Annotated in this window: 60 protein-coding genes and 3 pseudogenes (2 of these 63 cut by a window edge); 34 read left to right on the forward strand and 29 right to left on the reverse strand. The window is 57.7% G+C overall.

What is annotated here, in order from left to right:
* The 3 genes in view from ACXR0M_RS13010 to ACXR0M_RS13020 are tightly spaced (at most 42 nt apart) and all read left to right on the forward strand, a layout consistent with a single transcriptional unit that may run on beyond the window.
* On the forward strand, positions 1–295 hold the 3' portion of the coding sequence (locus ACXR0M_RS13010; protein ID WP_458832250.1) for a helix-turn-helix domain-containing protein. It extends 23 nt beyond the left edge of the window; the window shows 295 of its 318 coding nt (coding positions 24–318); the start codon falls outside the window, past its left edge; its stop codon occupies positions 293–295.
* Between the two features lie 42 nt (positions 296–337).
* Positions 338–706, forward strand: a complete 369-nt coding sequence (locus tag ACXR0M_RS13015) for a type II toxin-antitoxin system RelE/ParE family toxin (protein WP_458832251.1) — start codon at positions 338–340, stop codon at positions 704–706.
* Positions 693–1,013, forward strand: coding sequence for a helix-turn-helix domain-containing protein (locus ACXR0M_RS13020; protein WP_458832252.1), 321 nt, complete (start codon positions 693–695; stop codon positions 1,011–1,013). Before ACXR0M_RS13015 ends, ACXR0M_RS13020 begins: the two co-directional genes overlap by 14 nt.
* A gap of 11 nt (positions 1,014–1,024) precedes the next feature.
* Here the strand turns inward: ACXR0M_RS13020 and ACXR0M_RS13025 are convergent, their stop codons facing one another.
* Positions 1,025–2,080, reverse strand: coding sequence for an MBL fold metallo-hydrolase (locus ACXR0M_RS13025; RefSeq protein WP_458832253.1), 1,056 nt, complete (start codon positions 2,078–2,080; stop codon positions 1,025–1,027).
* A gap of 217 nt (positions 2,081–2,297) precedes the next feature.
* Here ACXR0M_RS13025 and ACXR0M_RS13030 point away from each other — a divergent pair, with 217 nt between their 5' ends.
* The 4 genes and pseudogenes from ACXR0M_RS13030 to ACXR0M_RS13045 form a co-directional block, all read left to right on the forward strand.
* Positions 2,298–2,906: a TetR/AcrR family transcriptional regulator gene (locus ACXR0M_RS13030; protein WP_458832254.1), complete on the forward strand. Its 609-nt coding sequence runs from the start codon at positions 2,298–2,300 to the stop codon at positions 2,904–2,906.
* Positions 2,907–3,062: 156 nt separating this feature from the next.
* Positions 3,063–4,106 carry a diguanylate cyclase gene (locus tag ACXR0M_RS13035; RefSeq protein ID WP_458832255.1) on the forward strand — a complete coding sequence of 348 codons (1,044 nt, stop codon included), beginning with the start codon at positions 3,063–3,065 and terminating at the stop codon, positions 4,104–4,106.
* A 281-nt stretch (positions 4,107–4,387) separates the two neighbouring features.
* A pseudogene (locus ACXR0M_RS13040) lies at positions 4,388–5,065 on the forward strand (PAS domain-containing protein); the annotation flags it as partial.
* 114 nt (positions 5,066–5,179) lie between these two features.
* Positions 5,180–5,617 (forward strand): annotated as a pseudogene (locus tag ACXR0M_RS13045) (methyl-accepting chemotaxis protein); the annotation flags it as partial.
* Between the two features lie 184 nt (positions 5,618–5,801).
* On the opposite strand, the gene ACXR0M_RS13050 reads toward ACXR0M_RS13045, so the two are convergent.
* The gene (locus ACXR0M_RS13050) at positions 5,802–6,743 is read right to left on the reverse strand and encodes a LysR family transcriptional regulator (protein WP_458832256.1); all 942 of its coding nucleotides are present in this window, start codon (positions 6,741–6,743) and stop codon (positions 5,802–5,804) included.
* A gap of 56 nt (positions 6,744–6,799) precedes the next feature.
* Between ACXR0M_RS13050 and ACXR0M_RS13055 the strand changes: the two genes are divergently transcribed.
* On the forward strand, positions 6,800–7,501 hold the full coding sequence (locus ACXR0M_RS13055; protein ID WP_458832257.1) for a CTP synthase C-terminal region-related (seleno)protein: 702 nt from the start codon (positions 6,800–6,802) through the stop codon (positions 7,499–7,501).
* Complete coding sequence (locus ACXR0M_RS13060; protein WP_458832258.1) at positions 7,498–7,818, forward strand: antibiotic biosynthesis monooxygenase family protein; 321 nt, start codon at positions 7,498–7,500, stop codon at positions 7,816–7,818. The genes ACXR0M_RS13055 and ACXR0M_RS13060 overlap by 4 nt, the downstream gene beginning before the upstream one ends.
* Before the next feature lie 128 nt (positions 7,819–7,946).
* Here the strand turns inward: ACXR0M_RS13060 and ACXR0M_RS13065 are convergent, their stop codons facing one another.
* Positions 7,947–8,273: a DUF2025 family protein gene (locus ACXR0M_RS13065; protein ID WP_458832259.1), complete on the reverse strand. Its 327-nt coding sequence runs from the start codon at positions 8,271–8,273 to the stop codon at positions 7,947–7,949.
* A gap of 220 nt (positions 8,274–8,493) precedes the next feature.
* Between ACXR0M_RS13065 and ACXR0M_RS13070 the strand changes: the two genes are divergently transcribed.
* The 4 genes from ACXR0M_RS13070 (at position 8,494) to ACXR0M_RS13085 (ending at position 13,307) form a co-directional block, all read left to right on the forward strand.
* On the forward strand, positions 8,494–9,615 hold the full coding sequence (locus ACXR0M_RS13070) for a glycerophosphodiester phosphodiesterase (protein WP_458832260.1): 1,122 nt from the start codon (positions 8,494–8,496) through the stop codon (positions 9,613–9,615).
* A gap of 162 nt (positions 9,616–9,777) precedes the next feature.
* Complete coding sequence (locus ACXR0M_RS13075) at positions 9,778–10,083, forward strand: PepSY domain-containing protein (RefSeq protein ID WP_458832261.1); 306 nt, start codon at positions 9,778–9,780, stop codon at positions 10,081–10,083.
* A gap of 324 nt (positions 10,084–10,407) precedes the next feature.
* Positions 10,408–11,430 (forward strand): transporter, encoded by a 1,023-nt coding sequence (locus ACXR0M_RS13080; protein WP_458832262.1) that lies wholly within the window; start codon positions 10,408–10,410, stop codon positions 11,428–11,430.
* Positions 11,431–11,693: 263 nt separating this feature from the next.
* Positions 11,694–13,307, forward strand: a complete 1,614-nt coding sequence (locus tag ACXR0M_RS13085; RefSeq protein ID WP_458832263.1) for an inorganic phosphate transporter — start codon at positions 11,694–11,696, stop codon at positions 13,305–13,307.
* Positions 13,308–13,429: 122 nt separating this feature from the next.
* On the opposite strand, the gene ACXR0M_RS13090 is transcribed toward ACXR0M_RS13085, so the two are convergent.
* Entirely contained in the window at positions 13,430–14,326 is an 897-nt protein-coding gene (locus ACXR0M_RS13090; RefSeq protein ID WP_458832264.1) for a LysR family transcriptional regulator, read from the reverse strand.
* A 118-nt stretch (positions 14,327–14,444) separates the two neighbouring features.
* Here ACXR0M_RS13090 and ACXR0M_RS13095 point away from each other — a divergent pair, with 118 nt between their 5' ends.
* Positions 14,445–15,200 (forward strand): SDR family NAD(P)-dependent oxidoreductase, encoded by a 756-nt coding sequence (locus ACXR0M_RS13095; RefSeq protein ID WP_458832265.1) that lies wholly within the window; start codon positions 14,445–14,447, stop codon positions 15,198–15,200.
* A gap of 102 nt (positions 15,201–15,302) precedes the next feature.
* Here the strand turns inward: ACXR0M_RS13095 and ACXR0M_RS13100 are convergent, their stop codons facing one another.
* Positions 15,303–15,722 carry a multidrug/biocide efflux PACE transporter gene (locus ACXR0M_RS13100; protein ID WP_458832266.1) on the reverse strand — a complete coding sequence of 140 codons (420 nt, stop codon included), beginning with the start codon at positions 15,720–15,722 and terminating at the stop codon, positions 15,303–15,305.
* Positions 15,723–15,811: 89 nt separating this feature from the next.
* On the opposite strand from ACXR0M_RS13100, the gene ACXR0M_RS13105 reads away from it, so the two are divergent.
* Positions 15,812–16,666 carry a LysR family transcriptional regulator gene (locus tag ACXR0M_RS13105; RefSeq protein ID WP_458832267.1) on the forward strand — a complete coding sequence of 285 codons (855 nt, stop codon included), beginning with the start codon at positions 15,812–15,814 and terminating at the stop codon, positions 16,664–16,666.
* 199 nt (positions 16,667–16,865) lie between these two features.
* Here the strand turns inward: ACXR0M_RS13105 and ACXR0M_RS13110 are convergent, their stop codons facing one another.
* Genes ACXR0M_RS13110 through ACXR0M_RS13120 form a run of 3 tightly spaced genes read right to left on the reverse strand, consistent with a single transcriptional unit; the run spans position 16,866 to position 18,898 of the window.
* Complete coding sequence (locus ACXR0M_RS13110) at positions 16,866–18,095, reverse strand: RNA polymerase sigma factor (RefSeq protein WP_458832268.1); 1,230 nt, start codon at positions 18,093–18,095, stop codon at positions 16,866–16,868.
* Positions 18,088–18,432 carry a YciI family protein gene (locus ACXR0M_RS13115; protein ID WP_458832269.1) on the reverse strand — a complete coding sequence of 115 codons (345 nt, stop codon included), beginning with the start codon at positions 18,430–18,432 and terminating at the stop codon, positions 18,088–18,090. The genes ACXR0M_RS13110 and ACXR0M_RS13115 overlap by 8 nt, the downstream gene beginning before the upstream one ends.
* 40 nt (positions 18,433–18,472) lie before the next feature.
* A complete protein-coding gene (locus ACXR0M_RS13120) occupies positions 18,473–18,898 on the reverse strand; it encodes a YybH family protein (protein WP_458832270.1) in 426 nt (141 codons plus the stop codon).
* Between the two features lie 141 nt (positions 18,899–19,039).
* On the opposite strand from ACXR0M_RS13120, the gene ACXR0M_RS13125 reads away from it, so the two are divergent.
* The 3 genes from ACXR0M_RS13125 to ACXR0M_RS13135 all read left to right on the forward strand — a co-directional run bounded on the left by ACXR0M_RS13125 (position 19,040) and on the right by ACXR0M_RS13135 (position 21,486).
* On the forward strand, positions 19,040–19,525 hold the full coding sequence (locus tag ACXR0M_RS13125; protein WP_458832271.1) for a GNAT family N-acetyltransferase: 486 nt from the start codon (positions 19,040–19,042) through the stop codon (positions 19,523–19,525).
* A gap of 19 nt (positions 19,526–19,544) precedes the next feature.
* The gene (locus ACXR0M_RS13130) at positions 19,545–20,150 is read left to right on the forward strand and encodes a pyridoxamine 5'-phosphate oxidase family protein (RefSeq protein ID WP_458832272.1); all 606 of its coding nucleotides are present in this window, start codon (positions 19,545–19,547) and stop codon (positions 20,148–20,150) included.
* A gap of 274 nt (positions 20,151–20,424) precedes the next feature.
* Positions 20,425–21,486: a hypothetical protein gene (locus ACXR0M_RS13135; protein WP_458832273.1), complete on the forward strand. Its 1,062-nt coding sequence runs from the start codon at positions 20,425–20,427 to the stop codon at positions 21,484–21,486.
* Positions 21,487–21,617: 131 nt separating this feature from the next.
* On the opposite strand, the gene ACXR0M_RS13140 is transcribed toward ACXR0M_RS13135, so the two are convergent.
* Positions 21,618–21,935 carry a hypothetical protein gene (locus tag ACXR0M_RS13140; RefSeq protein WP_458832456.1) on the reverse strand — a complete coding sequence of 106 codons (318 nt, stop codon included), beginning with the start codon at positions 21,933–21,935 and terminating at the stop codon, positions 21,618–21,620.
* Between the two features lie 280 nt (positions 21,936–22,215).
* Here ACXR0M_RS13140 and ACXR0M_RS13145 point away from each other — a divergent pair, with 280 nt between their 5' ends.
* From ACXR0M_RS13145 to ACXR0M_RS13165, 5 genes are read left to right on the forward strand one after another with little or no spacing between them, the layout of a single operon-like run.
* Positions 22,216–22,857, forward strand: coding sequence for an MATE family efflux transporter (locus tag ACXR0M_RS13145; RefSeq protein ID WP_458832448.1), 642 nt, complete (start codon positions 22,216–22,218; stop codon positions 22,855–22,857).
* A gap of 33 nt (positions 22,858–22,890) precedes the next feature.
* A complete protein-coding gene (locus tag ACXR0M_RS13150) occupies positions 22,891–23,949 on the forward strand; it encodes a hypothetical protein (RefSeq protein ID WP_458832274.1) in 1,059 nt (352 codons plus the stop codon).
* On the forward strand, positions 23,946–24,782 hold the full coding sequence (locus ACXR0M_RS13155) for an inositol monophosphatase family protein (RefSeq protein ID WP_458832275.1): 837 nt from the start codon (positions 23,946–23,948) through the stop codon (positions 24,780–24,782). The genes ACXR0M_RS13150 and ACXR0M_RS13155 overlap by 4 nt, the downstream gene beginning before the upstream one ends.
* A 22-nt stretch (positions 24,783–24,804) precedes the next feature.
* Positions 24,805–25,941, forward strand: coding sequence for a radical SAM protein (locus ACXR0M_RS13160; protein ID WP_458832276.1), 1,137 nt, complete (start codon positions 24,805–24,807; stop codon positions 25,939–25,941).
* The gene (locus ACXR0M_RS13165) at positions 25,938–26,624 is read left to right on the forward strand and encodes a dTMP kinase (protein WP_458832277.1); all 687 of its coding nucleotides are present in this window, start codon (positions 25,938–25,940) and stop codon (positions 26,622–26,624) included. The genes ACXR0M_RS13160 and ACXR0M_RS13165 overlap by 4 nt, the downstream gene beginning before the upstream one ends.
* Positions 26,625–26,831: 207 nt before the next feature.
* Here the strand turns inward: ACXR0M_RS13165 and ACXR0M_RS13170 are convergent, their stop codons facing one another.
* From ACXR0M_RS13170 to ACXR0M_RS13180, 3 genes are all read right to left on the reverse strand, one after another.
* Complete coding sequence (locus tag ACXR0M_RS13170; RefSeq protein WP_458832278.1) at positions 26,832–27,320, reverse strand: GNAT family N-acetyltransferase; 489 nt, start codon at positions 27,318–27,320, stop codon at positions 26,832–26,834.
* Between the two features lie 321 nt (positions 27,321–27,641).
* On the reverse strand, positions 27,642–28,136 hold the full coding sequence (locus ACXR0M_RS13175) for a GyrI-like domain-containing protein (protein ID WP_458832279.1): 495 nt from the start codon (positions 28,134–28,136) through the stop codon (positions 27,642–27,644).
* 68 nt (positions 28,137–28,204) lie between these two features.
* Entirely contained in the window at positions 28,205–28,867 is a 663-nt protein-coding gene (locus ACXR0M_RS13180; protein ID WP_458832280.1) for a LysE family translocator, read from the reverse strand.
* A 137-nt stretch (positions 28,868–29,004) separates the two neighbouring features.
* On the opposite strand from ACXR0M_RS13180, the gene alaC reads away from it, so the two are divergent.
* The gene (alaC, locus tag ACXR0M_RS13185; RefSeq protein WP_458832281.1) at positions 29,005–30,222 is read left to right on the forward strand and encodes an alanine transaminase; all 1,218 of its coding nucleotides are present in this window, start codon (positions 29,005–29,007) and stop codon (positions 30,220–30,222) included.
* A gap of 182 nt (positions 30,223–30,404) precedes the next feature.
* On the opposite strand, the gene ACXR0M_RS13190 is transcribed toward alaC, so the two are convergent.
* Positions 30,405–31,757: a GntP family permease gene (locus ACXR0M_RS13190; RefSeq protein ID WP_458832282.1), complete on the reverse strand. Its 1,353-nt coding sequence runs from the start codon at positions 31,755–31,757 to the stop codon at positions 30,405–30,407.
* An 82-nt stretch (positions 31,758–31,839) separates the two neighbouring features.
* Positions 31,840–32,373 carry a gluconokinase gene (locus tag ACXR0M_RS13195; protein ID WP_458832283.1) on the reverse strand — a complete coding sequence of 178 codons (534 nt, stop codon included), beginning with the start codon at positions 32,371–32,373 and terminating at the stop codon, positions 31,840–31,842.
* A 216-nt stretch (positions 32,374–32,589) separates the two neighbouring features.
* Between ACXR0M_RS13195 and gntR the strand changes: the two genes are divergently transcribed.
* On the forward strand, positions 32,590–33,621 hold the full coding sequence (gntR, locus tag ACXR0M_RS13200; RefSeq protein WP_458832284.1) for an HTH-type transcriptional regulator GntR: 1,032 nt from the start codon (positions 32,590–32,592) through the stop codon (positions 33,619–33,621).
* Between the two features lie 156 nt (positions 33,622–33,777).
* Here the strand turns inward: gntR and ACXR0M_RS13205 are convergent, their stop codons facing one another.
* Entirely contained in the window at positions 33,778–34,650 is an 873-nt protein-coding gene (locus ACXR0M_RS13205) for a LysR family transcriptional regulator (protein WP_458832285.1), read from the reverse strand.
* Positions 34,651–34,771: 121 nt separating this feature from the next.
* Here ACXR0M_RS13205 and ACXR0M_RS13210 point away from each other — a divergent pair, with 121 nt between their 5' ends.
* The 3 genes from ACXR0M_RS13210 to ACXR0M_RS13220 all read left to right on the forward strand — a co-directional run bounded on the left by ACXR0M_RS13210 (position 34,772) and on the right by ACXR0M_RS13220 (position 37,458).
* Positions 34,772–35,212 (forward strand): PACE efflux transporter, encoded by a 441-nt coding sequence (locus ACXR0M_RS13210; RefSeq protein WP_458832286.1) that lies wholly within the window; start codon positions 34,772–34,774, stop codon positions 35,210–35,212.
* A 125-nt stretch (positions 35,213–35,337) separates the two neighbouring features.
* Entirely contained in the window at positions 35,338–36,762 is a 1,425-nt protein-coding gene (locus tag ACXR0M_RS13215; RefSeq protein ID WP_458832287.1) for an MFS transporter, read from the forward strand.
* A gap of 156 nt (positions 36,763–36,918) precedes the next feature.
* Entirely contained in the window at positions 36,919–37,458 is a 540-nt protein-coding gene (locus ACXR0M_RS13220) for a hypothetical protein (RefSeq protein ID WP_458832449.1), read from the forward strand.
* A gap of 124 nt (positions 37,459–37,582) precedes the next feature.
* On the opposite strand, the gene ACXR0M_RS13225 is transcribed toward ACXR0M_RS13220, so the two are convergent.
* From ACXR0M_RS13225 to ACXR0M_RS13235, 3 genes and pseudogenes are all read right to left on the reverse strand, one after another.
* Positions 37,583–38,122 carry a methyl-accepting chemotaxis protein gene (locus ACXR0M_RS13225; RefSeq protein WP_458832450.1) on the reverse strand — a complete coding sequence of 180 codons (540 nt, stop codon included), beginning with the start codon at positions 38,120–38,122 and terminating at the stop codon, positions 37,583–37,585.
* Positions 38,123–38,125: 3 nt separating this feature from the next.
* Positions 38,126–38,902, reverse strand: a pseudogene (locus tag ACXR0M_RS13230) (PAS domain-containing protein); the annotation flags it as partial.
* A 418-nt stretch (positions 38,903–39,320) separates the two neighbouring features.
* Positions 39,321–40,199 carry a LysR family transcriptional regulator gene (locus tag ACXR0M_RS13235; protein ID WP_458832288.1) on the reverse strand — a complete coding sequence of 293 codons (879 nt, stop codon included), beginning with the start codon at positions 40,197–40,199 and terminating at the stop codon, positions 39,321–39,323.
* A gap of 99 nt (positions 40,200–40,298) precedes the next feature.
* Here ACXR0M_RS13235 and gstA point away from each other — a divergent pair, with 99 nt between their 5' ends.
* A complete protein-coding gene (gene gstA / locus ACXR0M_RS13240) occupies positions 40,299–40,892 on the forward strand; it encodes a glutathione transferase GstA (protein WP_458832289.1) in 594 nt (197 codons plus the stop codon).
* A 125-nt stretch (positions 40,893–41,017) separates the two neighbouring features.
* Here the strand turns inward: gstA and ACXR0M_RS13245 are convergent, their stop codons facing one another.
* From ACXR0M_RS13245 to ACXR0M_RS13260, 4 genes are all read right to left on the reverse strand, one after another.
* Entirely contained in the window at positions 41,018–42,031 is a 1,014-nt protein-coding gene (locus ACXR0M_RS13245; protein ID WP_458832290.1) for an ABC transporter substrate-binding protein, read from the reverse strand.
* Complete coding sequence (locus ACXR0M_RS13250; protein WP_458832291.1) at positions 42,028–42,555, reverse strand: sigma-70 family RNA polymerase sigma factor; 528 nt, start codon at positions 42,553–42,555, stop codon at positions 42,028–42,030. Before ACXR0M_RS13250 ends, ACXR0M_RS13245 begins: the two co-directional genes overlap by 4 nt.
* 197 nt (positions 42,556–42,752) lie before the next feature.
* A complete protein-coding gene (locus ACXR0M_RS13255; protein WP_458832292.1) occupies positions 42,753–43,544 on the reverse strand; it encodes a phosphate/phosphite/phosphonate ABC transporter substrate-binding protein in 792 nt (263 codons plus the stop codon).
* Between the two features lie 44 nt (positions 43,545–43,588).
* Complete coding sequence (locus tag ACXR0M_RS13260; RefSeq protein ID WP_458832293.1) at positions 43,589–44,530, reverse strand: fatty acid desaturase; 942 nt, start codon at positions 44,528–44,530, stop codon at positions 43,589–43,591.
* A gap of 168 nt (positions 44,531–44,698) precedes the next feature.
* Between ACXR0M_RS13260 and ACXR0M_RS13265 the strand changes: the two genes are divergently transcribed.
* Positions 44,699–45,106, forward strand: coding sequence for a GNAT family N-acetyltransferase (locus tag ACXR0M_RS13265; RefSeq protein WP_458832294.1), 408 nt, complete (start codon positions 44,699–44,701; stop codon positions 45,104–45,106).
* An 80-nt stretch (positions 45,107–45,186) separates the two neighbouring features.
* Here ACXR0M_RS13265 and def read toward each other — a convergent pair whose 3' ends face one another.
* From def to ACXR0M_RS13280, 3 genes are all read right to left on the reverse strand, one after another.
* Positions 45,187–45,726 (reverse strand): peptide deformylase, encoded by a 540-nt coding sequence (gene def, locus ACXR0M_RS13270; protein ID WP_458832295.1) that lies wholly within the window; start codon positions 45,724–45,726, stop codon positions 45,187–45,189.
* A gap of 3 nt (positions 45,727–45,729) precedes the next feature.
* Entirely contained in the window at positions 45,730–46,680 is a 951-nt protein-coding gene (locus tag ACXR0M_RS13275; RefSeq protein ID WP_458832296.1) for a YihY/virulence factor BrkB family protein, read from the reverse strand.
* Positions 46,681–46,844: 164 nt separating this feature from the next.
* Positions 46,845–47,036 (reverse strand): CsbD family protein, encoded by a 192-nt coding sequence (locus ACXR0M_RS13280; RefSeq protein ID WP_458832297.1) that lies wholly within the window; start codon positions 47,034–47,036, stop codon positions 46,845–46,847.
* 195 nt (positions 47,037–47,231) lie between these two features.
* On the opposite strand from ACXR0M_RS13280, the gene ACXR0M_RS13285 reads away from it, so the two are divergent.
* Positions 47,232–47,609 carry a hypothetical protein gene (locus ACXR0M_RS13285; RefSeq protein WP_458832298.1) on the forward strand — a complete coding sequence of 126 codons (378 nt, stop codon included), beginning with the start codon at positions 47,232–47,234 and terminating at the stop codon, positions 47,607–47,609.
* Between the two features lie 165 nt (positions 47,610–47,774).
* On the opposite strand, the gene fadD1 is transcribed toward ACXR0M_RS13285, so the two are convergent.
* Together fadD1 and fadD2 are read right to left on the reverse strand one after the other, a co-directional pair.
* Positions 47,775–49,472: a long-chain-fatty-acid--CoA ligase FadD1 gene (gene fadD1 / locus ACXR0M_RS13290; RefSeq protein ID WP_458832299.1), complete on the reverse strand. Its 1,698-nt coding sequence runs from the start codon at positions 49,470–49,472 to the stop codon at positions 47,775–47,777.
* Between the two features lie 365 nt (positions 49,473–49,837).
* Positions 49,838–51,526, reverse strand: coding sequence for a long-chain-fatty-acid--CoA ligase FadD2 (gene fadD2, locus ACXR0M_RS13295; protein ID WP_458832300.1), 1,689 nt, complete (start codon positions 51,524–51,526; stop codon positions 49,838–49,840).
* 242 nt (positions 51,527–51,768) lie between these two features.
* On the opposite strand from fadD2, the gene ACXR0M_RS13300 reads away from it, so the two are divergent.
* A complete protein-coding gene (locus ACXR0M_RS13300) occupies positions 51,769–52,713 on the forward strand; it encodes a lysophospholipase (RefSeq protein WP_458832301.1) in 945 nt (314 codons plus the stop codon).
* Positions 52,714–52,755: 42 nt separating this feature from the next.
* A complete protein-coding gene (locus ACXR0M_RS13305; protein WP_003227420.1) occupies positions 52,756–53,226 on the forward strand; it encodes a MaoC family dehydratase in 471 nt (156 codons plus the stop codon).
* 120 nt (positions 53,227–53,346) lie between these two features.
* Here the strand turns inward: ACXR0M_RS13305 and ACXR0M_RS13310 are convergent, their stop codons facing one another.
* The gene (locus ACXR0M_RS13310; protein WP_458832302.1) at positions 53,347–53,814 is read right to left on the reverse strand and encodes a ferritin-like domain-containing protein; all 468 of its coding nucleotides are present in this window, start codon (positions 53,812–53,814) and stop codon (positions 53,347–53,349) included.
* A 4-nt stretch (positions 53,815–53,818) separates the two neighbouring features.
* Complete coding sequence (locus tag ACXR0M_RS13315) at positions 53,819–54,016, reverse strand: hypothetical protein (RefSeq protein ID WP_458832303.1); 198 nt, start codon at positions 54,014–54,016, stop codon at positions 53,819–53,821.
* 5 nt (positions 54,017–54,021) lie between these two features.
* On the opposite strand from ACXR0M_RS13315, the gene ACXR0M_RS13320 reads away from it, so the two are divergent.
* A protein-coding gene (locus tag ACXR0M_RS13320) for a DUF3820 family protein (RefSeq protein ID WP_003227425.1) crosses the window boundary here: on the forward strand, positions 54,022–54,153 show its 5' portion. The gene runs 105 nt beyond the window's last position; only the first 132 of its 237 coding nucleotides appear in the window; it begins with the start codon at positions 54,022–54,024; its stop codon lies beyond the right edge, outside the window.

Genomic DNA, 54,153 nt, shown 5'->3' on the forward strand with positions numbered 1-54,153 from the left:
CATCCTCGAACGCATTGCCCTTTTCCAGTTCACCCCAACGCACTGCGTCCAGGCCCGAGCGATGCTGGGCTGGAGCGTGGAACAGCTGTCGCGTGAGGCCGAAGTGGCGGTGGACGACATTCAGCGCTTTGAAGCGCAGCAGGACGTGGCGGATGCGGCGCGGCTGGCGCTGGCTTATCGGTTTGAGGCGCAGGGGATGGTGTTCTTTCCGGGGTTTGCGCCGGGGCGATCGGTGAGTGTGATGAGCGCGACATCGGAGTCAGTGGGGCGCGGGGATTTCGCGATGGCTGATTGAAAAGGCAAGTTGATCTTTATTCCTAAATAGGTATATTTTCGCATGAGTGCAAGGAAGCCGCTCTTGTGGGTTTGCAGCAGCAAGAAAGATCTCAAGCAGATGCCCACAGACGTACAGGATGTTTTTGGTTATGCACTGGATTTGGCCCAGAGTGGTTTGAAGCATCCGGATGCAAAACCCCTGAAAGGGTTTGGAGGCGCAGGTGTACTGGAGCTGATCGAAGATTTCGACACCAATACCTACCGTGCCATTTATACGGTTCGCTTCGGCAGTGCCATTTATGTATTGCACTGCTTTCAGAAGAAGTCGACTAACGGGATCAAAACGGCTCAGTCCGACATTGAGCTGATCCGAAACCGACTTCGAGCCGCTCAGGATCACGCGAAAGGATCAGAAAATGATAGAAATTGAAGAAGGTAGCGGGAACGTCTACCAAGACCTCGAATTACCCAATCCCAGTGAAATGCAGGTTAAGTCGCAGCTCGCGGCGAAAATCGGCGAGATCATCAAGGCTCGTCATCTTACCCAGATTCAGGCGTCTGAAATCCTTGGACTATCCCAGCCAAAACTGTCCGGAATGCTACGAGGAAAATTTCGAGGGATCAGTGAAGCGAAAATGATGGAATGTCTTTCACATCTCGGGCGAGACGTGCAGATCGTAGTGAAGTCGGCCCCCCGATCGCGGAAAGAAGGCCGAATTGAAGTGGTGTTTGCTTAACCTGAGATTCGTTAAGCGCTCTGCACCACCGCCTCACTCTCCCCTTCAACCGCCAACCACCATGCCTCCCCCCGTTGCGGTTGAGCAATATTGAACGCCTCACCCATCTGCGGCGTGGTGATCGAAACACTGCGTTCCCACGCCAGCGCCAGGATCCGGTCGAACGGTTCGTGCCAGGCGTGCATCGCCAGGTCGAAGGTACCGTTGTGGATCGGGAACAGCCAGCGGCCCTTGAGGTCGAGGTGGGCTTGCAGGGTTTCTTCCGGCTGCATGTGCACGTGCGGCCATTCGACGTTGTAGGCGCCGGTTTCCATCAGGGTCAGGTCGAACGGGCCGTACTGTTCGCCGATGCGTTTGAAGCCGTCGAAGTAGCCGCTGTCGCCGCTGAAGAAGATCCGCGTGTCGCCGTCGATCATCACCCACGACGCCCACAGGGTGGCGTTGCTGTCGAACAGACCACGACCGGAGAAGTGCTGCGACGGCGTGGCGACGAAGCGGATGCCGGCGATTTCGGTGCCTTGCCACCAGTCGTATTGGCGAATCTTGCTGGCGTCGATGCCCCATTTGGCCAGGGTATCGCCGACGCCCAGCGGAGTCAGGAAGTAGTTGGTCTTGGCCGCCAGTTTCAGTACCGCCTGGTAATCGAGGTGGTCGTAGTGATTGTGCGACAGGATCACCGCTTCGATCGGCGGCAACTGATCGATGCTGATCGGTGGCTGATGAAAGCGTTTCGGCCCGGCCCACTGCACCGGCGAAGCGCGCTCGGCGAACACCGGGTCGGTGATCCAGAACTTGTCGCGCAGTTTCAGCAGCAGTGTCGAGTGACCGAGGCGGTAAACGCTGTGATTGGGCGCTGCCAGCAGGTCCTCACGGGTCAGTGGTTGCACCGGAATCGCGGCGGCTGGCCGGGTATTGCGCGGCTTGTGGAAAATCATGTTCCACATGATCCGCAGCATCTTGCGCAAGCCTTCGCGCTGCACCGGCGCATGGTTACGGAATAGCCCTTGATCCTGGCGAGAGGCTTCAGGCGTGGGAGTTTGATCCGCAGAGAACACTGGCTTGGCCATGACTGAAATGACTCCAGAAAAACCGCGCAATTCACGGCGTTTCACGGTGGGACGATAAATGGCCAAGGCACGCACGCATCAGCCGAACTGTCTGGTTTTTAGGTTGCGTGGATTAACGCAACATTACACTGGACGGTGTAGTTTCTAGGTTGCATGAAATGCGCTGGCAAGTAAACTGCCAAGTGTAATTACACCTTTTTCCTGCCGAAGCGTACTTATGACAGCTCCAAAGCGCCTCACCGACCGCAAACGCGAAGCCATCATTCAGGCGGCGATTGCCGAATTCCGCGCCAACGGATTCGAGATCACCAGCATGGACAAGATCGCGGCCACCGCCGGGGTGTCGAAGCGCACGGTGTACAACCATTTTCCCAGCAAGGAAGAGCTGTTCGCCGAAATTCTCAACCAACTCTGGGCACGCATCACTGACGAGCAGACTGTGGCCTATCGCGCCGATCAGCCGCTGCACGAGCAGTTGCGGCCCATGTTGCTGGCCAAACTGCAGATGATGGCCGATGACAACTTCCTCGGTCTGGCGCGGGTGGCGATTGCTGCCACCATCCATTCCCCGGAACGCGCGCAAGACATGGTGGCGCGCATGGGCCAGCGCGAAGAAGGCCTGACCGTATGGATTCGCGCTGCATTGGCGGACGGACGATTGAAACCCGTGGACGCGGAATTCGCCGCGCAACAAGTGCAAGGGCTGTTGAAGTCGTTCGGCTTCTGGCCGCAGATTTCCATGGGCCTGCCGCCGCTGGATGCAGAAACTCAAAAAGCCGTCGCTGAATCGGCGCTGGAAATGTTTCTGGCGCGCTACCAGCTCTAAACCGCCGCTCTCCGGCGCCCGCCAGGATTAAATGGCTCGGAAGGACACTGATTATTCCCGCTGGAATAAATGACAATGTCCGACAATTGACCGACGGACGGTCAATCCGAAAAAAATACTGCAAAGTATTTCAGCACGCATCTGGCGCAGGACATCATGGAAAACCCACGCGGCAAAGGCTTGTCATTCGCCAGACGTATCTACCTGCCCAGAACCATCGGTCTGGGTGTCGGCTTCTTCAGTGTCGCGGCAGCGCTGTATCCGTTGAACATGCCGGCCTGGCTCTGGGCGCTGCTGGTGTTCAACGGTTTCATCTGGCCGCATGTGGCTTATCAGGTCGCCACGCGCGCGAACTTCCCCTACCGCGCCGAACGCCGCAACCTGCTGTACGACTCGCTGTGCGGCGGTTTCTGGACCGCGTGTTTCCAGTTCAATCCGCTGACCACCGTGACCATCCTGTCGATGATGACCATGAACAACGTGGCCGCCGGTGGGCGCCGCCTGTTCCTGTTCGGCGCCCTCGCCCAAGGTGCTGGCGTGTTGCTGGGCTGGTCGCTCTTCGGCGTCAAGTTCAGCCTGAGCATGACGCAGATTGAAATCTGGGCCTGCCTGCCAATGCTGACCCTGTATCCATTGGCGCTGGGCATGGTCTGTTATCAACTGGCAATCAAACTGGCCCAGCACAAACGCACGCTGCGCGACCTGAGCCGCACCGACAGCCTCACCGGGCTGCTCAACCACGGCGCCTGGAAGGATCTGCTGCACGCCAGGTTCAAGCTGTGCCGCCAGAACCAGACCCAGGACATTCTCGCGCTGATCGACATCGATCACTTCAAGGCCATCAACGATAGCTACGGCCACATCATTGGCGACGCGGTGCTGACCCATCTGAGCCACACCCTTAGAAGCATGCTGGTCGAAGGCCAACGCGCCGGGCGCTATGGCGGCGACGAGTTTTGCCTGATCCTGCCCGACCTGCCGCTGAGAAAAGCCGAACTGCACATGGAACGTTTGCGTCAGGCGCTGGATCAATACCGCCACCCGGATGTGCCCGAGCTGCGGGTCAGCCTGAGTATCGGTCTGGCGCGGTTTCAACCGTCGTACGCCGATGCCGTCGCCTGGCTGGACGATGCCGACAAAGCGCTGTACACCGCCAAACACACCGGACGCAACACTATCAGCGTCGCACTGAGCCATTGAAGCGCCAACCCCTTCAGCCTTCGAAAAACCAGTCATCCTGCTACTGCGCATTTTCTTGTACAACTCAAAGCAGTTTGTATAAGATCAACTCGCCAGCCCGGATGCTGGCAATTTGCCGACCGGCATTTGCTCAGCCAACGCGGAAACAGGGACATAACCCCCATCCTTCCCTACTTCCAGGTACTGCCCCTATGTTTTTCAAACGCGATCAGTCCGCCCTCAACGACCTGCAAAACACCATCACCGAACAGAATGGCCTGCTCGAAGCCATCAACCGCTCCATGGCGGTGATCGAGTTTGATTTGAACGGCGTGGTCATCAAGGCCAATGACAACTTCCTGAAAACTACCGGCTACCGCGCCGACCAAGTGATCGGCCAGCCGCACCGTATGTTCTGCACCCCGGAATTTGGCCGCAGCGCGCAATACACCGAGTTGTGGTCGCGGCTGAACAACGGTCAGTTCCAGTCGGGGACCTTTGAGCGGATCAACAGTCAGGGTCAGCCGATCTGGCTGGAAGCCAACTACAACCCGATCAAGGATGAGTCGGGACGCGTAGTGAAGGTGGTCAAATTCGCCATGGACGTGACCACCAAGGTCCAGCAGGAAAGTGAGTCCAGCGCTAAGCTGCAGGCGATCGACCGGGCGATGGCGGTGATCGAATTCGGTCTCAACGGCGATATTCTCACCGCCAACCAGAATTTTCTGACACGAATGGGTTACACCCTCGCAGAGCTGAAGGGTAAACATCACCGTTTATTCTGCCGCGCGGACTTTGTTAACAGCAGCGCCTACGAGGACTTCTGGCGCCGGCTGAATCAGGGTGAGTTCTTCCAGGGCCAGTTCGAACGTGTCGACAAACGTGGCCAGAGCGTGTGGCTGGAAGCCAACTACAACCCGGTGTACGACGCCGCCGGGCGCTTGTGCAAAGTGGTGAAATTCGCCACCGACGTCACCGCCCGCGTCGAGCAGCACGACCACGATGCGCGCAGCGCCAGCGCGGCTTATCACATTTCCGTGGAAACCCGGAAAGTCGCCGAACAAGGCACCCAGGTGATCCAGCAAGCGGCCAGCGAAATGCGCGAAATCGCCGACGACATTGCGCAATCGTCAAACCTGATTGCACAACTCGGCGAACGCTCGGAGCAGATCACCGCGATCGTCAACACCATCCGCGCCATTGCCGACCAGACCAATCTGCTGGCACTCAACGCGGCAATCGAAGCGGCACGTGCGGGGGATCAGGGACGCGGGTTTGCCGTGGTGGCGGACGAGGTGCGCCAACTGGCGGCGCGTACCAGCGGCTCGACGGCGGAGATTTCCAACATGATCGGACTGATCCAGAGCGAAACCCGTCAGGCGATCAAAAGCATGGAAGGCACTCGAGGCCGGGCGGCGCAAGGCGTGGAGCTGGCGGACCAGGCTGGCAGCGTGATTCTGCAGATTCGCGATGGCGCCAGTGAAGCAGTGCAGGCGGTGAGCATGTTTGCCAATGAGCGGGCGTCGGGCTAACGGATGTGTCCGGCGGTGTGACCGGGGCGCCGCCTTCGCGAGCAAGCCCGCTCCCACAGGTTACGGGTCGTTCACAAGGTAGGTGATCGACTCGATACCTGTGGGAGCGGGCTTGCTCGCGAAGGGCTATTGAAGGCCTGACCCACAACTGCATGCGCACCTCTGTCAAAAAAACCAGCGCCAGTCACACCAACCGCAGCGCCCGCCCCAGTTCATCAAACAACGTCACCACCGAGCGCAACGCCCGGCAATCCGGGCGGGTCAGCAGCCACAGCGCGGTGTCGTAACCGTGCAGCGGTTCGCTGAGCGCTTGCAATCCGTCGGTGATCAGAAAGTCCGGCAACGCCGCCACGCCGAGCCCACCGCGCACCAATTCCGTCACCGAGAGCATGCTGTTGCAGCGATAACTCGGGGTCACCCCGGGCAAGTGCTGGCGACGCCAGGCGACGGTCGGGTGATCCGGCAGAAACTCGTCCGGGGCGATCCAGGTCAACGCCGCCAGATCCGTCGCATCGACATTCTGCAAATAGCGCGCACTGGCGCAGACCCGGTAGGCAATCTTCGCCAGTTGCCGTCCGACCAGATGCTCCGGCGGTGTACGCGTCAGGCGCAGGGCGATGTCGGCATCGCGCCGGCTGAGGTTGGCGAAATCGTTGGAGGTGCTCAGTTCGAGGGTCAGCGCCGGGTAGTTCGGCATGAATTGCGCGAGCGCCGGCAACAGCAAACCTTGCAATACCGAATCGGTACAAGTCAGACGCACCGTGCCGCTGACCACCTCCCCGCCCTGCTCGACCCCAACGCGCGCGGCTTCCAGTGCCTGTTCGGCGCGCTCGGCCTGTTCGGCGAGAGACTGCGCGAGCGTGGTCGGCAGGTAACCGGCGCGGCTCTTTTCGAACAGTTGCTGGCCCAGCGCCGACTCCAGCCGACGCACCGCACGAAACACCGTCGACACATCTACCCTGAGCAATTGCGACGCCCGAGCCAGAGAGCCGCCGCGCACCAGAGCGAGGATCAGCGCCAGATCCGGGTAGTCGAGCCGATAGTGCGTCGCTGCATTGATCACTTGGGAAAACGCCAATATTGAGTGCGTAAACGCCAATCTATAGTGAGCCCCGGTGATCGACAACTGCGCACATCCCCTCACCACAGAAGTTCATCACTCACTCAAATCAAGGAAATCCCATGGACGCCATTTCCATCGCCCTGATCGGCGATTACGACCCGCAAGTTACCGCCCACCAAGCCATCCCTGTCGCGCTCGGTCTGGTGGCCGAACACCTCGGCCAAACCGTGCAATTCGATTGGCTGGCCACCGATCAGATCCACGTCGATACACCCTTGGAAAGCTATGACGGTTTCTGGTGCGTCCCCGCCAGCCCTTACAAAAGCGAGGCCGGTGCTCTCAGGGCGATCCGTTTTGCCCGCGAACAACAGCGCCCTTTCCTCGGCACTTGCGGTGGTTTTCAGCATGCGGTGCTGGAGTTTTCCCGCAATGTGTTGGGCTGGGCCGATGCCGAACATGGCGAGACGTCACCGGATTCGCCGCGCGCCGTGCTCACACCGCTGAGTTGTTCGCTGGTGGAGGCGGTGGACAGCATTCATCTGGTGGAAGGCTCATTGATCGCCAAAGCGTACGAAACGTCGGAGATTCGTGAAGGCTATCGCTGCCGCTTCGGTGTGAATCCGCAGTTCGAAGGCGAATTGCTGACCCATCAGCTACACGCCGTGGGCCATGATTCGGCGGGCGATTTGCGCGCGATTGAGTTGCGCGACCATGTGTTTTTTGTCGCGACGCTGTTTCAGCCGGAACGTGTGGCGCTCAAGGGGCAGGTGCCGCCGCTGGTACGGGCGTTCGTTGCAGCGTGCGCGGAGCAACGTCCATGAAGCCGAATGAACCTTGCTACGCAGTGATTTTCACCTCGACCCGCACCGAGGGTGACCACGGTTATTCGGCGGCGTCGCAACGGATGATGGAGCTGGTCAGCCAGCAACCGGGGTTTCTCGGGATTGATTCGATTCTCGGGGAAGACGGGGTTGGCATCACCATTTCCTACTGGGAAAGCGAGGCGGCGATTCTGGCCTGGCGCGAGCATCCCGAGCACAAGGTGATTCAGGCACGTGGGCGGGCGCAGTGGTATTCGCAGTTTCACACGCGGGTGTGTCGGGTGGAGCGCGAGTATCGGTTTTTTGCCAGTGAATAGTGCGCGGTGCCGACTGGCCTCATCGCTGGCAAGCCAGCTCCCACAGGTTATGCGTGGTTCTGCAGATCACGCGGTACCTGTGGGAGCTGGCTTGCCAGCGATGAGGCCTTAACAGTCAGCACAAAACCTCAGCCCCGCACCAGACTGCGCAGCGCCACAATCTCCGGCACCTCAACCTTGTTCATATAAACCCGCAACGGCTCGCTGATGTTGATCCGCTCATCGATGTGCTGATCCAGCAGCAACTGAATCCGCTCGCGTTTCAAGGTCATGGTCGTCTCCGAAGCTCTGTCCCAGACAAATTCACTGGTGGGAATGATGCCGTCGTCGGCCACGTCCATGCCGAACGAATCCTCGCTGAAACGCACGATGTACTGACCGGTCTTGCGGTTGAGGCCGACAAAGCCCTTGAGGTCGTCGGCGGCCTGGCAGATGAGTTGGGAAGTGATGCGCATGGTAAACCTCACGAAAAATCATCGATGGTTTACACGCAGGGCGGGAAGCGGCGCGCCCTCTGCCGGGACGTCTGCCACGGGCAAGCGTACTGCAAACCGCGCCACAAAAGTGCAGGAAAAATCGCTTTTAATACGTTTATGTCGGTCTGGCGATAGCACGCCATCGCTGCAGTTGTTAAAAGGTACGTCTTTGAAAATGCCCTGCGAAAGGAACTCGAACATGCCCGCCACTTTCACCAAAAGCGCCCTCGTCCTGAGCCTGATGCTCGGTTTTGGCCAGGCCCACGCCGCGACTGACGTCAACGCACTGGCCGCCGCCCACGGCATCCCGCACCCGGCGGTGATTGCCCACCGCGGCGCCTCGTTCGATGCACCGGAATCCACTGCGGCCTCGTACAAACTGGCCCGCGACCTTGGCGCCGATTACCTGGAAATGGACCTGCAGCGCAGCAAGGACGGCGTGTTGTTCGCGCTGCACGACAACAACCTGCAACGCACCACCGACGTCGCCAGCAAGTTCCCCGAGCGTAAGGACAGCCCGGCCACCGCCTTCACCATGGCCGAGCTGAAAACCCTCGACGCCGGCAGCTGGTACAACAAGGCATACCCGGATCGCGCGCGCCCGAGCTACGCCGGGTTGAAGATCCTGACCCTCGACGAAATCATCGACATCGCCCAGGCCAACCCGAAACACAAGCCGGGCCTGTACATCGAAACCAAGGAGCCGCAACTGTTCCCCGGCATCGAGCATGACCTCAAAGAGAAACTGCAGGATCGCGGCTGGTTGAGCCCGGCCGGTTCGAAACTGGCGAAAAGCGAGCTGGGCGTCGGCCAGGGCAAAGGCAAGGTGATTCTGCAGACCTTCGAGAAGAACAGCCTCGAACTGCTGCAAAAGGAAATGCCGCAAGTGCCGAAGATCCTGCTGTTGTGGGTCGGCGAAGGCAGCATTGAGCCGAAATCGAAAGTGACCTTTGCCGAGTCCGGCGAGAAGGACAAGAACGTGTTCTACGGCAAGCAGGAACCCAAGTCCGAAGCCGAATTCAAGCAATGGGTGGATTTCGCCAAGGCCCACGGCGCGATCGGCACCGGCCCTTCGGCCAAGTTGACCAAGGGCGGCGACCAGAGCTATTCGGATCTGGTGCAACCGTGGATGAACCAGTACACCCACGATCAGGGCATGCTGGTGCACGTGTACACCGTGGATGAGCCAGTGGATTTCGAGAAGGTTATGGCTGCCGGCGTCGATGGCATCTTCACCAACCGCGCCAGCGAATTGTTGAAATTCTACAAACGTCCGGCCAGTGCCAGTGTTGATCAGGTGTTGAAGAACAACGGGTTCTGATCGATCACCGAGGCGCCTTAATCGCGGGCAAGCCACGCTGCCACAGATTCTGTGCAGGGCTCGGCTTGCCCGTGTCGATTTGGGCCGAAGGGTTTTAAGGGTGAATTAAGTTGTGGTGGTTAACCTGAGCCCACTTCAACGAACAACCCAAGGAAAGCCCCGATGAAAACTTTGACTGCCCTGTTTACCGCCGCCGCCCTGACCCTGACCGCTGGCCTGGCCCAGGCTGACGTCCGCGTCGATCAGATCCCGCAACTGGTCAAGGAAGGCAAGATCAAGTCGCTGGAGTCGATGAACGCCGAGGCGCTGAAACTGCACCCGGGTGCGACCATCACCGACACCGACCTGGACAACCACTTCAACGGTTACGAGTACGAAGTCGAGCTGAAAACCGCCGATAGCAAAGAGTTCGACGTGGACTTCGATGCCACCACCGGCAAAGTCCTCAGCAACAAGCAAGACACCTGATACCGCACCCAAACAAAAGCCGCACGATCGCAAGATCGTGCGGCTTTTTCATGCCCACCATAAACCCTGTAGGAGCTGCCGAAGGCTGCGATCTTTTGACTTTATTTTTTAAGATCAAAATCAAAAGATCGCAGCCTTCGGCAGCTCCTTCAGGTGCGGCTTCGGTAGCCGGTCATCGAGATGGCCTCAGGCGCGCAACCCAGGCTTGGCAAGTCACCAATTAGCGTCACGGCGCTGTCACGCAAGCGTCATATGGCATTGCGAAGATGCCGCTCAGGTGAATCTGCAATCCCACGCCAGACGCCCTCCTCGCAGCGAGCCTCCATGAACCACAGCCTCGATATCAGTCATCGCGACCCTGACCTGTTCGGTTTGCTCTACGGCTTCAGTTTTCGCCCGGGTGAACGTGGCCGGGAGGTTGATTCGGCGACCGCCCTGCGCTGCCTGCAAGACGACAGTGATAGCGACCAGTTTCTCTGGCTGCACCTGAACCTGGCCCACGCCGCGTGCGAACGCTGGATGAAAAGCCATCTGCAATTGCCCGAAGAATTTTTCGAAGCGCTGCACGAAGGTTCGCGCTCGACGCGCATCGAACACGTCGACTCGGCGTTGCTGGCGGTAGTCAACGACGTGGTGTTCAACCTCAGCAGCATGGTTTCCTCGGACGTCTCGACGCTGTGGGTCTGCGTGCGCAGCAAACTGATCGTCAGTGCGCGCCTGCAACCGCTGCACTCGGTGGACAAGCTGCGCTCATCGGTGAAGGCCGGCGAATGCTTTCGCTCGCCGTCGGAGCTGCTGGTGCACCTGCTGCGCGACCAGGGCGAAGTGCTGACGCAGATCGTGCGCAAGACCAGCATGAGCGTCGACCAGGTCGAGGACGAATTGCTCTCCTCGCGGCTGTCGACCAACCGCGCCGAACTCGGCGCCCACCGCCGGGTGCTGGTGCGCCTGCAACGCCTGCTTGCACTGGAACCGGGCTCGCTGCTGCGCCTGCTCAACCGTCCGCCGCCGTGGCTGCAGAAGGAGGACGTCAAGGAGCTGCGCAAATCCACCGAGGAGTTCGCGCTGATCATCAACGACCTCACCGCCCTCGGCGAACGGATCAAACTGCTTCAGGAAGAGATCGCCGCCAACCTCAACGAACAGAGCAACCGCACCCTGTTCACCCTGACCGTGGTCACGGTGCTGGCGCTGCCGATCAACATCATCGCCGGTTTCTTCGGCATGAACGTCGGCGGTGTGCCGCTGGCAACCGATCCCGAGGGGTTCTGGATTCTGGTGGCACTGGTGGCGACGTTTACCGTGATTGCCGGGCGCTGGGCGTTTCGTAAAAGAGGCGACTACTAGAGCAACACCGTCCCCTGTGGCGAGGGAGCTTGCTCCCGCTCGGCTGCGCAGCAGTCGCAAACCAGGCAACGCAGTTTCTCTGGAACCTTGTATCAGGGGCGCTTCGCACCCCAGCGGGAGCAAGCTCCCTCGCCACAGGTGCTCTCTCGACTTTCGATCAATGGTCAGACTAATCCGGCAAACACTGACCTGCCGCAGTCTCTCTGTAATATTTAGCAACGATCATCAGCGACACTCCTTCCCTCGCTCAGGATTGTCCGCTCATGGCTACTCCCTCCCTGACCGCCCGCCAGGCATCCGCACCCAGCGGCAGGCCAGCCCTCGACAAGAAAACCGGCCCGTTCACCTATGTGATCTTCTTCGCGGTGCTCGCGATGGGCATGCTGTTCACCGCCTACAGCCTGATGCACGACATGCACGAACTGGGCACGGTGGTGACCACCTGGACCCCGTTCCTGTTGCTCGGCGTGGCGCTGCTGATTGCGCTGGGTTTCGAGTTCGTCAACGGTTTCCACGACACCGCCAACGCGGTGGCGACCGTGATCTACACCCACTCGCTGCCACCGAATGTGGCGGTGGTCTGGTCGGGGTTCTTCAATTTCCTAGGCGTGCTGCTGTCCAGCGGCGCAGTGGCGTTCGGCATCATCGCCCTGCTGCCGGTGGAGCTGATTCTGCAGGTCGGCTCGTCCGCCGGTTTCGCGATGATCTTCGCCCTGCTGATCGCGGCGATCCTGTGGAACCTCGGCACCTGGTGGCTTGGCTTGCCGGCCTCGTCGTCGCACACCCTGATCGGCTCGATCATCGGCGTCGGCGTGGCCAATGCCCTGATGCATGGGCGCGACGGCACCAGCGGTGTCGACTGGGCGCAGGCGACCAAGATTGGTTACGCCCTGCTGCTGTCGCCGCTGGTGGGTTTCGGCTGCGCGGCGCTGTTGCTGCTGGCCCTGCGCGCGTTCGTGAAAAACCGTGCGCTGTACAAGGCACCGGAAGGCAACACGCCGCCACCGTGGTGGATCCGTAGTCTGTTGATTGTCACTTGCACCGGTGTGTCCTTCGCCCACGGTTCCAACGACGGGCAGAAAGGCATGGGCCTGATCATGCTGATTCTGGTCGGCACCCTGCCGATGGCTTACGCCTTGAATCGCACCATGCCCGAAGAACAGGCGCTGCAGTTTGCCGCCGTGGCGCAAGTCACCCAGCAGGCGCTGATGAAAAATACTCCGCTGCCGGCCCCCGCTGATCCGCGTCCGGTGCTGGCGGAATACGTGCGCAGCAAGCAAGCCACACCGCAACTGATCCCCGCCCTCGCCGCCCTCACCGGGCACATTGGCGAAGAGGTCAGAGGCTACGGCTCGCTGGCGAAAGTCCCGGCCGAAGCCATGGGCAACGTGCGTAACGACATGTACCTGACCAGCGAAAGCATTCGCCTGATGGACAAGAACAAGGTCGGCAATTTCGACACCGACACCAGCAGCAAACTGCAACTGTTCAAGCAGCAGATCGACAACGCCACGCGCTTCATTCCGCTGTGGGTGAAGATCGCCGTGGCCATCGCCTTGGGACTGGGGACCATGGTCGGCTGGAAGCGGATTGTGGTGACGGTTGGCGAGAAGATCGGCAAGTCGCACCTGACCTACGCCCAGGGCGCTTCGGCGGAAACCGTGGCGATGCTGACCATCGGCGCCGCGGACATGTTCGGCTTGCCGGTGTCGACCACCCACGTGCTGTCATCCGGCGTGGCCGGGACCATGGTCGCCAATGGCGGCGGCTTGCAGATGAAGACCATCCGCAATCTGCTGATGGCGTGGGTGCTGACCTTGCCGGCAGCGATTCTGCTGTCGGGCAGCCTGTACTGGCTGTTCACCCAGATCTTCTGATCGACACGTTTCCCCTGTAGGAGTGAGCCTGCTCGCGATAGCGGAACATCTGTCACATCCGCGTCGACTGACAGCACGCCATCGCGAGCAGGCTCACTCCTACAGTTGATCTGCAGCGTTCGTCAAAGTGTCGAACGCACGACCTCCGCCAGCCACTCCATGAATACCCGCACCCGCAGCGGCAAGTGCCGTTGCCGCGCGTAGAGAATTGAAATCGCCATCGACGGCGCGGTGAATTGCGGCAGTACGGTGAGCAATTCGCCGCTGTCCAGATGCGGCTGCATGCCAGTGCGTGGCACCTGAATCAGGCCGAAGCCGCCCAGGCACGCCGACTCGTAGGCATCGGTGCTGTTGACCGTGACGCTGCCGGCCATCGGCAGGCGCCGCACCTGACCGTCCTGTTCATACACAAAGCCTTCCGAACGCGAGCCCAGTACGCCGACGTAATGCACCAGCCGATGCTGCGCCAGATCCTCCAGGGTCTGCGGCACGCCGTAGCGTTCGAGGTACGCGGGGCTGGCGCAGTTGATCATCGGGAAGTCGCCCAGATGCCGCGCCACCACCGATTGATCCGGCTGCGCGCCGACGCGCAGTACGCAGTCGAAGCCCTCACTGAGCAGATCGACGCGGCGGTCGGTGCTGCTGATTTCCAGCTGCAGATGCGGATGGCGCGCCATGAACTCCGGCAGCTGCGGCATGATCAGGCGGCGCGCGAGAATATTCGGCATATCCACACGAATCCGCCCGCTCAGCGACGCCGGATCCTGGCGGAACAAGCCCTCGATCTCGTCCATGTGCGACAGCAAATCCTTGCTGCGTTCGTACAACACCAGACCATCCTGAGTCGCCTGCACCTTGCGCGTAGTGCGTTGCAGCAGGCGCGTACCGAGCAAGGTTTCCAACGCCTGCACCTGCTCGGAAACCGTTGAACGCGGCAGCCCCAGACTTTCCCCGGCAAGAGTGAAACTCGACAGCTCGCTGACGCGGACAAAAGTGCGCAGCAGTTCCAGTTTGTTCATCAGGGCACCTTGATTGTTCGGCTAAGGCGATCAGTGATTCCGGTTTCAGTCTGTTTATCACCCCATGGCGGATAAATAAACTTTGCTCATCACCACTCAGCGCAATCGAGGATTTCACATGAGCCGTAAAATCGCATTGATCACCGGGGCCAGCCGTGGCCTGGGCAAGAACGCCGCATTGCACCTGGCCGCCGAAGGCGTGGACATCATCGGCACCTACCACAGCCGCGCCGATGAAGCCGAGGCGCTGGTCGCGGAGCTGCAGCAACGCGGGGCCAACGCGGTGATGCTGCAACTGGATGTGGGCCGCAGCGACAGCTTCGCCGATTTCGCCACGCGGGTTGAGCAAGCGCTGCAGCAACTGGGGCGTTCGCGCTTCGACTTTCTGATCAACAACGCCGGGATTGGCGTGCATGCAGCGTTCGCCGAGACCACTCCGGAGCAGTTCGACCTGCTGATGAACGTGCAACTCAAAGGGCCGTTCTTTCTGACTCAGCAACTGCTGCCACTGATCAACGATGGCGGGCGCATCATCAATATTTCCAGCGGCTTGACCCGCTTCAGCCTGCCGGGATATGCCGCCTACGCGGCGATGAAAGGCGCAATGGAAGTGCTCACCCGATATCAGGCCAAAGAGCTCGGCGCGCGGCAGATCGGCGTGAACATTCTGGCGCCGGGCGCGATCGAGACCGATTTTGGCGGCGGCGCGGTGCGCGACAACGCGGCGTTGAACGCGATGGTCGCCAGCAACACCGCGCTGGGCCGTGTCGGGCAGCCGGATGACATTGGCGGTGCGCTGGCGATGCTGCTGGCACCGGGGGCGCAGTGGATCAACGGCCAGCGAGTCGAGGCATCCGGCGGAATGTTCCTCTAACCCCACCCCTGTAGGAGCTGCCGAAGGCTGCGATCTTTTGACTTTGATTTTTAAAAACAAGATCAAAAGATCGCAGCGTGCCGCATCTCCTACAGGGGAATGTCACGTCAGCATGCGTGCACGGATCACGTCATAACCCCAGTGATACACATAGGTGTACGGCAGGAAGAACAGCAGCACGCCGATGTCCAGCAGCAAAGCCTGCCACAGGCTGATGGACAGCCACCCGGCAATCAACGGTACGCCCATCACGATCAATCCGCCTTCGAACAGCAGCGCGTGCACTACCCGGGTCAAGGCGTTGTGCGCGATGTTCAGACGCTTGAGCGTGCGGTCGAAGAAGCCGTTGAACACCACGTTCCACGCCAGCGCCAGCAAAGCGATCAGCACGGTCACCGCGCCCATGTCGAGCAGCGGCTTGTCCATGATCCACGCCAGCAACGGCGTGCAAATCAGGATCGCCAGAAACTCGAAACCGATGGCCTGAAAAATACGTTCAACAATGGATTTGTTAGCAGTCATGGCCTGCCTCCTTGAGTGAAGATGGTTGCCATGATCCAGCCTGATACCGATACTTCATAACCAATAACCATCGATCAAGGCGATAGTTCATGGCTTCGCAGGAAGTGCTGTTAGCGTTTGTGCAGGCGGCCACGCAGGGTTCGTTTTCGGCGGCGGCGCGCAAACTGGGGCGCAGCCAGTCGACCATCAGCGCGGCGGTGGCGAGTCTGGAAATCGATCTGGACCTGATCCTGTTCGACCGCAGCAGCCGCAAACCGGCGCTGACCCCGGCCGGCCACGTCATGCTGCAACAGGCCGAGGCAATTCTCGCCGCCACCAATCGTCTGGAAATGACTGCGCGGCAACTGAGCCAGGGCGTTGAGCCGAAGCTGACCGTGGCGATTTCCGACACCTACCAGTCGGCGCGCTTCGAAGCGGCACTGGTCGACTTCGAGCAACGTTACCCGGAGCTGGAACTGGAATGCCTGATCGCCGAGTGCGACGACCTGATCGCTCTGGTCCAGCGCGGCCGCGCGCATCTGGCGTTCGCCGAAATGCAGGACACTTACCCGCCGGATCTGCAGACGTCGACCATCGACGAGCGCACCGACATCGCCCTGTTCGTCAAACGTGATCACGTTTTGACCGGCGTTGAACAGGTCGACCAGCACGTGCTGGAGCAGCACCGGGAGTTGCGTCTGGCGACCATCGTCAATCCCTACGACAGCCGGGCCAAAGGCCGCGTGTGGTCAGCACCGAGTTACCTGATGCTGATGGAAATGGCGGAAATGGGCTTCGGCTGGGCAGCGCTGCCGCGTTGGCTGGTGGGACGTTTCGGTAATGGCTCGCTGGTGGAACTGACGGTGCGCGGCTGGCCGAAACCGGTGTATGTCGATGCGCTGTGGTCGCGGATCTATCCGCCAGGGCCGGCGGGGAGCTGGCTGTTGAGCAAGATGCTGGAATAGCGGCGTCGCCATTCGCGAGCAAGCCCGCTCCCACAGCGTTCGCGTCGTACACAAAATCAATGCACAACGCTGAACCTGTGGGAGCGGGCTTGCCCGCTCTTGTAGTGTCCGCGTCGTACACAAAATCAATGCACACCGCTGAACCTGTGGGAGCGGGCTTGCCCGCGAAGAGGCCAGCACAACTACCGCCCCTTCCGGATCAGTCCAACGCGGCCAACCGCCCCTCGATAAACCGCCGCTCCGGCACCTGCCGCGTCAACTCCAGCGCGCGCAAGTAAGCCGCCCGCGCCTGCTCCACCCTGCCCAACTGCCGACAGAATTCCGCCCGCGCCGAATGCGCCAAGTGGTAATCCTGCAGCTCGCCGCGCTGCAGAATGCCCTCGATCAGCATCAACCCGGCCAACGCCCCATCGCGCTTGGCCACCGCCACCGCGCGATTCAACTCGATCACCGGCGACGGCACCGCGCGCAACAGCACGTCATACAGCCCGACGATCTGCTGCCAATCGGTTTGCGCCGCCGACGGCGCCTCGGCGTGCACTGCCGCAATTGCCGCTTGAAGGCAATACGCGCCAAAACGCCGGGTGGTCAGCGCGCGCTCCACCAGCGCACAGCCTTCGGCGATCAACCCGGCGTCCCAGCGCGCGCGGTCCTGATCGTCGAGCAGAATCAACTCCCCGTCCGCCGAGGTCCGCGCCGGCCGCCGCGACTCATGCAACAGCATCAACGCCAGCAAACCCATGACCTCCGGTTCCGGCAGCAATTCCATCAGCAAGCGGCCGAGCCGGATCGCTTCGCGGGTCAGATCGTCGCGGATCAATTCCGCCCCCATCGACGCCGAATAGCCTTCGTTGAACACCAGATAAATCACCCGCAACACGCTGTCGAGGCGCTCGGGCAGTTCGTTCAGGCTGGGCACTTGATAAGGGATTTTTGCGTCACGAATCTTCGCTTTGGCGCGCACGATGCGCTGGGCGATGGCGGCCGGTGCCGAAAGAAACGCGCGAGCGATTTCCTCGGTGGTCAGGTCGCAGACTTCACGCAGGGTCAACGGCACCTGAGCATCCGCCGCCAGCGCCGGGTGACAGCAGGTGAAGATCAGCCGCAGACGGTCGTCTTCCACGTCTTCGCCACTCCAGTCCGCCTGTTCCAGATCCTCGAGCTGCGCCAGCAACAGCGGCTGCGAAGCCTTGAAGCGCGCGCGCCGGCGCAACACATCGATGGCCTTGAAGCGTCCGGTGGACACCAGCCAGGTACGCGGATTATCCGGCACGCCGTCGCGCTGCCAGCGCTCGACCGCGACGAAGAATGCCTCATGCAAGGCCTCTTCGGCGAGGTCGAAATCGCCGAGCAGGCGAATCAGCGTCGCCAGAATCCGCCGCGAGTCTTCGCGATAGACTTGCTCGACGCGCGCGCGGACTTCAGACATTCAACTGCCGCACCGGGCGTACTTCGACGCTGCCGACCCGCGCGGCCGGAATGTTGCCGGCCACCTGAAGCGCTTCGTTGAGGTCCTTGGCGTCGATCAGGTAGAAACCGGCCAGTTGCTCCTTGGTTTCGGCGAACGGGCCATCAGTGATCGACAGCTTGCCGTTGCGCATGCGCACGGTGGTGGCGGTCTGCACCGACTCCAGCGCTTCGGCGGCGACCATCCGCCCGCTGCCCTGAATCGACTCGGCGTAGGCCCAGCATTCGGCGTCTTCCGGGCTGTCGGGCGACGTGTGCAACAGGCGCTCATCGCTGTAGACCAGGCATAGATACTTCATGGCGTTCTCCTGATTCGAACGGATCAACTATGGCTGAAGATCAGGGTTGCACATCGAACAGCGTGGCGCCGCTCATCGGATCGAACGGTGCCGACCAGTGCTCGTGGACGATTTTCCAGGTCCCGGCGACCTGCCGATAGCACGCGGTGACGCGCATCCAGCAACTCTGGGTTTCGCCCTTGTCATTGGTGCCCCCGCAGTTCGCCACCCAGTGCGCGAAGGCGATGTTGTCAGCGCTCTCAATGGCTATTTCATGGAACTCGAAAATGTGCGGGCCGGGGCACATTTCCATGCACTCGACCCAGTGCGCGCGGTAGGCGGCCTTGCCCTTGAATTGCAGGGCCTTGATCGCATCGAAGGAAACAATGTCGTCGGCGTACAACGACATGACTTTCTCGACGTTCTTGGTCATGACGGCTTCGCGGTAGGTGTTGATCAGGGTCTGGATTGCAGATTGTGCGCTCATGGTGTTCTCCGTGTTTTTTGTTGTGAAGACACCCTTAGTCGTTCGGCCAGCGAGCCAATCGACAGACAAAACAAAAACATTTTGCCGGAGACAAAATCGCTAGAATCCGAGGCTCATCTTTGTAGGAAAAAGGAAATTCCCGTGTCAGCCCAACTCGTGCCGTACGACAGCCTGAACGCGTTGCAGCGTCAGCAAGTCGAGGCGATTGAAATCCATCCCGAGCAGATCAGGTTTTCCGGCGACATCCACGGTGCGTTGCACACCCTGCTGTCGAAACCCGGCCCCGGCGTGAAAGGCTTCGCGCTGCTGGCCGACCAGGTGCCGGTGGCCTTTCTGTTGCTCAAGCGCCCGCCGGTGTTGCCGGCCTGGGCCGATGAACACAGCGCCACCCTGCACGCCTTGCAGGTCGATCGCCGGGCGCAAGGCAAGGGATATGGCAAGGCTTGCCTGCAGGCGTTGCCCGATGTGGCGCGTCAGGCGTGGCCGGAGATCAAGGGCCTGGAATTGTCGGTGGATGCCGATAACGATGCGGCGATCGCGCTGTACGCCAAACACGGTTTCGTCGACAGCGGCGAAGCCTATAAGGGCCGGATCGGTTACGAGCGGCGCATGGGCCTGTTTTTCTGAGTCAGCAAGGGATTGCATGATGATCGAGTCAATCGAAGCACTGGAAGCAATATACGGATTGCCCCACGAACGCGCGGTGCGCAAGCAGATCGGCTTTCTCAACGAGGACTATCAGGCGATGGTGCGCCTGTCGCCGCTGGTGATCGTCAGCTCGGTGGGCGCCGACGGCCTCGACAACTCGCCGCGCGGCGACACGCCGGGGTTCGTGCGGATCATCGATCCAAACACCCTGGCCCTGCCGGACCGCCCGGGAAACAACCGCATCGATACCCTGCGCAATGTACTGCACGACCCACGGGTGTCGCTGCTGTTCATCATTCCGGGGATTGGCGAGACATTGCGGGTCAACGGCAGCGCAACCATCAGCGCTGAACCGGGGTTACTGGAAAGCTTTGCGGTGAACGGCAAACCGGCGAAAACCGTGTTAATGGTGAAGGTGAAGGCGGCGTTTTTTCACTGTTCGAAGGCGTTTGTGCGCTCCGACGCGTGGAACCCCGAGACTCACCAGCCGCGCTCGGCGTTGCCGTCTGCCGGGGCGTTTCACAAGCGTTTGAATGATGGGCAATTTGATGCCGAAACGTACGATCGCGAGTCGCCGTCCAAAGTGCGCGACAACCTCTATTGAAAATCAGATCCGATGTTCTCTTACAGGATTTTGTAATGACTCTGTAAGAGTCATCCCATGCAAAAAACCTCAACTCACCAAAACTTATAAAACGCTGTAAGTAAATTCTGATTTTTGTCCTGGAGATTGACGACTGGATGTCAAACACTCTAGTTTTTAGCCATGAGTCAATTTATTAATTACTCAAGAAAACTGCCATTTTCGGAATACGCACTCCGACATGGAAGCGATACTTTAAGCACAGCAGCACTCAACAACTCGTGGAGAGCACCGTGTGAAAAACAATTTAATCAACACTTCAAAGTCAAAAATCACCAACAGTGAAATAATCATATTGGATGGAAAAATTTCCATACCAAAAAATTATCTCCTAGAGAGAGCCTTTCTAGAACCAACAAGCGTTTTAATTATTTCTGGCTCTTTAATAGAAGGCATAGGAACAATTCACTCTGACATCGACTGCATCATTCTCTGCGAGCAACGCCCTACAGCAAAAAACATTAAAGATATCGAACACGCGTTTGTCACAGACGAAGATTATCGCCATATCACAAAAAACGAAGAAGTCCACAACACAACCGACTTCTATGGAGACTCAAGCATCCACATTGACGCTGACTACATCACCTTCTCGGAAATTGAAGACATATATAAAAAAATCGACAAGGCGTTTACTGAGGTGATTTCTGACCAGCGCTTCCTATATGACCCGATACTAACAAACACAGAAAACAACATCATTCATCGTTCTATTATCGGACATGCCATTACAAACGAAGAAAGATTCAAATCTATAAAATCAAGAATTCCTTTGGACAAGCATATCTACATTGCACATCGTGAAAAACTTCCCGTCTTTTATGCTTTTCAGGATATTCAAGGTTGTTGGCAGTCAGGAAATCTCTGGATGGGCTGTGAGATAGCCAGAGACATGATGCTGAAAACATCCATGAGTTTCACATACCTCACTGGCACTTCGAACAAGCACTATAAGTGGGTGTATTCAAACATGTATCGAGTTGAAGGATACGAAACCATAAAAAACAAGTTCTATGCTTTGGCCAGGAAAGGAGCAACAACAGAAGCGGAATGCAGATCCTACATCCAAGAGATACTGGACTACATGGACTTGGTATTCCTAGCAATTGAGGACCTGCTAAAAACAAAAGACCTCTATCCAACGACAAAAACTTCTCTTGCCGCACTAGACAATGAGTTCAACGAACGCAAACAAACCAAACATAAAATCTCAATGTGCGAGTACTATTTCAGAAAAAAATACTTTGCTGCTTCCCAGACCCCACGCCTAACAACCTTACTTAAAGAATGGGATTGAAATTTACAGTAGTTCCTTGGAATGACACAAACGGTCCATTGTATGGAAATCCTAAGACTATCTGTACCGCTAATATTTTCCAGATTGGGAGATATGATTGGATCACTGATTTTCTTCTCCTTTATCGGCCATTACATTGTCGACTCGTTGAGTGCCGCATCATTCGCCTTAGCGTCATTATCTTTTCTAACAGTTGTCGGAATAGGATTTTTTTCCAACACACTAATAACCATAGCAGGAGCGACCGATTTAAACACAGACAAAATCAAGTCAGAAATAGCCGCCTCCTTCAATCTCGCAATTTTTCTTGGATTGATAATTTTATGCATAATATTTTTAATAGGTAAATTCTCGTCAGAAATAGAAACCAAACCCAGCAGCCCTGACGACTTTAAAGCCCTTTTAACACTTTCAATCTCAATACCTGCCGTATACCTCCAGATTACCATTTTCAACTTCTATAACGGGATTAGAAAAACGCAACACGAACTCACGTTCACATGGCTACTGAACAGTGCTCTCGCATTAATATGTATCGCACACACAAACATAGACACAGATATAAACTTATCCGACTTCCTTATCACGTACGTTTGCCTGCGTTATTTATTCTCATTCGCGGCGCTAGCATTTTTCAGAATCACAATACAAAAACACTTAAATAGTTTTTCAGCACGCAAAAATTTATCAAAAAATGACTATATAAAGTACATAATTTGCGGACTCCCTATGGCACTGTGCTTTGGTAGTGAAAGCCTCCTATTCCTTTTACTCTCTCTGATATCAAAACATATAAATGACATTAGCCTTTCTGCATACCAAGCTTCTATTCATGCAGCCAGCATCATCTATATGATTTCTATCGGAATAGGAAATGCGGCAGGAATAATGACTGCACGCCACTACGAAACAAAGGACTTTGAAGCAATTTCAAAAACTCACAGCCAGGCAATCTGGCTTGGACTATTCATACTAACTCCAATCCTAACGGCGTGTTTTTTGCTAAATGAAAATATTTCTCTAATCTACACGTCCGATACAACAACAAGGATACTTATAGAAAAAAACATTATCATCTCAATACCTTTCTTGATATTTGAGTTCATTTATGTTGTCACAAGATTGACTTTGAGAGGCATGAATGATCTTTGGACACCCACTGTAATGACAATACTGACACTGAACGTTTTTGGTGTGTTCTCGTCAGTAACCCTATTATCGTTGTACGAATATACCGTTCACTCCGTATTTATAGCTTTAGTAGCATGTTCATTTACTCTGATGTTGCTTCTATCCTGGAGATTAAGGCATACCCTACATTACGCAAAAACCAATACTAAAAAAAACCTATGTCGTCCAAAATTGCTATGACCTTTACCAACTTAGCTTTTCGAGGTTCGAACAATGACACAGGCTTCCTCACTAACCGATACCAAAAATCAAAATTTAACATTAACGACGATAATTAGCGAACATCATGCCTGGCGAACATTGAGCGGATTACAAACGAACGACTATTACGTTTACCGAAATGCGATACACAGTGGCTGCCATCTTCAACGAACCTTGTTCGAACTACGCCACCCTGAAGTGATGATTTGCGACTTAAGCAATCTTGACCCCGCCTTTAATTACATGTCTGATTTACAGATAGTTAAAACCTGGCACCAAATAAACTCCGCCATTGATCAATCAAAACTTAAAGGCATACGAAAAATACTAGGCGATGGTCTGACGCCGGAAATAGCCATTTCTGGCCCATGCAAGCAGATGCTGTTTGAGTTTAAAACTCAGTTAATTAATAAAATCCTGCCTAAATCAGCCAAACAAAAACAACCAGCAGCCACACACCCAACAACACGTGGCATCTCGAAAAACAGATTGCTCATAAACACTAACGATAGCACCATTAATTTTCACAACCGATTCTGCGCATTCTACAGCGCTTATATATCGCATGAGCACTGGGACAATTGCCTAACCTTGAATACCAGATACATTTACGAAGACCACCCGATTTGGCATAAAATAAAAACACTATCAAAGAATAAACTGTTTTTATTATCAGCCGGTCTACCTCTTGCTCTTGGTTATCTCGCGGCAACTGGAGACGAAAAAATATTCTTTTCTGAAATTCATCGACAAAACGATGCAAGCCTATTGACTCGCCATAGTGAGTTTCTGGATATATTCCCTCATGATGAAGTTACGAATGAGCCATGGTTGATTATAGATAAGTCATATACAGGAGGAAGCCTTAGACAAGCGTCTAACATGATTAGAAAAAAACTAGGTTATGATGCTGACATTAAAACCCTCGCACTTTTCCCAAAAACCTTTAGCGCATTCATGAGCGCGGACTATGCAGTTTATGGAGGAAAATTATTTGAAGTAAGACTCTACGCATCACGTCTCAATAGAGAAACCTGGCATACTCAACTTATAGCTGAGAAGTCGACATGAGACCTTTATTCAAGGACGAACACGTTTCCGAACTGGAAGAATGCCTCTACGAAGCCAGAAAGCAACTACGTCGCTATTGGGCCGGGACGCTCGCATGCTTACCTGACTACGACACATCACAAAATCAATGGAACAACGCTCAAACACAATCCGATCTAGATTGCCAAAACATATTATCTGAGTGTCTATCACCTATCAGTTTTAAAATCGCAATATACTCGGAAGAAATCGCCAGTTTTACCACCCTCGAAAAAAAAGAGGAATACTCACTTCTTATAGACCCCTTAGACGGTACGCACAATGCGACTCTGGGCTTCCCTGGCTACACATCGAGTGTGGCACTTTATTACAATGGCGCATATATATTCGGCTGGGTGTATGACATATCAAGAGATCTGGTGTACACGGCAGCATTAAACGAGGGAGCGTATCTGCAATCCTCGATAATCGTGAAAAGGCTTAGGACACGCACCACCCACTCTTTAGAAGAAATGAGGGTTTCTTTCCATCGCCCCCGAGACGTTCAGGAAAGATCCAGAATTGAAAACATCATATGGTCAGCGGCGAAAGTCCGAATTTATTCCTGTTCTTCATTGGAAATCTGTCTTATTGCTGCTGGGGTTCTTGATGCTTTTATTGACGTAGGCCCACCTGGACACGAACGAAGTTGTGATATTGCCGCAGCAGAGTTGGTACTCAGAGAAGCGGGCGGTGCGTTATTCGACGACAAAGGCGGTATCAGAACTAGCTCCCCACCTTCAGCAACATCCGTATCAGACAATGGAACATTAATAGCCTTATCCACAAAAGAACTTATAAGATTACTCCTATAACTCAAGGAACTGGAGGCAAATCATGTTATTCGAAACAGTCAACCTGAAACTTAAACTATTATCTAATGGCATCAATTTCTCCAAAGAATTTTTGGATTATTTTCAGAACCAAACGAAGCATATTGAGAAAAGACGAGCATATGGCACAGGTGACAGTGTAATACTTGAATCCAGTATCCACACGCCTCAGGAAATGATTCTCGACGGACAAATTATCACGGCCGCTAATTACAACCCTGACTCAGCATATCAAATCGTTTTAGCACAAGGGCATCCAGCATTAAAGCATGGAAGCAAAACCATAAAAATTACATTTCCTTCCAGACCGAAATCCTATGGAGCACAATTAAGCAACGGTGAATTATTCGAAACGCATTTAACCGTATACGGAAACTCTACCCTTGGAATATTTTCACCAGGTCATTGCTATTACTTCAATAATGGTCGCGAGTGTAAATTTTGCTCTCTTGGCGCAGCCAGAGAAAACCTTTCCGACCACAAAATGCGTATCAAGGGTGATTTAGCAGGAGAAGCTGTAGAGATAGCTACCAAGGTGGAGAGTGGACGTTACAAGAGAGTTTTGTTTAACGGCGGCACGATTCCAAATTATGATAAAGGTTACTTAATGCATTTAGACCTAATGGAACGAGTAAAAGAAAGAAACACTGCAAGCAATCTGGATTACCACTTAATTTCGATGCCACCCAAGGATTTCCGGCTTTTTGAGCGCTTCAAAGGATTGGGCCACAAACTATCCATGAGCTTGGAAGTATTCAACGCAGATCTGTTTTCTGAAGTTTGCCCTGGAAAGTCACAGGATTATACAAGACCACGCTTCCTTTCTGCGTTTGAAGCTGCTGTCGAGGTTCTAGGTCGTGGAAACGTCTACGCGGGTTTTGTTGCTGGCATGGAACCTGTAGAGTCAATCATTGAAGGCATCGAGTATTTCGGAAACATGGGAGTGGTGCCTGCGGTTGCAGTATTCCACCCCGACGCTGGCTCACACTACTCCACGAAAGCGCGCCCTTCCGTCGACTTTCTAAATACACTTGGTAAAAAAATGTCAGAGATTTATCAACGAGAAGGATTTAGACCGTTAATAGAAGGAAGTGGAAGAAATTCTTTAGATACTGAAGCATATTTAGGAGGTTTTGCATGAATTATTTTTTGGAAAAGGGAGTATTTATTGCATTTGAAGGTACCGATGGTGCAGGAAAATCAACGGTTGCGCGAGCGACATATGACAGAATTCTTGAGTCCCATTCTGCATTGCACTATATAGACAAAAATCGGCCTCCAGTGCCCACAGGCTATACAGAGTTTCATATGTCTAGGCTACGTGAAGTCCTATGGGACTATCCGGACAACGCTCCCTTGGAACAATTGGGTGACAAACACTGGATGAGCCTAATCACAGCGTGGTTTCACGCCACAGATCATGCGGCTATAACACATTTAATCAACTCTGGCGCAAGTTGCATCGCCGATGGTTGGCACTATAAATACCTGGCGCGCTTCCTGCTCAAGAATACTGATTTGGCTGACGATGCGCTGAGAATGTTTTCAACAATTAGGAAACCTGATTTCGTAATTTTTTTAGATGTTGATCCGGTACTGGCAGCACAGAGAAAAGGGTCATTTCGCCTTAGCGAGAGTGGAGCCTACGATGGTGCCAATGAAGACCGCCAACAGGGATTTATTGAATACCAGAATCGAGTTCGATCCAGTTATGAGCGATGCGGTCTGGTGGACTGGATTAGGATCGATACAACCGACCTCAGTGAAGCTGCGGTACTCGATAAGACAGTCACTGCAGTCCAGAGAATCCTTTGCAGGGAATAGAAACCAACAAGTCTAACGATGATAGTTTGATGTCCACACTCCACATGCTCGCGGAGCACCAATTAAGGTTCACGACACCCTCTACTGACCCACCACAATCCCCTGTAGGAGCTGCCGCAGGCTGCGATCTTTTGATCTTGCTGTTCAGAAAATCAAGATCAAAAGATCGCAGCCTTCGGCAGCTCCTACAGGGTAGATCGTGTGGGTTCAGAGGGTGAGGATCATCTCGTGCCACGCCATCCCGCCGTGATCCGACTCCGACGGTTTGATGTAGGCGAAGCCGAACCCGGCGTACAGCGGGATGTGCTGCTCCTTGCACATCAGATGAATCGTCGCTTTATCCATTCCGCGCATGCGTTCGATGAACTCGGCCAGCAAGCGTTTGGCCAGGCCCTGGCCCTGATAGTCCGGGTGCACCACCACCGACATGATCACCACGTTCGGCCCCATCGGATCGTGGCCGATCAGTTCCTTGAACGCTTCGTCGGACATCTGCACATCAAACGCTGCGCCCGAGTTGATGAAACCGGCAAGCACGCCGTCCACTTCGGCAACGATGAAGCCGTCTGGCCAAGTGGCGATGCGCGTGGCGATTTTTTCGCGGGTGGCGGCTTCGTCGCCTTCGTAGGCCACGGTTTCGATGGCGTAGCTGCGATCCAGGTCGGCGGCAGTGACGTTGCGGATGACGGTGTTCATGGCAGCTCGAAAATCAGCGGGAAAGTGCGCGAAGCATAAAGGAATAAGCGGTTCATATCGATTCGCGCGGGGGGCGTAAAGCCTGCGTATAAGCGCTTTTCTTCCGATCGGCAGCGGGCTATTTCTGAGGCGTGTCTCTGATCACCCTTGGGGGGAACCGCTTATGAACAGCGTGGAAATTGGTCTGTTGATGGTGTTGGGCATCAGTACGTTTGGCTTTATCACCCTGGGCATCGACCTGTTGCGGGCACGACGCTTGGGCAAGAGTAAACGCGGTTAAGCTGCCTGCGGCGGATCGGCGATCCGCCGCATGTCATGGACTCAGGCTTTGCTATCGACCGGCACGCAGATTTCCAGGGTGCCGGTTTGCAGCCGCGGATTGAAATCGGCGCTGTAGCGCTCCAGTTCAGGGGAGTTCAGCTCCACATAATGCGAGCTCGGCAGCCAGGTCTGGTAGATGTATTGCAGAGTCTGCGGCAGTTGTTCGAGCGGTCCCTTGTGCTGGAAAACCGCGTATTGCCTGGGCAGCACTTCAATCCACTGGTAGACCTTCTGGTCGAGGTCATCGAGCTTGCTGATTTCCACACCGGCGGTGTAATCGAAGCCGCCCTTGCCGTCGAAATTGCTGCAGACGCCGTAGGTCACTTCGTTTTTCTGTCCCTGGATCTTTCCCAAGTGCGGCAAGAACTTTTCCCACAACGCGGGGATGTCCTTGGCGGTGTCTTGGGTAAATCGACCACGAAATCCTGCAATCAGCAGGAAGTGTCCATGTTCGAAGCGAGGTTCCGCCACTTCGACGCGTTTTTGCTCATCCATGACTCGACTCCTGGAACAAAAATAGGGGTTCGGCTGCTGAGTATAGAAGCCAAACCCCGTTTGCAATGTTACAGGGCGTGCAACGCGTCGGCGGCACCGGCGCCAATGAACTCGTTATACCCGGATACGATCACGTACACCGCGAAATAGCAGAAGATCGCGGCAGAAGCCATGTAGGAATAGCGCAACAGTTTGTCGCCTAGCAGCTTGCCGCCGTGGCTCGCGGCAAAGCACAGACCGGCCGACCAGAGCAGCCCGGCGCAGAGGAAGCCACCGAGGAACAGCGCCGAGCTGACCGGGCCACCGCCGCCAGATCGTGCGATCAAAGTGCCACCGACCGCAGCGAACCACAGAATGGCGCTCGGCGAGGACATGGCGAGGAAGATCCCGCGGAAAAACTCCTTGCGATGCGAGTTCTGCCCCACCTCGGCAGTCGCCGCCAGTTGCGCCTCATGGTGAATCGCCGAATAGATCATCTTCGCCGCGAAATAGATCAGCAGCGCCGAACCGCCGATCCACAGTACCCAGCGCACGGTTTCGTACTGCAGCAACACAGTCATCCCGGCCAGTGCCAGCACCGCGTAGATCAAATCACCAACGCAGGTACCGAGGCCTAGCGCGAAGCCCTGAAAGTAACCGCGCTGCATCGCCAGGGTGATCATCGCGATGTTGGCCACGCCGATGTCCAGGCACAGCGAGAGGCTCAGCAAAAAGCCGCTGGTGAATTCCATAAAGCATTTCCTTGGAAAAAATTATCGTGGTGCACGCTGGACAGTCAGCCATCGCTGCCCTTATCTTCGGCCACAGGTCACCGCAGTGACCAGCGTCGCTCGGACGGTTCCGGGCGCTTACGTTATCCGAGGCACCAATGGCTGAACAAGGTTCGCCGCGCCGCTTTGCGCGCATAGATCGACTCCCCCCTTACGTTTTCAACATCACCGCCGAGCTGAAAATGGCCGCCAGGCGTCGTGGTGAAGACATCATCGACTTGAGCATGGGCAACCCCGACGGGGCCACGCCGCCGCACATCGTCGAAAAACTGGTACAAGTTGCCCAACGCGAAGACACCCACGGTTACTCCACCTCCAAGGGTATTCCGCGTCTGCGCCGGGCGATTTCCAACTGGTACAAGCAACGCTACGAAGTCGACATCGACCCGGAAAGCGAAGCCATCGTCACCATCGGTTCCAAGGAAGGTCTGGCGCATTTGATGCTGGCGACTCTGGATCAGGGCGACACGGTGCTGGTGCCGAACCCGAGCTACCCGATTCACATCTACGGCGCGGTGATTGCCGGCGCTCAGGTACGTTCGGTGCCGCTGGTGCCGGGCGTGGATTTCTTCGATGAACTGGAGCGAGCGATTCGCGGCTCGATTCCCAAGCCGAAGATGATGATTCTCGGCTTCCCGTCCAACCCCACCGCGCAGTGCGTGGAGCTGGATTTCTTCGAACGGGTGATCGCCCTCGCCAAGCAGTACGACGTGCTCGTCGTGCACGACCTGGCTTACGCCGACATCGTCTACGACGGCTGGAAAGCCCCGTCGATCATGCAGGTGCCGGGCGCGAAGGACATTGCGGTGGAGTTTTTCACCCTGTCCAAAAGCTACAACATGGCCGGCTGGCGCATCGGTTTCATGGTCGGCAACCCGGAGCTGGTCAACGCCCTGGCGCGGATAAAGAGCTACCACGACTACGGCACCTTCACCCCGCTGCAAGTGGCGGCGATTGCCGCACTAGAAGGCGATCAGCAATGCGTGCGCGACATCGCCGAGCAGTACCGCCAGCGCCGCAACGTGCTGGTCAAGGGCCTGCATGAGCTGGGCTGGATGGTGGAGAATCCGAAGGCGTCGATGTACGTCTGGGCGAAGATTCCCGAAGCCTATGCGCACCTCGGCTCACTGGAGTTCGCCAAAAAACTGCTGGCCGAGGCCAAGGTCTGCGTCTCGCCGGGGGTCGGGTTTGGCGAGTACGGCGATGACCATGTGCGCTTTGCACTGATCGAAAACCAGGACCGGATTCGTCAGGCCGTGCGCGGGATTCGCGGGATGTTCCGGGCGGATGGCCTGGCTCCGAAGTCCGGTAACTGACACCTTCACCCCGTGGGAGCGGGCTTGCTCGCGAAGGCGTCGTGTCAGCTACATCAATACTGACTGACACACCGCTTTCGCGAGCAAGCCCGCTCCCACAGGGGTTGTGTGTGTTCAGTCGTACAATTTCCAGAAACAAAAAAACCGCATCGCTGCGGTTTTTTTGTGTCTGGCGTTCGGCGTTAAACGAACAACGACAGCAACAGGATAAAGCCCAACCCGACCACTGACAGGATGGTTTCCATCGCCGTCCAGGTCTTGAAGGTTTCGGCCACGGTCATGTTGAAGTATTGCTTCACCAGCCAGAAACCGGCGTCGTTCACGTGCGACAGGATCAGCGAACCGGCGCCGGTGGCCAGCACCAGCAGCTCACGGTTGACGCCCGGGATCATCCCGACCACCGGCACCACAATGCCCGCGCCGGTGATGGTCGCCACAGTGGCCGAACCGGTCGCGATACGAATCACCGCCGCCACCAGCCACGCCAGCAGGATCGGCGAGATCTGCGCGCTGACCGCCATGTGGCCGATCACGTCGCCCACGCCGCTGGTCACCAGCATCTGCTTGAAGCCACCACCGGCGCCGATGATCAGGATGATCGCCGCAGTCGGGGCCAGGCTCGCGTCCAGCCATTTGAGCATCTGCTGCGAACCGATGCCCTGCTTGTGGCCGAAGGTGTACAGCGACAGCAGCAACGCCAGCAGCAGCGCCGAGATCGGGTGCCCGATCATGTCCATCCAGGTGCGGAAGAAGTGACCGTCCGGCAGCGCCACGTCAGCGAAGGTTTTCAGCAGCATCAGGAACACCGGCAGCAGCACGGTAACCAGAGTGATGCCAAAGCTCGGCAGGTTCTGCGAATCGGTTTCGCGGGCCAGTTGATCGACCAGTTCCTGATTCGGTGTGCCGGGAATGTGCTTGGCAATGAAGGTACCGAAAATCGGACCGGCGATGATCGCGGTCGGCAGAGCAACGATCAGACCGTAGAGAATGGTCTTGCCGATGTCTGCGCCGAATACCCCGATCGCCAGCAGCGGACCCGGATGCGGCGGCACCAGACCGTGCACCGCGGACAGGCCGGCGAGCAGCGGGATACCGATCTTGATGATCGACACGCCGGTACGCCGGGCCACGATGAACACCAGCGGGATCAGCAGCACGAAGCCGATTTCGAAGAACAGCGGAATGCCCACCAGGAACGCGGCGAACATCATTGCCCACTGGACTTTGTCCTTGCCGAAGGCGCGGATCAGGGTCTGGGCGATCTGATCGGCGCCGCCGGATTCGGCCATCATTTTGCCGAGCATGGTGCCCAGCGCGAGGATGATGCCGACGAAGCCGAGCACGCCACCGAAACCGTCCTGGAACGCCTTGATGATGGTGCCGATCGGCATGCCCGAGGTCAGGCCGAGAAACGCCGCGGCGATGGTCAGGGAGATGAAGGGATGAAGCTTGAACTTGGTGATCAGGACGATCAGTCCGATCACCGTGACCACTGCATCGAGCAGCAGAAACGTGTCGTGGGACATGCCAAACATTGGGGGTGTCTCCTGGCTTGTTGTTGTTATTAAAGCGGGTTAAACAGAATTCGTGAGAATAGCGCCAGCTCTTTCAACACACTCATACCGCCTGTTTCAGACCGTGGGCCTGCCACCAGACGTGGGCCTGGGACGCCAGTTCTTCCACGCTGTGGATCGACGCATTCAGGGCCAGGGTCAACGGCTCGCCCTTCGGCGATTCGAGGGTGGCGAACTGACTTTCGATCAGCGTCGCCGGCATGAAATGGCCGGGACGGTGGGACACGCGGTCGGCGGCAACTTCAGGGGTCAGCTCAAGAAACACGAAGCCCAGGCCCGGCAAGGCGCTGCGCAAGATTTCGCGGTAACTGTGTTTGAGGGCCGAACAGGTCAGCACCGGGCGTTCGCCCAGTGCATCGACACGACGCAATTCATCGCACAGGCTGTCGAGCCAGCCGGCACGGTCGTCGTCGTTCAGGGGGATCCCCGCGCTCATCTTTTCGATGTTGGCGGCCGGATGAAAAGTATCGCCTTCAATGGCAGTGGCGCCGCTCAAATGGCACAGGGCCTGGCTGACGCACGTCTTGCCGCAACCGGCAACGCCCATGATGACCAGGGCGGTGATGGGATGACTCATATAACACCTCAGCGCGCAGACAGCGCTACCTTTGCTAGCTATGACTCTAGTGCACAGGCAGAAGTTGCCGACGCCTTCTTGTCGTTTTTTTGGGTTGCAGCAGGTTTGTTCCCAACGCCAAAAAGCGAAGATCAGGCAGGACCTCGCTTACGCATTTGCAGCTGCATCAGGACAGCGCTACCTTAGTGCCTTGATTTTTGTTTGGCAAGCTGCCCGATGACCACCCCTAAAAACGATAAAAACACGCGCACCACCGGCCGTCCCACCCTCAATGAAGTTGCCCGCCTCGCCGGGGTCAGCCCGATTACCGCCTCGCGCGCATTGCGCGGGGTCAGCACCGTGGCCACCGAACTGGTGGAAAAAGTGCAGAAAGCTGCGCTCGAACTCAACTATGTGGTCAACCCGGCCGCCCGCGCTTTAGCCTCGGCACAGAGTCATTCTGTGGTCGTGCTGGTGCCGTCGCTGTCCAACCTGTTGTTCATCGATACGCTGGAAGCCATTCATCGGGTCCTGACGCCCAAGGGCTTCGAAGTGCTGATCGGCAACTTCCACTACTCGCGCGATGAAGAAGAAAAGCTGTTGCGCAATTACATGGCCTATCAGCCACGCGGTTTCCTGTTGACCGGTTTTGATCGCACCGAAAGTTCGCGGCGGATGATCGAGGCCAGCCACATCCCCTGCGTATACATGATGGAACTGGACAGCGCCGCCGGGGTGAATTGCGTGGGTTTCTCCCAGCTCAGTGCCGGGGAAACGGCGGCCGAACATTTGCTCTCCCGTGGCCGCAAGCGCCTGGCCTACATCGGCGCGCAACTCGATCAGCGCACCCTGCTGCGCGGCGAAGGTTTCCGCAAAGCCCTGCAGAAGGCCGGGCGATATGACCCGGACCTGGAAGTGCTGACTCCGCGTGCGTCGTCGGTAGGCCTGGGCGGCGAATTGTTCCTGCAACTGCTGGCGGCGCATCCGGATGTCGATGCGATCTTCTTCGGCAACGACGACCTGGCCCAGGGTGCCCTGCTCGAAGCGCTGCGCCACGGCATCAGGATTCCCGAGCAGGTGGCGATTCTCGGTTTCAACGACTTGCCGATGTCCGAACACATGGTGCCGCGCCTGAGCAGCATCAACACCCCGCGCGAGGCCATCGGCCGCCGTGCGGCGGAGCAGATGTTGACGTTGATGGCGGGTAACAGCGTGGCGCGGCCAGTGGAAGACATGGGCTTTGAATTGAAGATTCGCGAAAGTACCTGACCTTTGAAATCCCCATGGTGGTCACAAATGCGGGGTTGAAACCCAACCTCTGTGGGAGCGGGCTTGCTCGCGAAGGCGTCATGTCAGCTGGCATTTGCTTGTCTGGCACACCGCATTCGCGAGCAAGCCCGCTCCCACAGGGGTTCCGCGGTGGGTTCAGTGGCTGAGCAATTCGACCAAGGCCGCTGCGCCCTTCTGCAGCGGTTGGCTCTTAAGCCACACCGCGTGCACCGGCAGTACCAGACCGTTTTCGATGTTGCGGAAATTCAGTCGCTTCAAGCGCCCGCTGTCCAGCCACGGCTGCACCACCGACAGCGGGAAGTTGCCCCAGCCCAATCCCGCCTCGACCATCTCCAGCGCCGTTTGCAATGTATCGGTGCGCCAGTGCGATTCGGCCACCAGCGGCCGGGTCTCGCTGATCGGCAAATCACGGCTGGCGACAAAGATCTGCCGCACGTGCACCAGGTCTTCGAGAAACAGATCCTGCCCCTGCAACAACGGACTGTCCGCCGCCAGCGTGGCGATCATCCGTTCGCTGCCGACAAACTGAAAACGCTCCAGCACGTTCATGCTCAACCCGGCAAACGCCAGACACACGCTGACCCGGCCACTGTGGAGCATCGCCAGCACGTCGTCCTGCGGCGCGGTCACCACTTCGATGTCGAGCAGCGGATGGCGCTCGGCAATCACCTTGATCGCGGCGAGCAAGCGCCGGCGGTCGATGTCGGCGACCACACCAATCGACAACTTGCTCTCCAGCCCCAACGACAACTCCACCGCGTGCACTTGCAGTTGCTTGAGCTGCTCGGCAATCAGCCGCGCGTGCGGCACCAGTGCCAGTGCCATGGCGGTCGGTTGCGGTTCGCGATGGCTGCGGTCGAACAGCGGATAACCGAGCTCCGCCTCCAGATTGCCGATGCCCATGCTGACGGCCGAAGGCACCCGCCCCAAAGCCCGAGCCGCTGCGGAAAACGAGCCGCGCTCGATCACCGCGAGGAACAGCTCGATGCTGTCACTGTTGAAATTCACATTTGTTTCCTATCAGCAAAACTGAAAGCTTCTGACTTTTTCTGTCATCGCCATTGAAGCTATCTTTTGTCGCCTCCGCCAGTCCCGCTGGCCATCGATTGCAAACAGAGGCAAATCCCCCATGCAAGGCGTCAAACGCAAACTGGTCTACGTGTCGCTCTACGAAGTGATCGGCATGACCTTCTCTGCCCTCGGTCTGGCGCTGCTCTCCGGCACGTCACCGGGCAGCACCGGGCCGTTGGCAGTGATCATCACCAGCATCGCCGTGACCTGGAATTTCATTTACACCACGTTGTTCGAACACTGGGAAAGCCGTCAGCAATCGCGCACGCGCACGGTCAAACGGCGCATCGCCCACGCCGTCGGTTTTCAACTGACGCTGATCGTGTTCCTGATCCCGTTGATCGCGTGGTGGATGAACATCAGTCTGGTGCAGGCGTTCCTGCTGGATCTGGCGCTGATAATTTTTATCCCGGGCTACACGTTCGCCTTCAACTGGCTGTTTGATCGTGTCTTCGGTCTGCCGGCTTCGGCGCTGCCTGATTCCACCGCTGCGGCATAAATCGCTAATTCGTAAACGGTTATTGCAAGAAATCGGCAGTTTTTCCGGGTCAACCGCCGATATTCACAATCCATGAACTCCGATAGCAGGCTAAGCTTTTCCATCAATAAAAAATGGATCAGCCCATGACTGCTCACGCCCCTGCCGCTACGCAACACGACGGCATCGACCCGGTACGCGCCGCCGAGATTTCCGCTCGCATCGACCGCCTGCCTGCCGTCGCCACGATCTGGCGACTGGTGGCGCTGTTGTCGATTGGCGGGTTCTTCGAACTCTATGACCTGTTCCAGACCGCTTACATCAGCCCCGGACTGATCCGTGACGGGATCTTCGCCACCGGCAATCAGGGCGTGTTCGGTTTCTCCGATCAGGCGGCGTTCGCTTCGGCAACGTTCCTTGGCCTGTTCCTTGGCGCCAGCCTGCTCAGCCCGTTGGCCGATCGTTTCGGTCGGCGTGCGATCTTCACCTTCGCACTTGTCTGGTACACGGTGGCCACGGTGCTGATGGGTATTCAAAGCTCGGCGCTGGGGATTATTGGCATGCGTTTTCTGGTGGGCATCGGCCTCGGGATCGAGCTGGTGACCATCGACGCCTACCTCTCGGAACTGGTGCCGAAACGCATGCGCAGCTCGGCCTTCGCTTTCGCCTTTTTCGTGCAGTTTCTTTCGGTACCGACGGTGGCGTTGATGTCGTGGTGGCTGGTGCCGCAAGCGCCATTCGGGGTTTCCGGCTGGCGTTGGGTGGTGCTGGCGAGCGCGGTGTTTGCGCTGTTCATCTGGTGGCTGCGCAAGCGCCTGCCGGAGTCGCCACGCTGGCTGGCGCAGCATGGCCGGTTCGATGAGGCCAAGCGCATTCTCGATGACATCGAAGCGCGCTGCGAGAAGGATCACCGCCAACCGCTGGACGCCCCGGAAGCGGTGCCGGTCGATGTCGAAGGCAAGGGCCGCTTTGCCGATATCTGGCAGCCGCCGTACCGGCGCCGGGCGCTGATGCTGATCGTGTTTCACGTGTTCCAGGCCATCGGTTTCTTCGGCTTCGGCAACTGGCTGCCGGCGCTGCTGTCCGGCCAAGGCGTGAGCGTCACCCACAGCCTGATGTACGCGTTCATCATCACCCTCGCCTACCCGCTCGGGCCGTTGCTGTTCGTGAAGTTCGCCAATCGGTTCGAGAACAAGTGGCAGATCGTCGGCTCGGCTCTCGGCGCCATGACTTTCGGCACCTTGTTCGCCTTGCAGACCAGCGCCTTCGGCCTGATTTTCTGCGGGGTGATGATCACCTTCTGCAACGCCTGGCTGAGCTTCAGTTATCACTCGTACCAGAGCGAATTGTTCCCCACCAACATCCGCGCCCGGGCGGTGGGTTTCTGCTATTCGTTCAGCCGCTTGTCGACGGTATTCAGCAGTCTGTTGATCGGTTTGTTCCTGGATAATTTCGGCACGCCTGGGGTGCTCGCGTTCATCGTCAGCAGCATGCTGATCGTGATGCTGACCATCGGCTGTTTCGGCCCGCGCACGCGTAATCTGGCGCTGGAGAATATTGCTCATCGGTAAGGGCCAAGCGGACATCCTCTGCCGCCTCACGGCAAGGGCTAACCGCTGCGCTCGTCCAATATATTTCCAACCAACTCAAATAAAACAACTTTTGATAGAGGCACGGTAATTGCTCGACTACGCCGGTCAGCAATTATTCATAGGTCCTTCATCATGATGTTGATCAGTGCCAAACAGCAGCAACTCATCCACCTGCCCAAGCGGCTGGCGGACGACGCGACCACGGCTGCCGCTGCCGGTCTGCAAAGCGGCCTGCTGCAATCGCTGCAGAATCAGACCCGGGCGCAAGCCGCCGATGCGACCTCCAAGGTCGAGGATTCGGCGACGCAGATCGCTACCCAGCAAGTGGCCGCCGCCGCACGCATCAGCGACAACGTCGACGAGGCATTTGCCAAGACCCGCGTCGGTCTGCAAACCACCGATGCCAAAACTGCCGGCGGCACCTCCGCCACCGACGCGTTCAAGGACTACATGAGCAAGTCGCCGGAACAGCGTCTGCGCGACAGCGTCCTTCAGAGCATGGGCATCACCGAAGACGACATCAAAGCCATGCCGCCGGAGAAACAACTGGCCATCGGCAAAGAGATTGCCGAGCGTTTGCAGGACAAGATGCAATTGGCACAGTCGGAGAAAAACAACGTCAATGACGTCAAGGACAGCGACAAGCTGGCGGACAAGTTTCTCGCCGCGCTTTGATCTGAAGTTTGCGTAGGAACCCTGTAGGAGCTGCGGCACGTTGCGATCTTTTGATCTTTTGATCTTTGAAATCAAGATCAAAAGATCGCAGCGTGCCGCAGCTCCTACAGGGGTTTTCGGGTGGTCAGTTCAGTTGCAACGTCGCATTGAACTGCCCGATCGCGTCCACCACATGCCGCGATCCCTGCTGAATCTCCAGGATCACCTCCCCCGCTTCGTTGGCCAATTCCACCCCCAGCCCGGTGCGGCTCAGGCTCGATTGCATGCTCGACACCGCACTCAGCGACAGATCGTGGTTCTTGCGCACCACTTCGACGATCTCCAAAGTCGCCTGACTGGTGCGTGCGGCGAGACTGCGCACCTCATCCGCCACCACCGCAAACCCGCGTCCGTGTTCGCCGGCCCGGGCCGCTTCGATGGCGGCGTTGAGCGCCAACAGGTTGGTCTGATCAGCAATCCCGCGAATGGTCTGGACGATGGTGCCGATGATGTCCGACTGCTTGCTCACGGCATCGATGCTGACCGCCGCCTGGTTGAGGTCATGGGAAATGTCCTGAATGATCTGCACCGTTTGCTGCACGACCTGTGAGCCTTTTTGCGCGCAGGCGTCGTTTTGTACCGAAGTGCTGTGGGCCGACTCCGCGGCGTTCTGCAGCGTGGTCATCTGCTGAGTAATATCGCTGGCAAACTTCACCACCTTGTACAGACGACCCTTGGTGTCGAACAGCGGGTTGTACGAAGCTTCGAGGTAAACCATCTGCCCGGACTTGTTCTTGCGCTCGAAACGGTGCGAGTGATATTCGCCTCGATTGAGTGAGGCCCAGAACGCCTTGTACTGTGGCGATTCGGATTCGGATCGGTGACAGAACATACTGTGATGGTGACCGACGATTTCGTTGAGCGTGTACTGCATCGTGTGCAGAAAGTTTTCGTTGGCGGTAATCACATTGCCTTCCGGGGTGAATTCGATCACCGCCATCGAACGACTGATCGCCGCCAGCATGCTTTCTTCTTCGTGTTCTTTATTGATCCGGGCGGTGATGTCCGCCGCGACTTTGATCACACTTCTTACTTGCTTGTCCGCGCCGTAAACCGGCATGTAACTGGCTTCGAGCCAGATTTCCTTGCCGGACTTGTTCAAGCGTAGAAAAGTGCCACTGATCGGCTCGCCACGGGCCAGGTCACGCCACAATCTGGCGTATTCCTCGCTGCGATAAAACGCTTCTTCACAAAACACCCGGTGATGCTTGCCGCGCACTTCTTCGGCGCTGTAACCCATGGTCTTGCAGAAGTTGTCATTGGCATCCAGAACAATGCCCTCGGGGGTAAATTCGATCATTGCCATCGAGCGGCTGATCGCTTCGAGCTTGGCGTTGGCTTCGGTCAAGGCGCAGCTGAAACGCTCGATTTCCTGCAGGTCAGCCTTGTGATGTAGGTTGAACATGGTTGTATCACCTTCCGCGCGGTCTTTTGATTTGATGAAAGTTCAGGTCTTTCAGAATCCACCACTAGGTTCCACAGAACAGGCACACGCCTTCCTCCACAGGAGGAAGTTGTCAGGTGATAAATGATGTTCAATTCGAGCATCCATGCAGCGACGCTCTGATCAAGACATCCTTCTCTTGATAGCCCGCGAGCGGGCCAGCCCTAACGCGTAGAAAAACTTCCATGTACAACAGGCTCCTTGTTGGTTCAGTGTCCGGTGCCTTTGATTGCGCACTCTGGCAGCGTTGAATCACGGCTAACAGATGACGGTCGACATAGTTAGTTACAGCACAGCATAGCCAGCGCCATGCCGGGCGCAAGGCCACTAGTCGGCCAGTATCTGGCACTTTTTGCACAAGAATCGGTTCAGCGGAGCGTCAGTGAGGCGTATTCGCTATCAGATCCAACAAAGCTTGGACCGCCGGTGCAGGCGTCTGCCCCGCTGGCAGCACCAGCGAAAACACCCGTTCAATGCGTGGCGTCAGGGCAAGCATGCGCAGCCCCTGCCGGTCAGCGGGCAAGGTCATTTCCGGCACCAGGGTCACGCCGAGGTTTTCCCGGACCAGGGTGAAGGCGCTGCTCCATTCGCGGACCTCGACGCGCACATCCTGCAACGGCGCGCCGGCGTCAGCGGCGAGGCTGCGGGCGTTGGTCGAGCATCCGCCGGTGGCCAGAACAAACGGCTGCGCCGCCAGCTCCTGCAGATTTACACCCTGCTCGTTTGCACGGAGCGCGAGCGGATGCCCTGCCGGCATCACCGCCACCCAGGCATCACGGCCCAACGGCCAAGCGTTGCGCTCGGGCGCAGGGTTGAGCACCACACCGACGTCCACCAGACCGGCGGCCAACAGGGTCTCGACCTCGTCGTCGCTGACCTCCAGCGCCACCACTTCGATGCCCGGATACAAGCGATTGAACTGGCGCAGCAGCGGCGGCAGGAAACTCGCCAGGACCATGGGAAAACTCGCCAGACGAATCGTCCCGCGCAGCAGCGGCCGGGCGCTGTCGACGGTCTGGCGAATACTCTCCAGCGCGCCGAGCATCAGCCGCGCCTGCTCGATCACCGGCTGGCCGATGGCGGTGGGCAAGGTCTTGCGGTTTTCCCGAGTGAACAGCTGCACGCCGAGGGTTTCTTCCATCAACGCCAAGGCCTGGCTGGCGCCGGACTGCGTCATGCCGACCCGCTCGGCCGCGCGGGTGATGTTGCCGTGATCGGCAACGGCGACCACCAGCCGCCAATGCATCAGGTTCATCATGCCAACAGCTGTCCTTATGCCTGCTTTCTGAAAGATTAATTTTACCGAGGGTGCGCGGCACTATGACACTGGCGCCAAATCCCTACCAGAGAGCTGCCGATGAAGCTGTATTACGCCCCGCAAGCCTGTTCGCTGGCGCCACACATTGTCCTGCGCGAACTGAACCTGCCCTTCGCGCTGATCCGCGTCGACAACCGCAGCAAACGCACCGCCAGCGGCGAAGACTTCCTCGCGATCAATCCCAAGGGCTACGTCGCCGCTCTGCAACTGGATAACGGCGCGGTGCTGACCGAAGGCCCGGCAATCCTGCAGTATTTGGCGGATCTGCAACCGCAATCGGGGCTGGCTCCAGCGCCCGGCAGTTTTGAACGGGTACGTTTACAGGAATGGCTGAATTTCGTCTCGAGCGAGATCCACGGCAGCCTCGGCGCCCTGTTCGATCCGCGCCTGCCGGGCGAGGTGATCAAAGAGAAATTGTTCAAGCGTCTTGCGCTGTTGGTGAGCGTGCTGGAGCAGCAGGACTATCTCCTGCCGAGCGGCTTCAGCGTCGCCGATGTGTTGCTGTTTGTGGTGCTGCGCTGGACGAGGCTGTTTGACATCGACCTGGCGCAGTGGCCGGCACTGGCGCGGTTTCAGGCGCGGGTCGAGCAGCGGCCGAGCGTGGTGGCGGCGTTGGCGGCGGAAGCGGGCTAGAACCGCCAGACCGTTCGCGAGCAAGCTCGCTCCCACACTGAAGTTGTGTCGCACACAAAATTCCTGTGGGAGCGGGCTTGCTCGCGAAGGCGCTAGCTCAAACGCCACAGATCAAACAGTTTGACTTAAAGCCCCGCCGTCACCTTGCTCGCAACCTCCCCCGGCACCCACGCTTGCCACACCTGCGGCTGATCGCGCAAAAACGCTTCGGCAACCTGACGCGGTGGCTGGCGTTTTTCGCTCATCCCGGCCAGCGTGCGGTTCAGCAGATCGATCGGTAACTCGACTTTTTCAAAGAACGTCACCAGCTCCGGGTACTGCGCCTTGAACGGCGCCGACACGCCGATCGCCAGGCTCGCCGGCATCGAACGGGTGCCCCGGGGATTCGGGTTGTTGGCATCGGCCAGGGTCTTCCAGGCCTCGGCATCGAACGGCGGCTCTTCGAGTTTTACCAGTTTGAAACGGCCCAGCAGCGGCGTTGGTGACCAGTAGTAAAACAGCACCGGCTTGCCGCGTTTGATCGACGACGCCACCTCGGCATCCAGCGCCGCGCCGGAGCCGGTGCGGAAGTTGACGTAGCTGTCGCTCAGCGCATATGCCTTGAGCTTCTGGCTGTTGACGATCTCCGAAGTCCAGCCGGTCGGGCTGTTGAGGAAACGTCCACGACTCGGGTCTTCCGGGTCGCGGAACACGTCTTTGTAGCGCGGCAGGTCGGCCACTGATTTCAGCTCCGGCGCCAATGCTTTGATCCCGCGCTCGGGGTCCCCCTTGATCACGTACTCCGGCACCCACCAGCCCTCGGTCGCGCCCTTGACCGTGTCGCCGAGGCCGAACACTTTGCCTTCAGCCGCAGCCTTGACCCACGCCGGACTGCGCCCGGCCCATTCCTCGCCGATCACCTGGATATCGTTTTTCGCCAGCGCCGCCTCCAGGCTGACGGTGCTGCCCGGCAGCGTATCGGTCGGATAGCCGTAGCCTTTTTCAACGATCAGGCGCAGCACTTCGGTGATGAAACTGCCGCTCTCCCAGGTGATATCACCGAAATGGATCGGCGCGGTTTTCTCCGTCGCCGAAACAGCGCCGACACTCAGGCTCAGTGCCAGCAGCGAACCGCCGAGCAGGGTTTTGATCGATCTCATGCGGACCTCTTGTCTGTCAGGATTTGATGGGCGCCGTGGCGGTCGCACAGCGCCTGGGAGCGGCTCATGTAAACGCTGACCGAACGTTGCGAGATGCCCAGTTCGGCAGCGATTTGCGGGTAAGTCAGGCCATCGATCCGCGCCAGCAGAAAAGTCGAGCGGACCTTGCCAGGCAGGCGTTGCAGGCTGCGGTCGAGGCGTTTGAGGGTCTGGCTCAGTTGCGCGAGGTCTTCAGGCGAGGTAGCGACATCGACGTCGATCTGCTGCGCGTGGCGGCGCTCCAGATCTGCGCGGCGCCAACGCTGATAGAGCAGGCGTCGGGCAATCGTGGTGAGCATGGCGCGGGGTTCACGTAGCGCCGTCACGCTGGGTGATTGCAGCAGTTGCGCGAAGGTTTCTGCGGCAATGTCTTCTGCGCCAGCGCCGTCGTGCAGATGGCGGCACAGGTAAGTGCACAGCCAGCGGTAGTGCGCGCGGAACAGCGCATCCAGCTGCTTGCGATGAGAGGTGTCGGCGCCGGACATAGGGGCTCCTGGGTAAGGGGTCGCTGAATGTCCGGTGATCCGGTGGCGCGATCGTAGCAAGGCGCCTTATGCATTAATAATATTTATATTTTATTTTTATATACTTTTTGGAGATATAAAACCAAAGATCGCAGCCTTCGGCAGCTCCTACACTGGAATGCGCTCAACTTGTAGGAGCTGCCGAAGGCTGCGATCTTTTAGAGCAAGCGGCCATAACCCAACTCTTCAGCCTCACGCTGATAGTCGAGCACAACCTGATAATCGCTTTCGCTGGCGGATAACACTTCAGGCAATCCCAACGTCTGCGCCACATCCGGCAGTTCACGCAACGCCTGATTCATCACTTGGCGCAATGTTTCGATCTGCTCATCAGTGGCAGTAGCGACGGTGATAAAAGGCAACGTCGGACTGAACGCGCTGCGCGCCACAACCCGCAATCCACTGACCTCCTGAGGCGCATAGTGCGCAAGATAGGCGTAAGTCACACTGTCGATGGCCGCCAGATCAGCGAGCGCCTCCCGCAACCAGTGCAGACTCTCGCGATGCGCTCCGCTGAGGCTGACCGTGGCAAAGAACTGCCCGTCGCGCTGCAGCGGCGCCAGACGCTGACGTAACAGGTTCATGCCGGTGTTGGAGTCTTCGGCATTGATCAGTCCGCGACTGCCGCGGAAATCCGCCAGGGTTTTGCGCGCATCGTCAGCGCGGCTGAGAATCAGGCTGCAATGATGACCAGCGCTGGCGTCGGGCAGTTCGTAACGCGGGCGCCCGACGATGCGCACCTGACCGCGCAGCGAAGTCATCAGCGGGAAGCCGCAGGTTTGCGTCAGCAACAGATCGGGTGACAACCAGAGTTCGCCGAGCGGCAGACGATCGGCGTTCAGGCGCGAATGCCCCAGATGTTCCAGGATGCGCGCGACCCACCGCTCGTTCGCCGCGCGTATGGGTTCGGGGGCGGTGTACATCAGCAGTTCGGCGTGGCGTTGGGTCATACCCGGTATCCCTGCAAATCAAAAAGCCTGTGGCGGTGTCGGGATCAGTGGTACGGATGCTGCGGGCTGTCGATCGGTTTGCAGCTGTTCTGGCGCCACAACTGCCCGTACCCCTGCACCAGAAACCCGCCACTGCGTGCCACCCATTGCTCACGGCGCATGCGGTAGGCGCGTGGCAAGTCGTACCACGCCAGCCCCGGCAAATCGTGATGCACCAAATGGAAATTCAGATTCAGAAACAGCCAGCGCCAAGCCCAACCCGCCTCGTTGAGCACAGTGCGCTGCTCCGGTTGTGCATGCGGCCGGTGTTCATGATAGGAGCGGATCATCGCAATCGACAGCGCCGGCACGCTGATCAGCAGCAGGTAATGCCAGATCGGTAACACGCTGAAATGCGCGATAAACCACAGCATCAACAGGGTCACCGCGCCGTGGCTCAACCACATCCGCCAGGCCTGACGCTCGCCGTTTTGCAGACGCTGCAGTTCTTCGGTGGCCATCGCGAGCAACGCCAGTGGCGCGCCAATCGCAAAACGCCCGAGCACGGTCTTGTTCAGCCAGTGCAGACTGCGCTCGGGCCGCGAACTGCCCTGCCAATGCACCGCGGCCAGGTAACGGCTTTCAGGGTCAATACCGGGCACGGTCAGGTGTTCATCGCGGTGATGCAACAGATGGCTGTCACGGTAAAGCGTGTACGGGTACCACACCGCAAAGGGCGCGTAACCAAGCAGTTTGTTGACGCCTGCCCAGCGTGTCGGATGACCGTGCAGCAACTCGTGCTGCACCGACAGCCACAGCACCAGCAGCGGAATCAGCAACAAGGTACTCAAACCACGGCCGAGCCAGTGGCTGTTGACGATGATGGCGAACCAACTGCCGTACACGCCGATCAGCAACAACCAGGTCGGCCATTCGCTGCGGGCGGTGAAACGTTGGCGCAGGGTTTCGATCTGTTGCCGATGATCGGCATCGAAGTAATTCGGCATGGCGTGGCTCGGAACAGGAATCCTGCCTTTCTGTGCAACGAGCCTGCTGAATCTTGCAGATTATTTTTTCTGCGTCCGCCGCTTGCAAGTTGGCCGACTCAAGCCTTCCCTGGCCTGTGTCGCGCATTCTCTTATAATCGGCGCCTCGCCCACCGCCAGTCCGATCCCATGCCCGATACACGTTACAGCCTGCTCGACGCCACTCTCTGGCCGTTGATGAACAAGTTTTACCGCAGCCACCAATCGTCGATGAAAGCAGTACGTGATGCGCAATTGTGGGTGGCGCGGCGCGAGGAGATCGTTGCCGCGCTGTGCCTGCGGCCGGTGGCGGGCGGGTATTGGTTGACCGGGTTGTTTGTCGATCCGGGCTGTCGTGAACAGGGGATTGCAGCGCAGTTGATCGCGGCAGCGGTGAAGGATCTACAGGAACCGGTGTGGCTGTTCTGCCATCCGGATTTGCGCGGGTTTTATGAGCGCCGCGGGTTCAGCTTTGGTCCCGCCCTGCCCTATGCGCTGGCCGAGCGCTTGAGCCGCTATGCGCGGAGCAAGCCGATGATTGCGATGGGGCTTTTATAAGATCAAAAGATCGCAGCCTGCGGCAGCTCCTACAGGGAGCAATGTAGGAGCTGCCGCAGGCTGCGATCTTTTGACTTTGCTTAATCGTCAGCCGTGGGATCGAGATCCGGGAACATCACTTCGGTAAAACCGAACTTGCTGAAATCGGTAATACGCGACGGATACAGGCGACCGATCAGGTGATCGCACTCATGCTGCACCACCCGCGCGTGAAAGCCTGAGGCCACCCGCACGATCGGCTCGCCTTTGGGGTCGAAGCCTTCGTAACGGATCTGCTGATAGCGATCCACCGCGCCGCGCAAACCGGGCACCGACAGACAGCCTTCAAAACCCTCTTCGGTCAGCGGATTCAACGGCGTGATCAGCGGATTGATCAGGATCGTCTGCGGCACTGCTTCGGCGTCCGGATAGCGTTCACTGTGCTCGAAACCGAAGATCACCAGTTGCAGGTCGACGCCGATCTGCGGCGCGGCCAGGCCGACGCCGCCGACGCTTTCCATGGTCTGGAACATGTCATCGATCAGTTGCCACAGTTCGGGGCTGTCGAACATCTCTGGCGGCACCGGCGGGGCGATACGCAGCAGGCGCTCATCGCCCATTTTCAGAATTTCACGGATCATGGTTCAGACTTCGTCGGTATCCGGCTTGAGCGAATGGTCGCGCCCCAGGCCAGAGACATGTTGTTTGGGCTGTTCAACGAGTTCACCGGGGGCTTTCTCGCCCTGATCCTTGCCCTCGCTGGACATGTGTTCGATCACTGCATTCATCTCGGCCCCGAGCAGCAGCACGGCAGCAGAAATATAGAAATACAGCAGCAGCACGATGATCGCCCCGATGCTGCCATACATCGCGTTGTAGTTGGCGAACGTCTTGACGTAAAACGCAAACCCCAACGAGGCAACGATCCACACCACCACCGCCAGCACCGAGCCGGGGGTGATGAAACGGAATTCCTGTTTGACGTCGGGCATCACGTAGTAGATCAGCGCCACCGCGATCATCATCAGAATCACGATCACCGGCCAGCGCGCAATGGTCCACACCGTGACGATGAAGTCTTCCAGCCCCACCTGCGCGGCAATCCAGCCCATCACCTGCGGCCCGAGCACCATCAGCGCCGCGGCCACCAGCAACATGCCGGCGATGCCCACGGTGTAGACAATCGACAGCGGAAAGCGCTTCCAGATCGGCCGCCCTTCGACCACATCGTAAGCGGCGTTCATCGCGCTCATCATCAGACGCACACCGGCGGACGCGGTGTACAGGGCGATCACGATACCGATCGACAGCAGGCCACCCTTGGATTGCTGCAACTGGTCGATCACCGGGTTGACCTGCTCCAGCGCCTGCGGCGGCAGCACCAGTTCCGACTGCAGGCGCAGCCAGCTGAAGAAGTCCGGCAGGTGCAGGAAACCGATCAGCGCGATCAGAAACAGAATGAACGGGAACAGCGAGAACAGCATCTGGTAAGCCAGCGCCGAGGCGTAGGTCGACATCTCGTCGTCGACGAACTCTGTGACCGTGCGCACCATGACCCGGTGCAGGGGCAGACCTTTCATGTCCGGAAAAATCATTCGCGTCTCCTTTCGCCGCAATACAGGTAGAAGTCGTGGCGACTCAGGGGCCGTGTTCTACATCACGTTAGCCTGTTTGGCGACCGTCGTCGGGTGGCTGCAGGCTTTTGACACAAAAACGGCCATCCTTGGATGGCCGTTCGGGTATTTCGTTCAAGGCCGGATTACGCCTTGTCGACACCTTTTTTCACGGCGTCCTTGGCTTTGCCGACTGCTTGCTGGGCTTCGCCTTTTTTCTCTTGAACCTTGCCTTCGGCCTGCAGCCTGGTGTTGTCGGTGGCTTTACCGACGCCTTGCTTGACGTTGCCGACGGCTTCGTTAGCCATGCCTTTTACTTTATCGCCAGTGCTGCTCATGGTGGTTGTCCTTGATGCATTGAAGGGGAAAAGTCAGTACGTAACGATTGACCGGGCGGTTTTGCGCGGAGTTTCATTTATTTTCGCCGTTCATTTCGTCGTGCAATGCAGGTTGGGCTTTATGTTTGCCCCGCCAGCCCCGAGAATGCGCAGCTATGGGCGCGCTGCGCCAACGATCAGACCCGCAGGAATGTTATGAAACTCGATAAAAAGCAGGCCATTGCCCGTCGCAACCAGGAACTGGGCGGCGCGGTGCTCGGCACCAACAATTGCCATTTCGCCGAACTCAACCGCAACCGCAACATCTGGTGGTTCGACCTGCCGGTATCGCGCCTGGCGATCGGTCAGTACGAGTGGATTCACCTGCTGATGCACACCCCGGCCACCGATGAACTGCTGCACCTGAAAGTGCCGACCGTGTTCCTGCGGGAAAAGCTCGAAGGCCTGGTGATTCGCAACGAAGGCAAGCGCAAGGCGGCGTTGAGCCTGGAGTTGAGTGCGGACAAGGACTCGTATCTGCAGGACATGCGTCCGGCTGGGACTAACGTGAATTTTGCGCAGTTCCGTCAGTAGCAGAAAAAGCTTCGCGAGCAAGCCCGCTCCCACATTCGCCTGTATTCCAATTGGAGGAACGCGGTTGAATGTGGGAGCGGGCTTGCTCGCGAAAGCGACCTGACAGTCACTACAAATCCACAACCTGCACTAACAAAAAGCCCCGCATCTGCGGGGCTTTCTGTTTTACGCGGCGCTCTTCGCCTTGATCTTCTTCAGCTCTTCGTCACGCAACTCGCGGCGCAGGATCTTGCCGACGTTGGTGGTCGGCAGCGCATCGCGGAACTCCACCGAGCGCGGCACCTTGTAGCCGGTGACGTTGGCGCGCATGTGCTCCATCACGGTTTCCTTGGTCAGCGTCACGCCTGGTTTGGCGACGATGAAAATCTTGATCGCCTCGCCGGACTTCTCGTCCGGTACGCCGATGGCGGCGCACTGCAACACGCCCGGCAGGGTCGCCAGCACGTCTTCCAGTTCGTTCGGATAAACGTTGAAACCGGAGACCAGAATCATGTCTTTCTTGCGATCGACAATGCGCATGTAACCGTCAGGCTGGATCAGCGCGATGTCACCGGTTTTCAGCCAGCCTTCGCTGTCGAGCATTTCATCGGTGGCTTCCTGACGCTGCCAGTAGCCCTTCATCACTTGCGGGCCCTTGACGCACAGTTCGCCGATTTCACCCAGCGGCTGCTCGACACCGGCATCGTCGATGACTTTGCACAGGGTCGACGGCACGGGAATGCCGATGGTACCGATCTGGATATTCTGGATCGGATTGACCGTGGCCACCGGACTGGTTTCGGTCATGCCGTAACCTTCGCAGATCGGGCAACCGGTCAACGCTTTCCAGCGTTCGGCGGCGGCCAGTTGCAAGGCCATGCCGCCGGACAGGGTGACTTTCAGGCTGGAGAAATCCAGCTTGCGGAAGGCTTCGTTGTTGCACAGCGCCACAAACAGCGTGTTCAAGCCGACAAAGCCGCTGAACTTCCACTTCGACAATTCCTTGACCATCGCCGGCAAGTCGCGCGGGTTGCTGATCAGGATGTTGTGGTTGCCGATCAGCATCATCGCCATGCAATGAAAGGTGAACGCATAGATGTGATACAGCGGCAGCGGCGTGATCAGGATCTCGCAACCTTCGTTGAGGTTGGAGCCCATCAGCGCTTTGCACTGCAGCATGTTGGCGACAAGGTTGCGGTGAGTGAGCATCGCGCCCTTGGCCACGCCGGTGGTGCCGCCGGTGTATTGCAGCACCGCGACATCGCTGCTGTGCGGATTGGCTTCGGCCACTGGCTGGCCCTGGCCCTTGCTCAGCACGTCGTTGAACTTGACGGCTTTGGGCAGGTGATAAGCCGGAACCATCTTCTTCACGTACTTGATCACGCTGTTGATCAGCAGGCGCTTGAGCGGCGGCAGCAGGTCGGCGACTTCGGTGACGATGACGTGTTTGACCCCGGTTTTCGGCACCACGGCTTCTGCCAGGTGCGCCATGTTGGCCAGGCAGACCAGCGCTTTGGCACCGGAGTCGTTGAATTGGTGTTCCATTTCCCGCGCGGTGTACAGCGGGTTGGTGTTGACCACGATCAGCCCGGCGCGAATCGCACCGAAGACCGCAACCGGGTACTGCAGGACGTTGGGCAGTTGCACGGCGATTCGATCACCGGGCTGCAAGTCGGTATGCTGTTGCAGATACGCGGCAAATGCACCGGACAGTTCGTACAGTTCACCGTAGGTGATTGTCTTGCCCAGGTTGCTGAAAGCCGGTTTGTTGGCGAAGCGTTGGCAAGATTGCTTCAACACTGCCTGAATATTCGGGTACTCGTCTGGATTGATGTCGGCAGCAATTCCAGCCGGGTATTTATCCTTCCAAAAGTCTTCGATCATGGAAGCCCACTCCTCAGCAACGCGAATTCTTCACCGCATTTGATGCGATTATTATTGGTGTGTGTTTTGTATTGGTGAATCTGGCTTTTATACAGGCCGAGAAGTCACAAAGCGCGCCGAGAGTAGCAGCTTTGCCAAGGGCCGACTAGAGCCAAAAACGGCCTCCATGGTCACGTTGATGACTCAAGACTATCCAGCAGTCATTTTAGAGCAAACAACCTACAACACCCTGAAAGCCCCGATTTTACAGGTTTTCCTCTCCCCAAAAGCATCGCGGGCAAGCCCGCTCCCACAAGGTTGATGAATATCCCTGTGGGAGCGTGGCTTGCCCGCGATCCGCGCAAGGCGCGGCCAGGCACCGATGATCAGGCGATATCGCGCAACTCGCGCCGCAGAATCTTCCCGACCGGGGTCATCGGCAACGACTCGCGCAGGACAATGTGTTTCGGCACCTTGTAGGCGGTGAAATTCTCTTTGCAGTACGCCTTCAGCTCCTCGAGGCTGACCCCGGCTTCCCGCGCCACCACAAACAGCTTCACCGCCTCCCCCGAACGTTCGTCCGGCACACCGATTACCGCGCAGTTGGCGACTTTCGGGTGGGCCATCACCACGTCCTCGATTTCGTTGGGATACACGTTGAAACCGGAGACGATGATCATGTCCTTCTTGCGGTCGACGATGCGCACGAAACCGTCCGGATCGATCACCGCAATGTCACCGGACTTGAACCAGCCTTCGGTATCCAGCACCTCGGCGGTGGCTTCGGGTTTGTTCCAATAGCCTTTCATGATCTGCGGACCTTTGATGCACAGCTCGCCGCGCTCGCCCATGGGCTGCTCGACGCCTTGGTCATCAATGACTTTCAGCAAGGTGCCCGGCACCGGCAGGCCGACCGTACCCAGCCGCGACTGGTCGCCATAGGGATTGGTGCAGGCAACCGGCGAGGTTTCGGTGAGGCCGTAACCTTCGGTGATGCGGCAACCGGTGATCTGCTCCCAGCGCTCGGCCGTGGCCTTGACCAGCGCGGTGCCGCCGGAGTTGGTCAGCTTCAGGCTGGAGAAATCCAGGGTCTTGAAGTCCGGGTGTTCCATCAGCGCGACGAACAGCGTGTTGAGCCCCAGCAACGCCGAGAAGCGCCAGTTCTTCAGTTCCTTGATAAAGCCGCCGATGTCGCGCGGGTTGGTGATCAGCACATTGTGGTTACCGGAAACCATCATGCACATGCAGTTCGCGGTGAAGGCATAGATGTGATACAGCGGCAGCGGCGCCACCATTACCTCCTGCCCTTCGCGCAACAGTGGCTGGCCGTCGGGGCCGAGTTGCGCGAGGCAGGCGCGCACTTGTTGCATGTTGGCTACGAGGTTGCCGTGGGTCAGCATCGCGCCCTTGGCCAGACCGGTGGTGCCGCCGGTGTACTGCAACACGGCGATGTCGTCGAGAGCGACTTTCAACGGTTTGATGCCCAGGCCACGGCCCATGCGCAGCGCACTCTTGAACGAAATCGCCTGCGGCAGCGAATACGGCGGAACCATTTTCTTCACTTTGCTGACCACGGTGTTGATCAGCCAGCCCTTGGCGGTGGGCATCAGGTCGCCCATCTTCGCTTCGATCAAGTATTGCAGGTCGGTGTCGGGCAGTACTTCCTGAACCTTCTGCCCGAACATGTTCAGGTACACCAGCGCCCGGGCACCGGAATCCTTGAACTGGTGACGCATCTCCCGCGCGGTGTACAGCGGGTTGGTGTTGACCACGATCAGCCCGGCGCGCAAGGCGCCGAACACGGCGATCGGGTATTGCAGCACGTTGGGCATCTGCACCGCGATGCGATCCCCCGGCACCAGATCGGTGTGCGCTTGCAGGTAACCGGCGAACGCCGCGCTGTAGCGCTCGAGTTCAGCGTAGGTCAGGGTCACGCCCATGTTGCTGAAGGCGGGCCGGTCCGCGAACTTCTTGCAGGAACGCTCAAACACCTCGATCACCGACTTGAACTCGCCCATGTCGATGTCCAGCGGTACCCCGGCGGGGCGTTTGTCATTCCAGAAATCAGGTTGCATTGTTCTTGTCCTCTTTACCTGAATCGATCCGGGAGCCGCTTTTTCTGGCTTTCGCTGTATCCCTTGAAAGCACGACGCAAAAAACGGAGCTTCACGGACACTAGCAGTTATGGCCATTGAGGCAAATATGGGCGATGGCGACATTGATCGTATGAATCTTCCTGCCGTGGCGTGAGCTGATCGGACGCGCTATACAATGCTACGACTGCGGGCCGTTACCGCTCGATAAAAAGGGAATTGCCATGATTCACCACGCCTTCTGGCTGGACGCGAGTGACCGCAACCGGCTGTTCGTCAACCAATGGTTGCCGGCCGCGCCGCTGAAAGCGCTGATCCTGCTGGCACATGGCATGGCCGAGCACAGCGCTCGCTATGCGCGGCTGGCGGAAGCGCTTTGCGCGCAGGGTTACGGGGTGTACGCGCCGGACCTGCGCGGCCATGGCCGGACTGCGGAAAACGGTACCCTCGGGCATTTCGCCGATGACGATGGCTGGTGCAAGGTGCTTGGCGATCTGGCCAGCCTCAATCAGCACATCGGCCAGCAACATCCCGACGTGCCGATCATCCTGCTCGGGCACAGCATGGGCAGCTACCTCGCCCAAGGCTATCTGCTGCACCACAGCGCCAGCCTGCACGGGGCGATTCTCAGCGGTTCGAATTTCCAGCCAGTGGCGCTTTACCGCGCGGCGAGGCAGATCGCCCGCTTCGAGAAGCTGCGCCAGGGTGGCAAGGGTCGCAGTGCGCTGATCGAGTGGCTGTCGTTTGGCTCGTTCAACAAAAAATTCAAACCGGTGCGCACCCCGTTCGACTGGCTGAGCCGCGATCCGGTAGAGGTCGATCGCTACGCCAACGACCCGTTATGCGGCTTTCGCTGCACCAATCAATTGTGGATCGATCTGCTCGGCGGGTTGCAGCAGATCAGCAAAGCGTCCAATCTCGCGCAGATCGACCCGGGCCTGCCGCTGCTGGTGATCGGCGGTGAATGTGATCCGGTGAGTGAAGGCAAGCGTCTGACAGATCTGGCCAACGCCTTGCGCGCGGCCGGCAGCCAGCACCTGCAATTGAATATCTACCCGCAGGCCAGGCACGAATTGTTCAATGAAACCAATCGCGACGAAGTGATTGCCGACGTGCTGGCATGGATCGACCAGGCACTGAGCCATCGGCGCCCGCACCGCAGCGAATGACTTTTATGGATTCACTTTAATCCGTCACAGGAATCAACACCGATGACCCAGGTTACCAACATCCCTTACGAAGCCCTCGAAGTCGGCCAGACCGCCAGCTACAGCAAGACGGTTGAAGAGCGCGACATTCAGCTGTTCGCCGCGATGTCCGGCGACCACAACCCGGTGCACCTGGACGCCGAGTTCGCCGCGGCCAGCATGTTCAAGGAACGCATCGCCCACGGTATGTTCAGCGGCGCGCTGATCAGCGCGGCGGTGGCCTGCGAGCTGCCTGGGCCGGGCACTATCTACATCGGTCAGCAGATGAGTTTCCAGAAGCCAGTGAAAATTGGCGACACCCTGACCGTACGCCTGGAAATTCTCGAGAAACTGCCGAAGTTTCGCGTGCGCATCGCCACTCGCGTGTTCAATCAGCGCGATGAGCTGGTGGTGGATGGCGAGGCGGAAATTCTCGCGCCGCGCAAGCAGCAGACCGTAACGCTGCCGACGTTGCCGGCGATCAGCATTGGCTGATTGACTGCATAAACAAAGTGGGAGCGAGCTTGCTCGCGAATGCGGTGTGTCATACAACGATTACGTTGCTGACATGACCCCTTCGCGAGCAAGCCCGCTCCCACAGTTTTTCGGCGATGCTTACGAGTTGGCGCGAGCCTGGTTACGCAGGGCTTTCACCTGATCGTGATTGCGCTGCACACCGTGGTACTGACGCTCAACCAGGTCACGAATACCGACCAGGTTGTGCTTGTTGATTTTCTCGATGGCTTCACGATAAGCCTTCAGCGCATGGTCTTCACCACGCTCGGCTTCGTTCAGCACAGCCTCTTCGTCTTTGCCGGTGAACATGGCTTTGACGTCGACCCAACGGCGGTGCAGGTCACCGGCAACGCTGGTAGAGGTTTCCGGATCGCCGCCCAGCTTGCGAACTTCGGCTTGCAGTTCTGCTGCAGCGGTAGCGCAATCGGCAGAGCGCTTGGCGAACAGTGCTTTCAGTTCCGGATGCTTGATGTCTTCGGCGCAAGTCTTGAACCCTTCCTGACCGTCCTTGCTGGTTTCGATCAGATCGTTGAGCACAGAGATGGCTTCTTTGTTCACGTCAGTCATTTTTTCAATTCCTTGCGGTTGGTTGAAGATGCAAGGGATATTGCAGTGTACGTGCCAGTTTTTTAAAACGATTATTTTCCTTAATTATCAATAACTTAAAAACAATTGAACCATCTGTATCATGGTTATTTGCATGATCTGTCATTTGGCCTGCATGCAGAATGCCTGTATTTTCCAGAGTGTTTTGAATCCAGATGAACACCGCTGATGAATCCTGAAAAACTCGAACTGCTGATCACCCGCGAAATGCCCTTCGGCAAATACAAGGGCCGGATCATTGCCGACCTGCCCGGACCGTATCTGAACTGGTTTGCCCGCGAAGGCTTTCCTCACGGCGAA

The organism is Pseudomonas sp. Eth.TT006 (assembly GCF_054456575.1).

What these genes read in the sequence shown, in the direction of transcription:
- ACXR0M_RS13015 (WP_458832251.1), top strand. Translation starts at nt 338, where the DNA reads ATGAGTGCAAGGAAGCCGCTCTTGTGGGTTTGCAGCAGCAAGAAAGAT.
- ACXR0M_RS13020 (WP_458832252.1), top strand. Translation starts at nt 693, where the DNA reads ATGATAGAAATTGAAGAAGGTAGCGGGAACGTCTACCAAGACCTCGAA.
- ACXR0M_RS13025 (WP_458832253.1), bottom strand. Translation starts at nt 2,080, where the DNA reads ATGGCCAAGCCAGTGTTCTCTGCGGATCAAACTCCCACGCCTGAAGCC.
- ACXR0M_RS13030 (WP_458832254.1), top strand. Translation starts at nt 2,298, where the DNA reads ATGACAGCTCCAAAGCGCCTCACCGACCGCAAACGCGAAGCCATCATT.
- ACXR0M_RS13035 (WP_458832255.1), top strand. Translation starts at nt 3,063, where the DNA reads ATGGAAAACCCACGCGGCAAAGGCTTGTCATTCGCCAGACGTATCTAC.
- ACXR0M_RS13055 (WP_458832257.1), top strand. Translation starts at nt 6,800, where the DNA reads ATGGACGCCATTTCCATCGCCCTGATCGGCGATTACGACCCGCAAGTT.
- ACXR0M_RS13060 (WP_458832258.1), top strand. Translation starts at nt 7,498, where the DNA reads ATGAAGCCGAATGAACCTTGCTACGCAGTGATTTTCACCTCGACCCGC.
- ACXR0M_RS13065 (WP_458832259.1), bottom strand. Translation starts at nt 8,273, where the DNA reads ATGCGCATCACTTCCCAACTCATCTGCCAGGCCGCCGACGACCTCAAG.
- ACXR0M_RS13070 (WP_458832260.1), top strand. Translation starts at nt 8,494, where the DNA reads ATGCCCGCCACTTTCACCAAAAGCGCCCTCGTCCTGAGCCTGATGCTC.
- ACXR0M_RS13075 (WP_458832261.1), top strand. Translation starts at nt 9,778, where the DNA reads ATGAAAACTTTGACTGCCCTGTTTACCGCCGCCGCCCTGACCCTGACC.
- ACXR0M_RS13080 (WP_458832262.1), top strand. Translation starts at nt 10,408, where the DNA reads ATGAACCACAGCCTCGATATCAGTCATCGCGACCCTGACCTGTTCGGT.
- ACXR0M_RS13085 (WP_458832263.1), top strand. Translation starts at nt 11,694, where the DNA reads ATGGCTACTCCCTCCCTGACCGCCCGCCAGGCATCCGCACCCAGCGGC.
- ACXR0M_RS13090 (WP_458832264.1), bottom strand. Translation starts at nt 14,326, where the DNA reads ATGAACAAACTGGAACTGCTGCGCACTTTTGTCCGCGTCAGCGAGCTG.
- ACXR0M_RS13095 (WP_458832265.1), top strand. Translation starts at nt 14,445, where the DNA reads ATGAGCCGTAAAATCGCATTGATCACCGGGGCCAGCCGTGGCCTGGGC.
- ACXR0M_RS13100 (WP_458832266.1), bottom strand. Translation starts at nt 15,722, where the DNA reads ATGACTGCTAACAAATCCATTGTTGAACGTATTTTTCAGGCCATCGGT.
- ACXR0M_RS13105 (WP_458832267.1), top strand. Translation starts at nt 15,812, where the DNA reads ATGGCTTCGCAGGAAGTGCTGTTAGCGTTTGTGCAGGCGGCCACGCAG.
- ACXR0M_RS13110 (WP_458832268.1), bottom strand. Translation starts at nt 18,095, where the DNA reads ATGTCTGAAGTCCGCGCGCGCGTCGAGCAAGTCTATCGCGAAGACTCG.
- ACXR0M_RS13115 (WP_458832269.1), bottom strand. Translation starts at nt 18,432, where the DNA reads ATGAAGTATCTATGCCTGGTCTACAGCGATGAGCGCCTGTTGCACACG.
- ACXR0M_RS13120 (WP_458832270.1), bottom strand. Translation starts at nt 18,898, where the DNA reads ATGAGCGCACAATCTGCAATCCAGACCCTGATCAACACCTACCGCGAA.
- ACXR0M_RS13130 (WP_458832272.1), top strand. Translation starts at nt 19,545, where the DNA reads ATGATCGAGTCAATCGAAGCACTGGAAGCAATATACGGATTGCCCCAC.
- ACXR0M_RS13140 (WP_458832456.1), bottom strand. Translation starts at nt 21,935, where the DNA reads ATGGTAATCTGGAGGTATACGGCAGGTATTGAGATTGAAAGTGTTAAA.
- ACXR0M_RS13145 (WP_458832448.1), top strand. Translation starts at nt 22,216, where the DNA reads ATGGCACTGTGCTTTGGTAGTGAAAGCCTCCTATTCCTTTTACTCTCT.
- ACXR0M_RS13150 (WP_458832274.1), top strand. Translation starts at nt 22,891, where the DNA reads ATGACACAGGCTTCCTCACTAACCGATACCAAAAATCAAAATTTAACA.
- ACXR0M_RS13155 (WP_458832275.1), top strand. Translation starts at nt 23,946, where the DNA reads ATGAGACCTTTATTCAAGGACGAACACGTTTCCGAACTGGAAGAATGC.
- ACXR0M_RS13160 (WP_458832276.1), top strand. Translation starts at nt 24,805, where the DNA reads ATGTTATTCGAAACAGTCAACCTGAAACTTAAACTATTATCTAATGGC.
- ACXR0M_RS13165 (WP_458832277.1), top strand. Translation starts at nt 25,938, where the DNA reads ATGAATTATTTTTTGGAAAAGGGAGTATTTATTGCATTTGAAGGTACC.
- ACXR0M_RS13170 (WP_458832278.1), bottom strand. Translation starts at nt 27,320, where the DNA reads ATGAACACCGTCATCCGCAACGTCACTGCCGCCGACCTGGATCGCAGC.
- ACXR0M_RS13175 (WP_458832279.1), bottom strand. Translation starts at nt 28,136, where the DNA reads ATGGATGAGCAAAAACGCGTCGAAGTGGCGGAACCTCGCTTCGAACAT.
- ACXR0M_RS13180 (WP_458832280.1), bottom strand. Translation starts at nt 28,867, where the DNA reads ATGGAATTCACCAGCGGCTTTTTGCTGAGCCTCTCGCTGTGCCTGGAC.
- alaC (WP_458832281.1), top strand. Translation starts at nt 29,005, where the DNA reads ATGGCTGAACAAGGTTCGCCGCGCCGCTTTGCGCGCATAGATCGACTC.
- ACXR0M_RS13190 (WP_458832282.1), bottom strand. Translation starts at nt 31,757, where the DNA reads ATGTTTGGCATGTCCCACGACACGTTTCTGCTGCTCGATGCAGTGGTC.
- ACXR0M_RS13195 (WP_458832283.1), bottom strand. Translation starts at nt 32,373, where the DNA reads ATGAGTCATCCCATCACCGCCCTGGTCATCATGGGCGTTGCCGGTTGC.
- gntR (WP_458832284.1), top strand. Translation starts at nt 32,590, where the DNA reads ATGACCACCCCTAAAAACGATAAAAACACGCGCACCACCGGCCGTCCC.
- ACXR0M_RS13210 (WP_458832286.1), top strand. Translation starts at nt 34,772, where the DNA reads ATGCAAGGCGTCAAACGCAAACTGGTCTACGTGTCGCTCTACGAAGTG.
- ACXR0M_RS13215 (WP_458832287.1), top strand. Translation starts at nt 35,338, where the DNA reads ATGACTGCTCACGCCCCTGCCGCTACGCAACACGACGGCATCGACCCG.
- ACXR0M_RS13220 (WP_458832449.1), top strand. Translation starts at nt 36,919, where the DNA reads ATGTTGATCAGTGCCAAACAGCAGCAACTCATCCACCTGCCCAAGCGG.
- ACXR0M_RS13225 (WP_458832450.1), bottom strand. Translation starts at nt 38,122, where the DNA reads ATGACCACGCTGCAGAACGCCGCGGAGTCGGCCCACAGCACTTCGGTA.
- ACXR0M_RS13235 (WP_458832288.1), bottom strand. Translation starts at nt 40,199, where the DNA reads ATGATGAACCTGATGCATTGGCGGCTGGTGGTCGCCGTTGCCGATCAC.
- gstA (WP_458832289.1), top strand. Translation starts at nt 40,299, where the DNA reads ATGAAGCTGTATTACGCCCCGCAAGCCTGTTCGCTGGCGCCACACATT.
- ACXR0M_RS13245 (WP_458832290.1), bottom strand. Translation starts at nt 42,031, where the DNA reads ATGAGATCGATCAAAACCCTGCTCGGCGGTTCGCTGCTGGCACTGAGC.
- ACXR0M_RS13250 (WP_458832291.1), bottom strand. Translation starts at nt 42,555, where the DNA reads ATGTCCGGCGCCGACACCTCTCATCGCAAGCAGCTGGATGCGCTGTTC.
- ACXR0M_RS13255 (WP_458832292.1), bottom strand. Translation starts at nt 43,544, where the DNA reads ATGACCCAACGCCACGCCGAACTGCTGATGTACACCGCCCCCGAACCC.
- ACXR0M_RS13260 (WP_458832293.1), bottom strand. Translation starts at nt 44,530, where the DNA reads ATGCCGAATTACTTCGATGCCGATCATCGGCAACAGATCGAAACCCTG.
- ACXR0M_RS13265 (WP_458832294.1), top strand. Translation starts at nt 44,699, where the DNA reads ATGCCCGATACACGTTACAGCCTGCTCGACGCCACTCTCTGGCCGTTG.
- def (WP_458832295.1), bottom strand. Translation starts at nt 45,726, where the DNA reads ATGATCCGTGAAATTCTGAAAATGGGCGATGAGCGCCTGCTGCGTATC.
- ACXR0M_RS13275 (WP_458832296.1), bottom strand. Translation starts at nt 46,680, where the DNA reads ATGATTTTTCCGGACATGAAAGGTCTGCCCCTGCACCGGGTCATGGTG.
- ACXR0M_RS13280 (WP_458832297.1), bottom strand. Translation starts at nt 47,036, where the DNA reads ATGAGCAGCACTGGCGATAAAGTAAAAGGCATGGCTAACGAAGCCGTC.
- ACXR0M_RS13285 (WP_458832298.1), top strand. Translation starts at nt 47,232, where the DNA reads ATGAAACTCGATAAAAAGCAGGCCATTGCCCGTCGCAACCAGGAACTG.
- fadD1 (WP_458832299.1), bottom strand. Translation starts at nt 49,472, where the DNA reads ATGATCGAAGACTTTTGGAAGGATAAATACCCGGCTGGAATTGCTGCC.
- fadD2 (WP_458832300.1), bottom strand. Translation starts at nt 51,526, where the DNA reads ATGCAACCTGATTTCTGGAATGACAAACGCCCCGCCGGGGTACCGCTG.
- ACXR0M_RS13300 (WP_458832301.1), top strand. Translation starts at nt 51,769, where the DNA reads ATGATTCACCACGCCTTCTGGCTGGACGCGAGTGACCGCAACCGGCTG.
- ACXR0M_RS13305 (WP_003227420.1), top strand. Translation starts at nt 52,756, where the DNA reads ATGACCCAGGTTACCAACATCCCTTACGAAGCCCTCGAAGTCGGCCAG.
- ACXR0M_RS13310 (WP_458832302.1), bottom strand. Translation starts at nt 53,814, where the DNA reads ATGACTGACGTGAACAAAGAAGCCATCTCTGTGCTCAACGATCTGATC.